We start from the raw sequence: 57,671 nt of genomic DNA on the forward strand, positions 1-57,671 counted from the left end.
GACGCGGTGATCATTTCCCACGATCACTACGACCACCTCGACAAAGCCACCATCGACGAACTCGTGCGCACCCAACTCGCCCCGTTCGTGGTCCCCACCGGCATCGGCGCGCACCTGCGCCAGTGGGGTGTGCCCGAATACCGGATCGTCGAGCTGGACTGGGGCGGCTCGGTATCGCTGGGCCACGACGCCAACGACCGGGGCCTGACCATCACCTGTGCCGAGGCCAGGCATTTCTCCGGCCGCGGCCTGGTCCGCAACACCACGCTGTGGGCGTCGTGGGCGCTGTCGGGCCCGACCAAACGGGTCTATTTCGGCGGCGACACCGGCTACACGAAGGCGTTCGCCCAGGCAGGCGCGGTCCTGGGCCCCTTCGATCTCACGCTGCTGCCCATCGGCGCCTACGACGACCGCTGGACCGATGTGCACATGAACCCCGAAGAGGCGGTGCGCGCGCACGCCGACCTGTGCCTGGGCGACGCGAGCTACGGCCTGCTCGTCCCGATTCACTGGGCCACGTTCAATCTGGCCTTCCACGGCTGGTCCGAACCCGTCCGTCGACTGGTGTCGGCGGCAGCGGAAGCGGGTACCCCGGTGGTAGTGCCCAAGCCGGGCCAGAGGGTGGTTCCGAATGACCTCCCACCACGGGATTCGTGGTGGGAAGATGTGGAGTGACCCTCCTCTCGAAAGGAACATCGTCAGATGAGTCTCGTAGATACCTTGAAGGGCCTGCTCGGTAAGGGCAAGGTGGCGGTCGAGCAGAACGCCGACAAGATCAATGAAGCGGTCGACAAGGCCGGCACCTTCATCGATGACAAGACCAAGGGCAAGTACAGCGACAAGATCGAGAAGGGCAAGGACGCGGCCAAGAAGGTCGTGCCCCCGCAGGCAGGCCCCGGCACCACCCCCGGCGGCGCGGCACCGACCGATCCGGGACCCAAGGCCTGATTCGGTACGCGGGGACCGTTGGTCGGTCCCCGCGGCCGGATCGCGTCGATGGTCCGCCGGGAGTTTCGGGGCGCACCGGGTGAACCGGATATCGAGGTTGAGCTCAGCAACCTCGACAAGGTGTTGTACCCGCAAACCGGCACCACCAAAGGCGAAGTGATCGCCTACTATTCGGCGATCGCCGACGCCGCGCTGCCGCATCTGGCGGGGCGCCCGGTCACCAGGAAACGGTGGCCCAACGGGGTCGACCACCCCGACTTCTTCGAGAAGAACCTGCCCGAGCACGCGCCCGCGTGGATTGCCCGCCGCGCGATCGAGCATTCCAGCCGCCGGGTGGTGTATCCGCTGATCGAGTCGGAGGCCGCGATGGCGTGGCTCGGACAGCAGGCCTCGCTGGAAATCCATGTGCCGCAATGGCGTTTCGACGGTGACGAGCGTGGCCCGGCCACCCGGATCGTGTTCGACCTCGATCCTGGACCCGGTGCCGGGTTGGCTGAATGCGCGCGGGTCGCGCTGGCCGTGCGCGATATGGTCGCCGAGATCGGGATGCAGGCGTATCCAGTAACCAGTGGCAGCAAGGGAATTCACGTCTACGTGCCGTTGGATCGGCCGGTGAGTTCGCGCGGCGCATCCACTGTCGCCAAGCAGGTGGCCACCAATCTCGAAGCGCTGCACCCGGATCTGGTGACCGCGACCATGGCCAAGTCGGCGCGCACGGGCAAGGTGTTCCTGGACTGGAGTCAGAACAGCGCCGCCAAGACCACCATCGCCCCGTACTCCCTGCGTGGTCGCCCCGAACCCAATGTCGCCGCACCACGCACCTGGGCGGAGATCGAGGACGCGGATACGTTGCGGCAGTTGCGATTCGACGAGGTGCTGGCTCGCTGGAAGGCCGACGGTGACCTGTTGGCCGGACTGGACCTACCGCTGCCCACTCGTCCCGAGGCCGACTCCCTCACCAAATACCGCAGCATGCGCGACCCCCAGCGCACCCCGGAACCCGTCCCGGCTGCTACCCCGGAACCGGGCCCCGGCAACCGCTTCGTCATCCAGGAGCATCACGCCCGCCGCCTGCACTGGGACGTGCGCCTCGAACACGACGGCGTGCTGGCCTCCTGGGCGGTGCCGAAGGGCCCGCCGACCGAGCCGAAACACAACCGTCTCGCCGTGCGCACCGAGGACCACCCCCTCGAATACCTGGATTTCCACGGCACGATCCCCAAGGGCGAGTACGGCGCGGGCGACATGACGATCTGGGATTCGGGCACCTATGTGACGGAGAAGTGGCGCGAAGACGAGGTGATCGTCGAACTCGACGGCGAGCGTGTGCAAGGCCGCTACGCCTTCATCCAGACCAAGGGTGACCAGTGGTTGATGCACCTCATGCGCGATCAGTCGCGTCGGGAACCTGTGGAGGACAAGGGGTTTCCGCGCGGCCTGTCGCCGATGCTGGCTACGGCGGGTGATGTCGAATCGTTGACCGCCGCGGACTGGGCGTTCGAAACCAAGTGGGACGGGTTCCGGGTGATCGTCGAGATCGACAACGGCACCGTCACCGTCCGCAGCCGCGCGGGCAACACCGTGACCGCCCGCTACCCGCGCCTGGCCGTACTCGGCGAGGAACTGGCCGGACACCAGGTGGTACTCGACGGTGAAGCGGTGGTACTCAACGATGCCGGGTTGTCGGATATCTCAGCGCTGCAAGCAGATTCGGCGCGCGCGGTGTTCGTCGCGTTCGACGTGCTCTACCTCGACGGCACCTCACTGCTACGCAAGAAATACACCGACCGACGCACTGTTCTCGAGGCACTGGGCAAGCTGTCCCCATCGCTGAATGTCAGTGCGCTGCTGGATGGTTCGGGTGCCGATGCCATGCGGTTGAGCCGAGACCAAGGCCAGGAAGGGGTCGTCGCCAAACGCCTCGACTCGGTGTATCAACCCGGCAAACGCACCCAAACCTGGCTCAAACAGCGCAACTGGCGATCCAGGGAAGTGCTGGTCGGCGGCTGGCGACGCAGCGACAAACGGCTGTTCAAATCCCTACTGCTCGGCATCCCGCACGAGAACGGCCTCACCTACATCGGCCGAGTAGGAACCGGTTTCGGCTACGAACAGGCCCGCCGCATCGCCGCCGAACTCGACGAGTTGCGCACCGATACCTGCCCGTTCACCAACGAGATGACCGCCGACGAACGCCACGACGCGCAATGGGTCACCCCCGAACTGTCGGGCACCGTCCGCTTCCAGGCGTGGACCGACACCGGCCGCCTGTGGCATCCCGTATGGGACTCGTGAAAGCTGCAGTGTTGCTAGGGTAGTCGCGGTTGTATCGGTGAACAACGATCGAGGAGTACGCGGTGGATTTCAAGAACCTGGCCGGCAAGGCGATGGACCTGGCCTCACAGCATGCGGACAAGGTCGACGGCGTGATCGAGAAGGCCGGTGACGTGGTCGACGACAAGACGGGCGGCAAGTTCGCCGGTCAGGTCGATTCCGCCCAGGACGCCGCCAAGAACGCGCTGCGCGAACAGGGCTGAATCTATTGCGGCTGGTGCCGCGGGATTTTCGGCCCCGTGTGCCTCGAATCCGAGGGGCGATACTGCGCCTGCGGCGTTCCGTCTCGCCCCTCGGATCCGAGGCGGCCGAAAATCCGGTGCTGAGAGATTGCCGGTGTCAGTTTTCGGCCATCAGACCGGTGATCGTGTCGATGTCGGTGACCAGCGCATTGCCCTGGAACGCGAAGTCGTCGTACGCCCGGGCCATCGCCTCTTTGTCGCGACCGCCGCAGGCATCGCTGATAACAACGGGCACGAAGCCCAGATCCGTGGAGTGCGACACCGTCGGCGCGATGCCGATCTCGAGCGCCACACCCGCGATGGCGTAGGAGCCGATCCGCAGATCGCGCAGCAGCGTGGCAAGCGGTGTGCCCTCGAACGCCGACATCGACATCTTGTCCAGCACCAGTTCATCCTCGCGCGGCACCAGTTCCGGTACCAGCTCGAACGCGGGCGTATCGCGTTGCAGGATGAAGGCCACGTCGTCGACGGTGTCGGCCTGCTGCCAGCCCATCAGCAGCCGCATTCCGTACACGCCGGTCAAACGCCGGGGCGGGAAGAAGTGCCGCAGGAAGATCACCGGATATCCGCCGCGCCGGGCCGCTTCGACCACGCGCACTACGTTTTCCACGATGTCCTGGCCGTCGGGCAGTTGGCCGAGGACGCCGACCTGCATGTCGTAGACGATCAGCGCCATCCGGTCGGGCGCACACAGATCGCGCAGGGTTTCGGGAATGTCGAGTCCGTTTCCTTGTCGCACCGACGCCAGTGTAGGCGTCGGCGCGATCAGGAGATCAGATTATTTTCCGGCCCACTGGGTGGTGCCGGGAGGCGCGTTCCAGGTGTTGATCAGGTCGATGCCCGCGATGATCAGCGTGGGCCCACCGGCGACCAGGGTGCCGATGACCCCGCCGACACTGGCCCCGGTGACCAGGCCGGGCAGCGCGCCGACCCCGCCCGCGGCCGCACCGACTACCAGGCCGATGACGGCGCCGATGGCCATGCCGACGAAACCGCCAACGGCAGTGGCCATTCCGAAGGTGGAGTTGAAGTTCGTCTGTGCCGCATAGTTTTCCTGCGGCGAGGCCACCGGTGTCAGGTTCGGTCGTGCGGCCGCGACATCCTTGACCGCGGTCAGCTCGAGCACCGTGCTGTCAGCGGAAACCGCGTGCGGCAGTGGGTATTCCAGCAGCCCGTCGCGCACCGACAGCGGCAGCGAGACCAGGGTCGCGCCCGCGGAGTCGCGGATATCGACCGCGCCGCCGGTGAGCACGAAGGTGCCATGGGTGAGGGTGGTGATGATGGTGTTGCCGACGAGTTCGGTGCGGTACTCCACATTCGGGGTCACCGGCTCGGCGCCGGCGATTCCGGTGCCCACCAGGGCGGCGGCGAGCGCGGGAATAGCGGCCGCGGCGATTTTACGGATGATCATAGGAACGTTCCCATCTGGATTTCATCAGGTGTGAAGCGTGTACGAACGCCGTAACCGCGAGTCCCCCACAGGTGACGGCGTGTGAAGCTGCCTAGCTCGAATCTTGTGAAGAACGATAGCGGCCAACAGGTTTCGTGACAGTGAAATCCGGGTATTGCGGCTACTTCAAAATATTGATAGAGCGGGCGATCACCATCGCGCCCAGGACCAGCGAGATCACCGATTGGGCCATCATCATCACCTTGCACCAGCGCGACAGCGGCAGCACGTCGGCGGGCGCGAACGAGGTGGCGTTGGTGAACGCCAGGTACAGGTAGTCCAGATATTCCGGTCGCCAGTCCTTGTCGACCAGGCCAGGGGTCTGCATCTGCGGAAACAGGAAGTCCGGCTTCGGTTCTCGACCGGCGGCTCGCGCGGCCGGACCGCCACGGTCGAACTCCCAGTACCACAGCGAGAACGCGATGATATTGGTCGTCCAGATGATCGCGCCGCTGCGCAACAGCTCGTCGGGTTGCGAATCGATCGAGCCCGCGACGATGGCCTGCACCAGCCGCACGGTCGACAGCGCGGTGGCGAAACTGATCAGCGCCGACAGCAGCAGACTGAGCTTGCGGATCCACGGCTCCTGCCGGTCCATCCGGCTCGGGTTGGCCACCAGCAGCACCGCGAGAACGCCCAGTTCCAGCGCGGGCAGCAGCCAGGCGGGCGAGGGCAGGAACTGGTTGGGCAGCATGGCCTGCACGCCCACCAGCGCGAGGATCGCGAGGGTGGCGGACAGGCGCGATTCGCCTTCGGTGGGCTTGCGCCAGGCGGGGAGCGTGTGCTCGCTGTCGGTCACATCGGTCAGTATCGCCCGCGGATCGGGTCGCGCCGGGGAGGCTCAGCTGAGCACGGTGCTCAACACCACCGCCCCCGCGCAGACCGCGGCCACGATCGTCAGCGCGACGGCGTCGCGGCGGGCGGGGCGGCTGGGCAGGGCGGTGAGCATGCCGGTGCCGCCGCGCGCGGTGATCGCCTCGCCGAGTTCGCCCGCGCGTCGCGAGGACACCGCCATGCACGCGGTGAGGATGTCGATGAGCGGGTTGTCGGCGGCGCGGTGCAGCAGTTTGTCCTTGGGGCGCAGTTTGCGCGCGGCGCGCAGCACCCGGATCTCGTCGAAAAGCAGCGGCAAACCGCGCAGCGTCAGTGCCACCACCACGGCCCATTCGTCGACCGGCAGGCGCAATTTGCGAAGTGGCGCACCGAGTTTCGCCAGTGCGGGGGCGATCTCGCCCATCGGCGTGGTGAAGGCGATCAGGAACGACGCCGCCACCAACACCATCCCGAACACGAACACCTGCGCGTAGGTGAGCACCGCCTTCATGCCGATCGGCGCGTTGATCAGTCCGCCCAGCAGCACCAGCCCCCAGAACCACCACGGCAGCCGGGGAATCGCGCCCAGGGGCAGCCGTCCGAGCGCCCAGATCAGCACCAGGAACGCGATGATCACCCCGAGCACCGGCCAGGTCGGCAGGAACATCAGCAGCAAACTGATGCTGAACGCGGCGATCATCTTCGTGCCCGCCCACAGGCGATGGATGACGCTGTCGACGGGGACTTCACGCAGCAACACGGTGCTCATCGAATCGGGCCTTTCGGTGCGCTGATCTGCGAGTTCGCCGTGTCGCCTGGCAGTGGTGAGCCGGTGTAATGGGTCGGGCCCTGGCGTCCGATAGGCGGCGAGTCGGTGCGATGGGTCGGGCCCTGCCGTCCGATCGAAGGCGAGTCCGTACGCAGGTTGGCTGTCGCGCCTTCCTCTCCTCGGCGGCCCAAGGCAAGCCCTGCCGCGAACGACGCCCGCTCACGAGAGCGGTCTGACCTGGCGACGGCATGTGCGTCCGCCGACACGAGCACTCCCTCGTCCAGATGCACCGTGCGATCGCACACCATCGACATCTCGGCGACATCATGCGAAATGATCACCAGCGTCAGTCCCGAATCCCGCAGTCGCGCAATCAGTTCCACGATCTCCGCGCGACCCTGCGGATCCAGCCCGGCCAGCGGCTCATCGAGCACGACCACCTGCGGACGGCTGGCCACCATCGCCGCGAGCACCACCCGTTTGGCCTGCCCGCCGCTGAGCTCCTCGATCGAACGCGCGGCCAGCCGACGATCCAAGCCCACCGCGTCCAGCGCCTGCCCGACCGCACCCGACCCGGTCGCACGTCCACCCCAGTCGGAGATCTCGGCGCCCACGGTCTGCTTCTGCAGTTGCAACCGCGAATGCTGGAACGCCAGCGCCACCCGTCCGACCTGCTTGTCGACCGCGGTGCCGCGCAGTTCGCAGCGTCCCGAGCTCGGCGCGATCAGCCCCGCGATGATCCAGGCCAGCGTCGATTTGCCGGACCCGTTGCCGCCCACGATCAGCAACGCCTCACCCTGCCGCACCGACAGGTCGACGCCGTGCAGCGCGGGCGCCTCCCATGGGGTGCCGCGGTTGTAGGTGTGTCGCACGTCGGCGAGTTCGAGCACGGGGGCGCCCATCGGCGCGCGGCGTTGATCGCGGGCGGGGTGCGGCCAGGTCGCGAGATGGTCGACCATGCGGCCGTTCGCGAGGTGGATCACCCGGTCGGCGGCGGTCGCGTCGGCTTCGTGGTGGGTGACCAACACGACCGCGGTGCCGTGCCGGCGCGGCAGTTCGGCCAGCAGCGCGACCAGTTCGCGGCGACCGTCGGGGTCGATCATCGAGGTGGCTTCGTCGGCGATGAGCAGCGCGGGGCGGCGAGCCAGTGCGGCGGCCACGGCGAGGCGTTGCTGTTGGCCGCCGGACAGGGTGGCGGTTTCGCGGGCGGCCATGTCAGCCAGGCCGACCTCGGCGAGCAACCCGGGCACGTCGACCTCGGCGGCCGATTCCGGCGAGAGTCCCCACACGACATCGTCGGCGACCGAGACACCCAGCGTCTGACTTTCCGGGCGTTGCAGGACCAGCGCGGTCCCACCGATCGCGCCCAAGCCCGCCGAGCCCGGCCGATCCACGACACCGGTGGTCGGCGGCCTGCCTGCCAGCACTCTGGTCAAGGTCGATTTGCCCGAACCGTTGTGCCCGACGACGGCCACGAACTCGCCCGGATGAATGGTCAGATCGATATCGGCCAGTGCGTCCACCGGTGTGCCGTCGTACCGGTAGCCGACGCCGTGCAACGACACCGGCAGCGGTCCGACGGGCCGGTCGTCGGCGGGCGCGTCGAGTCGATCGCTGCCGGGCAGCCACTCGAGTCGATCGAGCACCGCGCCCAGTACGAACCAGGACACGATGGCGCTGACCAGCACACCGAGGCCTACCGAAACGCCGACATAAACCCACCACCAGCGCAGCACCGCATCGGTGGCCTCGGCGGCCATGCGCCCGAGCGGTTCCAAAGCGGCAGTGCGCGCCGCGAGATCCTCGATACCTTTCGCGGTATTGCGAATAGCCTCGAAGAACAATTCCCGGGCCCGCGCGAAGACCAGCAGCGTGCCGATCGAGAACACACCCCATCCCGCGCCCGCGATCACCGCGAGCACGACCACCGCGGGCAACCCACCCCCGCGCCGCTTGACCGTGCCGATGATTCCGGCCAGCGTCGCCGCCCCGGCCACCCCCAGCGCGGGCATCATCCCGGCGGCCACAAACGTCACCAGTATCGCCGCGATAGTGGCCGTGACCAGCGCCCGCAACCGATACCGCTGCGCCAGCAACCCCAACGGCACCGCCGCGACCAGCTGCAGTGCGGCGGCCATCGGAACCAGCGAGCCGACGGTGATCAGTCCGACGGTCAGTCCCGCCATCACCGCGCCACTGGCGAGCTCGATCGGGCGCAGTGGACCGCTGGGCAGACCCACAGGCTTGTCTCTCACGTGTCCAGTCTGCCAGGGGCGCGGGCTGGTGGCCGTCGGGTCAGGCGGTGCGTGCCGGGGTCAGCTCTTCGTCGTTCGTGGGGGAGGGTGTGCGGAACATGCTCGGCTTCAAGCGGGCGATGGCCACGCCCGCCAGGCACAGGGTGCCGCCGAGCAGGGCGGTCGCGGTGGGGACTTCGGCGAGAAAGATCCAGGACATCACGATGGCCAGCGCGGGAACCGCGTAGCTCGAGGAAGCCGTGACGCCCGCGGGAGTGTGCGTCAGCGCGTAGGCCCACAGTTGGAAGGCGATGGCGGTGGGAATCAAGCCGAGGTAGACCACTCCGATCGTGGCTGACAGCGGCGCGTCGGCGAGCTCGCGAACCATGCCCGGAGCCCACGGCAGCAGGACGACAGCTCCGGCGATGGCACCGATCGCGGTCGCGGGCAGCGGGTCTGTCGTGCGCAGCACCAGTTTCTGCGCGACCACGCTGATGCCGTAGAGCAGGGCGGCCGCCACCGCGAGAAGCACGCCGATGCGGTCGCGATGACCGGGCCCGGTGAACGCGATGATCGCGGCCCCGCTGAAACTGACCGCGATCCCGACGATGAGCAGCGGCGGGAACCCCTCGTTCAAGAACAGCCCGGCCAACACCGCGACGACGATCGGCGCGATATTCACCAGCAGCGCGGTGGTGCCCGCGTCGAGATGCTGTTCGGCAGCGTTCACGAGCACCGTATAAAGCCCGAACCACAGCACGCCGTACGCCAACGTGAGCCACAACGCCAGCCCGCGCGGCATCCGCCCGCCACGAACCGCCAACAGCCCACCCAGCACGACCGCGGCCACGAGCAGCCGCCCCGAGGCCATGGCCACGGGCGAAACATACGGTGCGATACCGCGAATGATCACGAACGACGAAGCCCAGGCCACCATCACGGCGACCAGGGCGAAAGCGGGCAGGCGCGATTTCATGCCTCTACGGTGGCCTCGCCAAGAGATAAGCACAAGCGGTTATTTGCCATCTAATATTCAGTAACACTGAATGAAGGGGCTCGCATGATCGACACCCACCGCCTGATGATCTTCCGCTCGGTGGTCGCGACCGGTTCGGTGGCAGCGGCCGCGTCGACGCTGGGCTACTCGCCGTCGGCGATCTCCCAACACCTCACCGCGCTGCAACGAGAGATCGGCTTGCAACTGCTCGAGCGCGTCGGCCGCGGCGTGCAACCCACGCCGGCGGGCCGGGTGATCGCGGGCGAGGCCGCCAAAGTGCTCGACGAACTGAACGCCCTCGGCTCGACGGTCTCGGACCTGCGAGCAGGCAAAGCGGGCCGCATCACGATCAACACGTTCAGTTCCGCGGGCACCAACTGGATGCCCGACGTCGTCGCCACCCTCACCCACGAATTCCCCGACACCCGGATCCGCCTGCGCATCGTCGACGAACTGGCCGACGTCTCGGTGCACCGCCCCGACATCGCCCTCACCATCCGCCTGGACAAACCCACCCACGTCCCCGGCTACACCCACCGCGACCTGATGACCGAGCCCTACGTGGCAGTGGTCCCCGCAGGCCACGAACTCGCGGGCCGCACCACGGTGGACGTGGCCGAGTTGGAGCAATACCGCTGGATCGACAGCGACATCAGCCGCGGTCCCTGCCGCCAGGCGATGCTGAACGCTTGTGCCGCAGCAGGTTTCACGCCCCGCTTCGAAGTGGAAACCACCGACTACCCGTCGGCCCTGCGCTTCGTAGCCCGCGGAATCGGCATCACTGTCATCCCTCGCCTGGGTGCCACAGAACTTCCGCCAGGGGCTTGCGCGTTGGAACTGACCAACCCGACGCCGAGGCGCACGGTCTGCGCGCACGTCAAAGATTCCGAGTCCTACAACCCCGTCGTCATCCGAACGATGGAATTGCTCTGCGCTGCAGCCGGACCGGCGTAATCGTCCAAAACGCGCCAGAAAAACCAGAATCTGGCCTTTCGAGCGGCCGATTGGACGATTACGCCGGGTCGTGGCTTCCGTAGTCGGTCAGCCGGGTGGCGGCTCTCCCAGCCAGCCGCCCATCGCGACGGTGCGGAAATGTGTTGTGAGCCCGAAGTTCTCGTCGATCACGTGCAGGGCGATGGCGGGGTCGGGGGCGTAGTCCATCACGCGATGGGGTGGCGTGACCTCCCACGCACCACCCAGCACGGACGCCGTACTGGGGCAGGTGATCATGGGTTTGCCCGCGAACGTGGTGGCGATGGGGGAGTGGGCGTGGCCGGTGAGGATGCCGACCACGCGCGGATCGCCGGCGACCACGGCGGCCAGTCGACCGGGATCGGCGAGCGCGATGACATCCACGACCGGGCTGAACACCTTCTTCGGCGGGTGGTGCAGCGCCACCAGGATGGGACCGTCGGCCGGTGCGTCGGCAAGCGTGGCGCGCAGCCAGTCGAAGGTGTCCTCACCGAGCAGACCTGCGGGTTCACCGGGGATGCTCGAGTCGAGCATGATCACGGTGAGCGCGCCGATGCGGTGCACGGAGTTGATCGGAGTTGTCGCGGCGGGCTCGCCCAGCAGGGCGGTGCGGAAGTTGGCTCGGTCGTCGTGGTTGCCGGGCAGCAGGTAGACGGGGATGTCGGCCTGTAAGGCCAGGCGTGCTTGCGCGTACTGCTCGGGCATCCCGGAATCGGTGATGTCGCCGGTCACGAGGATGACGTCGGGCCTGCGCGGCAGGTCCGCCAGATAGCCCATCACCGCCTCCACCCGTTCGGTGTTGCGTGCGCTGAGGTCGAAGTGGGTATCGCTGAGCTGAGCCGCCAGGATCATCGGCAGTCGCTTTCTTCTCTGGGATCGCTCCGTTGCGTCAGAGTGTGCCGGGATTGCTCATCGGCACCATTCCAGGCTAGATGACCTGCGTTTATTCGTCTCCATGAGTCGCACCACGGGCGAAAACCTGCACAGTGGTCTGTGTCACCTTTCACGCCTGCGGATCTGTGCGTTCCGGTGTGTGGGATGCGGCGGGGTGCTACGTCGCGCACTGCGTAGCTTTACCGGTGTGTCACTCTCTTTTGCTGTACCCAAAGCGCGAGTCCTACTGGGCGCGTTGACGATTCCGCTCTCGCTGGCCCTGTTCGGATGCGAGGCGTCGTTCTCGATCGGCGGGCCGGACTACGACGCCCTGGAAAAGGACATCACCACCGAGCTCGACAAGGCCTACGCGTCGATGTCGCGCAAGGTCTCCTCGGTCAAGTGCCCACGGCTGGCCGACGATCCGAAGACCGGCGATGTGTTCGTCTGCATCGCCGTACTCGACGGCAATGACGTGCGCGTCGACGTGAAGGTCGAAGACAACGAGGGCGCGGTCAAGTTCACCACCCGCGACGTGGTGTTCGACCTCGCCGAAACCGCTGCCGGACTCACCACCGAGGTCGAGGCGCAGGTGGGTTTCCCCGTGACGGTGGATTGCGGGCAGGGGATGAAGATCGTCGAGGTCGGCAGCATCTTCAACTGCACGGCGGTCGAGGAGCAGGGTGAGTCGGCGACGATCGAGGTGACCGCTCGCAACGCGGGCGGCAGCGACTGGCGACTGGTCTGAGTGGACCCGGCGGCTGGATCAGCCGCCGGTTTTCGCTGCCTCGAGCAGCGCTGCGGCCTCGTCGGGGTCGGTGGTCAGCGGGGTCCAGAAATCGGGGCCGGGGGTGGCCTCGAGGTCGAGGACCGGTGGGGTCAGCCAGTTGGCGTCCAGGCCCAGCTTCCAGGAGTGCAGGTGGGTGCGGGGGAGTGCGGCGGTGCGGTCGAACAGGGGGTCGCCCAGGATCGGGTGGCCGATCCAGGCCAGTTGCACGCGGATCTGGTGACGTCGCCCGGTCACCGGCCGCAGCGCCAGCAGTGCGTGCTCGCCGCGACGGGCGATCGTGGTGAAGTCGGTGCGTGAGGGGTAGTTCTTGGCGGGCAGCAGATCGGCCTCATCGACGAACCACCGGTCGCCCTCGCGCTTGATCGCTTCGCGGGGCGCGGCAATGCGCACCCGGTTCTTGCGTCCCACGCTCAACGGCAGATCGATCTCGCCACGATCGGGCAGGTCGGCATCGGCCACGATCGCCAGATAGGTTTTCCGCGCGGTCTGATTGTTGAACTGCCTGGTCAGCGGCCCGTGCGCGGCCAGATCGGTGGCCAGCAGCACCAGCCCCGAGGTCACCTTGTCGATCCGGTGCACCGGGTACAGCTGTGTGCCCGCGGCCTGCGCCAACTCCACCAGATCGGTGTCGTGTCGCTCCCCGGTCACCGAAATCCCCGACGGTTTGTTCAACGCGAGGACCGCGTCGTCGGCGAAGACGGTGTAGTCCGCGCGCACGCTGTGCCAATCCAAGTCCACTACAACACCCTAGGCAACGGTGCGTCGGCCCAGCACACGGCCTTGATCATGCGTGTCGCAAGCGGTGCGGGCGCAGGCGGTTGAAGCCGCGCACGCGCACGCTGCGCAGATGCCGGATGGCGAATTCGGGATTGTCGTCCAGGGCATCGGCGGCGGCATCGTCGATCAAAATATTGCCCGGTCTGGCCACGCCCGTGAGCCGCGCGGCGATATTGACCACCGACCCATAAAGGTCACCGAAACGCTGCAAAACTTCGCCATAGGCGAAAGCGACCCGCAATTCCGGCGTCCCACCCACGAGCATGGTCGATTCCTGAATAGCCAGCGCGATCCGCGCCGCGTCCTCCGCGTTCTCGGCGGCGAACATCACCTCGTCGCCGACATTCTTGATCACCCAACCACCGTTGTCGGTGATCGCCGACGTGGTCGTGGACTCGAAAGCTTCTAGCAGCGTGGACAATTCGTCAGGATGCAGGTGTCGGGTGAGTCGAGTGAACCCGACCATATCGGCGAACCCCACCGCCAACGTGCGCATCGAACCCTCGCCGGTCACCTCGTTGGACCGGGCGAGCGCGGCCACCAGATGTCGACGCCACACATATGACTGCAACTGTTCGATGCTGGCCATCGTGGATTCGGTTGCGGCGCTGATTCTTTCCTCGAGCGGAACAGCCGGATCGGCCGCCGCGGCCCGCGCCTTGATCTCGGCCAACACCAGATCGGCCTGCCACTCGGCCAGCCGCGCCATCCCCTGACCGATCGTGCGTGCCGCCGCCGCCTGCTGCCGAATATTGGACGCCGCAACAACTTTCATGCTCCGAAAGTTGGTGACCGAGGTGATGTCGATCTGCGCGAAGTCGATCTCGTCGTCGGAGTTGGCCGGAAACCCCATCGCGGTCCACAACCGCCGCGACTCCGCCTCGGGCACCCCCGACTGCTCCGCGACCTGTTTCCGGTTATAGCGCCGCGGCCCACCCAACAATGCGTCCTCGACGCTGCGCTGCACCAATTCGGTCATCTCGGGGTCCGACATAACTCGAACTCTACGGCGCGGCGAGCGTGGCGCGTGGACCTCGTCGCGGCGTTGGCAAGGTTCACAAATCCGCACGCCGATCCTGCGGCCGCGGTGGCCCGCCACACAGTCCGCTTCGCCCCGGTGGCGCTGACCTGGTCGATTACCTGAGGGTGCGCAACTGGCGACCAAAGTGCGTACTTGTCCGCCTCATGAGTGCGCGCCGAGACTTCGGGTAGGAGGAAGGTCGCCCGGCCTTCCCCTGATCGGAGCGAAGATGACCGACAAACACGTGACCGTGCTCGGCACCGGATCGATGGGCAGCGCGCTGGCGGGGGCCTTCCTCGCCGCGGGCTACCGCACTCACGTGTGGAACCGCAGCCACGCGCGGACCGCACCCCTGGTCAGCGCCGGCGCGATCGCGCACGAGCGCATCGCCGACGCCGTCGCGGCCAGTCCGGTGATCATCGCCTCCCTGACCACCTTCGCTGCTACCGGCGAGAGCCTGCGCGGAGTCGCCGAGTTGGCGGGTCGTGATCTCATCACTGTCAACAGCGGAACACCTTCGCAGGCAAGGGAATTCGCGGCGTTTGCGACTGGTGCCGGTGCGCGCTTCCTCGGCGGCGCGATCAAGAATGTCCCTGCGGCAGTGGGCAATCCGGACGCCCTGCTGTATTTCGGTGGCGACCGTGAGGTGTTCGCCGATCAGGAACAGGCCCTGCGCGTGCTCGGTGGCGATCTCGAATTCCTCGGCCCGGAACCGGATCTCGCCGCCCTCTACGAATCCGCGGTCGGCGCGACCCTGCTGCCGACGCTGCTCGGCTTCTTCGAAGGCGCGGCGATTCTGGCCGCCCGTGGTCTGCCCGCGCGCACCATGGTGCCGCATTCGACGAAGTGGTTGCAGATGATCGAATCACTGCTGCCGATCATGGCCGCGGAGATCGACAGCAAGGACTACACCCGGCTCGGCTCGTCGATCGAGGTGTTCCACGCCGCCATCGACGGCGATGCGCACCTGGCCGCTGAATCCGGTGTCGACCTGCCCTGGCACGGCCCTGTGCACGAGCTGCTGCGCCGCGCCGTCGCCGAAGGTCGCGGCGAGCAGAGCGTCACGGCGCTGATCGAGTTGCTGCGAACAGGGCAGTGAAACAGGGCGCTCGCAGCGTCGCTACCTGGCATTTCGCTTCCCGGTCACACGTAGTTCACCGGTGCGCACCGATCTGCCTCGCACGATGCCACGCGCGCAAGCCGCCGTTTACCTGGGTCCCGAAGTTACAGGCTGTGGGCGGGCTCCTACGCTGTCTGGCATGTCGTCACCCGCTCTCGGCGAGTTCCTGCGAACCCGGCGCGCCCGCATGCAACCCGCCGCCGTCGGACTGAGCGAATACGGACGCCGCAGGATCGGCGGTTTGCGACGCGAGGACGTCGCGGCGCTGGCCGGGATGAGCGTGGACTACTACACCCGGCTCGAGCGCGGTCGCGGCGCGGATTTCCCCGATTCGGTGCTGGACTCCGTGGCCCGCGCCCTGCGCATGGACGCCGCCGAACGCGACCACCTCTACACCCTGGTCCGCCCGTCAGACCCCGATCACCACTACGCCCCGAAGGTCCGCCCCGGCACCCGTGCCCTGCTCGACTCGATCACCACACCGGCGTTCGTGCTCGGGCGACACATGGAAGTCTTGGCCTGGAATGCCGTGGGCGCCAAGGTGTTCGGGATCTCCGCGGGCGGCCACCGCAACCTGGCACGTTTCACCGTCCTCGACCCCGACGCGGGTGTCTTCTACCCCGACTGGGAACCCGTCGCCGCGGAAACCGCCGCCTACCTGCGTCGCCAGGTGGCCCGCTGCCCCCGCGACCGCAGGCTGACCTCGCTGATCGACGAACTCACCGCGGAAAACCCTGTGTTCCACCGCATCTGGTCGATCCAGACCCAGGATTGCGCCTCCCACGGCAACCGGCTGATCCAGCATCCCGTGGTCGGCCGCCTCGAATTCGCTTACGAGGCACTGGATCTGCCCGGCGACCAGGATCAGATGCTGGTGGTCTACACGGTGCAACCGGAATCCCCGACGCACGACGCCCTCGAATCGTTGCGCGACCGCGAACTGGTCGGCGCCAACTAACCCATTCACGTGACGGCGCCGTGAAATGGGGCGTCGTGAATGGGTCGACAATTTCGGTCGCTGACAATTTGCTGATGACAGTTCAGCCACAGCCGGATCTGTCAACCGCGGATTCACACACCGACCGCGGTACCTTTCTTTTACCAACGAAAGGGGAGGTCATGTCAGTGCATATCAAGCCCATGCGGTCGCTATCCAATTTCACACTGGGCACCGTCGAATTGATCACCGGCGGATTGCTACTGACCGCCGCAGGCCTGGGAATGGTCGGCCCCCTCACCGCGGCCCTGCTCATCCACCGCAGCGCCCCCGCCCACCCCAACGCGGTCCTCCCGCTGATCCTGCTCGCCATCGCCGCCTCCCTGGCCCTACTCACCGGCCTCGCCCTGTTCGCCCTCGCCCACCACCGCAGAAATTGACTACCTTTTGGTAGTCGCGGCTGATGACTCCTAAAAGGTAGTCAGGTATGCTGACTCCTAAAAGGTAGTCAAGGAGTTGTCGTGGCATATCAAGGCAAGGTGACCAGCGCCGAATCGCTGGGCCGAATCCTGCAACAGGCACGCCTGCTGAACGGCCTGAGTCAGCGCGAACTCGCCCAGCGCCTCGGCACCACCCAGCGCTATATCTGGGAGATCGAAGCGGGCAAACCCTCGATCTACACCGACCGCCTCTTCGCCATGATGCGCGAAACCGGAATGCACCTCACCGCCACCATCGACCCGAAGAACGACCATGGCTGACCTGCTCGTCGAGTTGTACGACACCCATATCGGAACCCTCGTCGGAACCTGGCGAAACTTCGACTTCATCGCGGATTCGGCAGCAGTCGAGAAATTCGGCATCGACAGCACGATCCTGTCGATGTCCACTCCCTTGACGGCCATCGCGACGCGGCCACGTAAAGACCGGCGGCAGAACTTCTTCCGCGAGCTGCTGCCGGAAGGGCGGATGCTGACCCGCTTGGCTGCAAGACCTCGTTGGCAGGCGTGCAGGACAAGATCGTCCTGGCGCATACCGTCCACGGCTGGAACCGGGTGATCGACGGCTACCCGTCGACGCACATTCTCAAGCCGTCTTCGCGCGACCACCCGACCGCCATCTACGACGAGGAATACGGTGCCCGCTTCGCTCGCGCGATAGGGCTGGCTGAATTCCACACTGTTATAGAAGAATTTGACGGCACGCCCGCGTTGGTCGTCGAGCGGTACGACAGGTCTGTCGATTGCCCCGCCGGAAGGATTCATCAGGAAGACTTCAGTCAGGTGCTCGGAGCGGGCGGCGATCAGAAGTACCAGAAGTTCGGGGGTCGAGTCAGCACGGCCCGCATCGCCGCCGTCCTGTCTGCGGTCGGTGATCGGGTATCGATGGAGAAGCTACTGCGCATGACGACAATGTCGGTCGCACTGGGCAATCTCGACATGCACGCGAAGAACATCTCCCTGCTCCACCACCTCGACGGCTCGACCGTTCTCGCTCCCGCGTACGACGTCGTCCCGCAGGTCCACCAGCCCAATGACGGTGAAATGGCTCTCGCGGTACACCGCGAATACCGTCACCGAGCTATCACCCGCGCCCACCTCGTCGCCGAGGGCCATGCCTGGGGTCTGACCGACGCTGAGCGCATCATCGATGAAACCCTCACCACGATCGCCGATCTCGCTGTCAGCGAGGCCCCGCACCCCTGCGCACATCCCGCCCTGTCCGCGGACATCGCCCGATTCACCGAGAATCTCATCGCAGGTCGCGCCGCCGGCCATCCGACGGAAACCGGTGGCGCAGAGCCGAATCGGCTATCCTGGTGACGATCACGGAGGTCACCCATGCCCATCAAGTTCCGCCAGCGCAAATCCTTCGGCCCACTGAAGTTCAACTTCACCCAAGCCGGCCTGTCCTCCTGGGGCATCAAAATCGGCCCCTGGTCCTGGAACTCCCGCACCCGCAAAAACAGCGTCGACCTCCCCGGCCCCCTGAGCTGGCGCCAGCGCTGATCGCCGGGATTCACCGAGTCAGCGCCAGGCCTATCGCGAGCGCGATGAGGGCGGTGCCGCAGACCCGCGAGGCAACGATCGCGGGTTTGTCCGAACTGCCGAGCGCGCCCACGAGCTTGTTGCTGATCAGCGCTACCGCCAGCAGCAGCGTGGTGCCGAGCACGTTGAAGGTCATGCCGTAGAACACGACCTGTTGCCATTCGGGGCCGTCCGACGGGCGGAGGAACTGCGGTAGGAAAGTCAGGTAGAAGAGGATGACTTTCACGTTGAGCAGATTGGTCAGCACTCCTCGCCGAAAGGCATCCGACGATCCCGTCTCGACGGGCAGCGTCGCAGCTGACGGGCGTCGCACCATCGCGACCCCGATCCACACCAAATAGGCAGCTCCCGCGTAGGTCAGCACGCTGAGCAACACGGGAGACGCCGCGACCAGAGCCGAAATGCCCACTGCGGCAAGCACTGTGTGGCACGCGGACCCAGTGGCGATCCCCAGTGCGCCCCGAACGCCTGCCCGAACCCCGCCTTCCATCGTCTGACCGATCACGAACATCGTGTCGAGCCCAGGGGTGAGATTCATGGCGAGGGCGGCACCGAGAAACGCGAGGAAGATCGGGAGGGATGGCATGAACAGGTCCGGGGTGTGGATCACTACCGAAGTGTCGCCGGTGGACGTGCCGATTATCGGCTGAGGTTCGTCGGCCGTTGTAGCGGTAGCGGTTGGGCGTGAGTAGCTGTAGCATTCGCCGGTTGTGATCGGCGCGGCATGGCCGCATAGACGTTGGGGGACTTGTTCTCGTGTGGAAATTCTTGGTGGAGAGCGCGTTCGGGCCTGTGTTCGCGATCGCAGGTGCGGGGCTCGTTTTTCTCATCGTCGCGGCGTTTCTCTGGGATGCGGTCAGTGCTGGGGTGGACTGGGTTCGGGCGCGTATCGGGGGAGGGGATCGAGCGCAGGTCGAGGAACCGGCGCCGGTGCGTGTGCCTTCGAATGCGCGTCGCACCGCGCAGAGTCGTCAGCGTCGTGAGGCGCGTATCGCTGCCCGTCGTGACGCGATCCATGCCAAGCGCGCGGAGGTTTCGCGGGCGGGGCAGTAGGGCGGTTCCCCATCGTGTCGGTTTCGTCCAAGACAGGGTGGGGACGGGGTCTTTAAGCTGACCGCAGGAAGTTTCGGAGCACGGATTTCAGGAGGATTGTGATGGCACGCGAACTGGTTTACACGGGATTCATGTCGCTGGACGGTGTGGTGGATTCGCCCGGCGGGAAGGTCGAAGGGCACCGTAGCGGCGGCTGGGTGATGGAGACCGAGTTCGTGCCGGAGGCGTATTCGCTGAAGGGGGAGGAGCTGGCCGACACCACCGCGCTGATGTTCGGGCGTCGGAGTTACGAGGCGTTCGCGCCGATCTGGCGTGATTCCGAGGATCATGCCGCGTACAAGGATCTGCCGAAATATGTTGTCTCGGAGACTCTTTCCGATGACGCGCTGATCGACGGCTGGGGCGAGATCACCATCCTGCGCTCGACCGAGGACATCGAGAAGCTCAAGCAGACCGAGGGCGGTCCCATCTACATCCACGGCAGTGCCGAACTGACACAGCGTCTTTCGGACGCCGACCTGATCGACAGGTACAACCTGCTCGTGTTCCCGGTGCTGCTCGGCGCGGGCAAGAGCCTGTTCGGTCGCACCGATCGCCCCAAGCAGCAACTGCGCCTGCGTGATTCGGCAACCTACTCCAACGGTGTCGCCAAGATGGTCTACGACGTCGTGCGCTGAGTGAGATCCAGCGCGATCACACCCTCGCTGCCCTCGCGCAGCTGCCCCGCCGTCCGTCCGACGAAGCGGCGCAGCGCGCGGGCCAGGTGGGGTTCGTCGTAGTAGCCGAGTTTGTCGATGACATCGGCCGACGTCTCACCCGCACTCAGCAGCAGCGCCGCGGTGCGCGCACGGTCGATCTGACGGATCGCGCCCTGGGTCAGCCCGGTCGCCGCCCGGAATCGTCGTTCGAGAGTCCGCTCGGTGATCGCCGGTTCCAGCCCACGCAGCGTGTCGGCCACCAGGGCATCACGAACCACCACACCCTCCCCGACCAGCCGCTCGACCAGCGCCTCCACATCGTCGGCGCGCGGAGTCTCCCAGCGTTGCCCATCCAGCCAGAACCCCCGCGCGGTCACATCGGGCAGCACGATCCCACTGTCGACCAGGGTCGGTGCCGTCACCGCACGCAGCGAAGTCCCGACCGCGAACTGCACCCCGACGAAGTCCGCCCCCTCGGGAACAGGCGCGGTACCCGTCCGACTCTCCGGCCCGGTCACCGCCGCACCCGGCACCCCGTTTTCCGCCCAGAACACCAACCCCCACGTCTGCGTCGCCACCGAAGTCATCTCCGCGACCTGCTCACTACGGCAGGTCCACACCGACTCCACCCACGCAGAATCCGACCACCGGGTCTCGAACACCAGTCCCACGGCAGCGATCCTAGTCAGCCGAAGGACCCGTGGTCATGGCGTCTGGGTTCCCCGCAGGGTGGTGATGGCCTTTTCGATTCGGCGCTGACGTGTTTCGGGTTTCTTCGCGCTGTCGATCGCGTGCACATGGGTGCGCTTGTTGCTGTGCGAAAGGTTGTCGTATGCGGCGCGGGCGAGGGGGTCGGCGTCCAGGGCGTGGGCGAAGTCCTCGGGTTCGACGACGGTGCGGGGCTCGGTGTCCAGTTCCAGTTCGACTTCGACCTCGTCGCCGATCTCGACACCTGCCGCCTGCCGGTTGGCGTGGCTGAGGCCGATCAAGTGGCGGCCGCGTAGGAGGGCGATTCGGCTTTTCCAGGAGTGGCCGTTGAGGGTGATGGTCACCGGTGGTCGTGCGCCCGCGTCGAGTGCCGCGACGACGTCGGACGGGACTTCGAGACCTCGCATGGGTTCCGGCGGCTCAACGGTGGAACGAAACTTCATGACCGTCTCCTGTTGTCAGCGGTGAATTCCCTTGCGGCAATTATCAACCCGTTGCGTTCGCGGCACCTTCCGGCGCGAGGATCAGGGCGGTGGGGATGGCGGCGAAGGCGTGGTGCAGGCGGTTGATGAGGGCTGGGCGGCCGCTGTCGCCGTCGGATCGGACCCATGCGCGGGCGGCGATGCTCCACGCCGTGGTGGTCAGTTCGGCGAGGATGTGCGGGCGTAGGTCGTCGGGGCTGAGTCCGAGTTTGTTTGTCAGACAGTCGATTACCTGGTGTTCGACGCGGGAACGTTGGTATTCGACGTGGCCCAACAGGGTTGGGGCGGTGAGGATCAGGCTGCGGGTGGCGATGTAGCGGCGGTCCCAGTCCTCGGGCAGGGACTCGACGGCTTCGGTGAGGGTGTCCCGAAGTTCGGTGAGGACAGAATCACGGAGCTCCCGAGCTTCCAGTGCCGCAATGTATTTCGACCACAGCTCCGTCTCTGCTTCGACGGCGACGGCTTCCTTGGTAGCGAATGCTCGGAAGAAGGTGCTGCGCGAAACCTCGGCCTCGTCGACCAGTTGCTCCACGGTGGTGGCGTCGAACCCCTGCGCGGTGAACAGGCGAAGGGCGACGTCGGCGAGGGTGCGGCGGGTGCGCAGTCGCTTGCGTTCGCGCAGCGGTAAGGCGCGGTACTCGGAAGACATGTCGTCATCATAGTTCGCACCGAAACCGAGTCGCGGAAGAACCTGCATCTAAATTGACACTTGTGCACGACTGGTACTAAGTGTCAGAATATGACTACGCCGAACGGCGCACCCGATCAAGGAGCCCGCCATGACCACCACCCTGAACCCGTCGATCATCGGCCAGGCCGAGAAACACCACACCGCGATCCTGACCCGCGCACTGTCGGGCACCACCCTGAACGAGCAGCGCTGGATCACCCTGAACCAAGCCCTGTCCGCCGACGGCCCGATCGAGCGCACCGCCCACATCGCCCGAGTCGCGCACATGACCCAGTGGGACCCCGCCACCATCGCCGACGCGATCACCGCTCTGGTCGAAGTCGGCCTACTCGCCGAGTCGACCAACGGTCTGATCGAAACCACCGAAGCAGGCCGCGCCATCGTCGCGCAGGTACGCACCGCATCCAGCAAAATCCTGACCCCCGCCTACGGATCCGTCTCCGCCGAAGATCTAGCCATCGCGGCCCGAGTGCTGACCACCATCACCACCCGCATGTCCGAGGAACTGGCCCGCGCGTGAACTCGAGGAGCGCCGACGGCACTTGAATCAGCGGGTCGTCAGTATTCGGCCGAACAATTACAGGCCACCGTCAACGGAGCCTTGGCGGCCTGGGACGCACTGGCCGCGCCCCGCTGAGGGCAGGTCGTTCCCGGACGGCGCGCGCCGAACGCACGGTGTCCTGACTCACAATGCTTGACCTGAACCATTGTTAAGGGTTGAGGGTTGTGTGCATGAGTACGAACATGATTCAGCCCCCGGTGGTCGACGACGACACCGTGGACCACACCGCCGACATCGCCGCGATCCACCAGATTGTCACCGACACGCAGACCGCGTACAACACCAACGACGCGGAACTCATGACCGCCCAGTTCATCGCGAATGCCGTGGTGGGCAATGCCGTCGGCATGCTGATCAGCGGACGTGACGCGCTACTCGACGCGAACAGGCGCGGGTTGGCCGGATTCCTGAAGGACGAATACGTCCGATACGACGTCGCCGACGTGACCTTCTTGCGCCAAGACGTGGCCGTTGCGCGCAAGACGGCCCGCGCCACCACAGCTGACGGCACCCTGCTCGACGCCGACCCCGCAATGGTCGCACTCTACGTACTGGTCAAGCAGGACGGACAGTGGTGGACCGCGGCCAGGCAGAACACCCTGGTGCCGTCGGCGGGATGATCCCGACTCAACCACCGGTATCGCCCTGTTCGCGTGGGCTCAGTATTCGAGGTCGGTCCAGCTGAGTGTGAGAGGGAAGGGGTGGTTCAGGTCGACTTCAGGATGGACGGTCGGAGACCATTCGCTGACCAGGGCGTATTGGCGCGGTCGCAGCGGGGTGACGCCTGCCGGTAGGTCGGTGGGCGTGGTGACCGAGAATGAGGCATTCGATCTGGTCGTCGAACTAACCGCGGTGGACACCGAGGTGCCAGCCTTGGCCAAGCAGCTGAGAGTCGAACCGATCACCTGATCAACTCGTAGACCTGCGTATCGATCTGGTCATCCGCGCGGTCCGTGATGGATCGCGCCCCCCTGTCAACTGCGAAGGGTTCTTCGGCGTATGCCAACGAACGCGATTCGTGGTTGTGCACTAGCACAACAACTTTCGTTGACTGTCCGTGGGGATGGCTACCTGTAACCTTCTCCTGTACCGTCGCCAGCTATGAGCATTACTGGGGGGAGCGGCGCGCCGCCGTTATCAGTCATACCCACAGAGGTCCAAGCCGTTGGACGCTACGTTTATGGCATTGCCGAAGCACTACGTACGGCCCTCGACTCCGCCCACGCTGACGTCGATAGCCTGTTGACCGGCGGCTGGACCGGCGATTTGGCGATACTGTTCGGAACCGGCTGGACCGAAACCCGTGATGGTGGAACAACGATCATCACCGCGCTGACCACTATGGCTGAAAAACTCGGTATTACCGCCGAGACCTATAGTAGGCAAGATGCCGCAAGCGCTTACGCGCTGAACATGTCTAGCCTAGATCTCCCGGCGCAGTAGTGGGTGCCCAATTTTCGGTCGATATGAATCAACTCGACCAAATCATTTCGCGCATCACCGGTCTGGCTGGCTTCGTCACCGAACATCTCGATAGCGTCGACGAAAAGGTTGCGACTCTCAAGGGATCTACCTGGGAAGGGATCGCTGCCGACGCCTACCAAGTCGCGCATGCCCAATGGGCGACCGGCGCGCGTGAATTCGCCGAGGGCTTGGGGGATATGAGTGTCGCCGCACAGTCGGCACATACCCGCTACACGAGTGCCTCAGACGCCAACAAGAAGATGCTCGAAAGCGGATAGAAGTAATGAGTTGGACAATAGATACCGGCATGTACGACGCGGCCGGGAAGAAATGCCATTTGCTGGCTGACGACCTCAGTCTCGCCCTAGGCCCGCTCAATTCCGTATTGAATAACAGTTGTGGCGGCATGGCTGGTGATCAGGAAGAAAGCATCCCGTGGATCGAGGCTTACGATAAGCACGCAGCTGCTATCGTAACCTTCACCGCAGACTTGGCTAATGCCTTGCGGCGCTACGGCGACGTGCTAGAAGCCAATGGCTACAACTGGTGGTATTCCAACCACACCGCCGCTTCAGGAGCCGAGCCATCGCGTCCGATACAGTCCGAACCGCTCTATGACTCGGCGATGGCATTGCCTGTCAGCGCGAAGGGAGACAACGGTTGGGGTTTGACCGAAGAAGGCGCTGTTGGTCTGCTGGAGCTCGTCGGCAAGATTCCTAATGGGGACGCGACTAAGCTCGGTACGGCAAAGGATTCATGGAAAACATTCGCCGAATCGAACTACATCACTGATGCCGTCAATCGAATAAACGGTGTCAAGGCCACATTCGAGGGCAGCACCGACCCCAACGTCATCGCTATCGAGGAAAAACTCGCCACGCTGGCCCGAGCGGCGGCATTGCTCGCTGAAGCGGCGAGGGGGGTGGCGAATCCCGTTAGCGAGCATTTCGCCGCGCTCGGCGAGATGCGTACGGAGGTGCAGAAGGCGGTCGCGAGCGCATCTACGCAGATCGCTACCGCTGTGGCGATCACTGTGGGTCTGATCGCGCTCGGGGCCGTCTTCACTGGCGGTGTGGGATCGGCGGGCGCCGCCGCCGGTGGCGCGGTCGTGACGGTTGAAATCGTCCAAGGTACCGCTACTGTTATCAGGACCGCAGTCGGGATCAGTCGTCTGATCTCGATTTTCAAGATGATGGAGACGGTTGGCACCGCCACCCATACCGGCACCGGTACGTTTGCCGCTATTCCTGACCTGCAGGAAGCAGGTCTGAAGGCGGCAGTCAACGCTATCGCGAGCATGCTCGTCATTATTGCTGGGGATACGGATGACACTCGCCCCAAGAAGGTGCCTAAGAAAGGTACTGGTAAGGAGAAGGCTGATGACGTTCCGAGTTGGGCGAAGGGCCGCGCGCCTTACGTCGGCGAATCCGGGAAAGACTACGCGCGTAGGTTGATGGATGAAAAGTATGGCAAAGGCAACTGGAGTGACACTGGGCCCGGCAGCGAGTACAACAAAATCAAGAAGTACGGTGATCGCGCTTGGCAGGATCCAGAATAGTGAGGAGGAGATGGTATGGAGCCCGACAAGAATGTCTTCGTGGTTGATCACTGGTACGAACTCGACAATGGTGAGGATGTAGTTCGGACCATTGGAATTTACTCATCGGCGGAGGAGGCGGAAAAGGCAGTGGAACGCATGTCGGTCCTGCCGGGTTTTCGTGATCGACCCGATGATTTCTGTATCAATAGATTGACGCTGGGGCATGACAATTGGTCTGAAGGATTTGCGTAAGGAGAGGAGTTTGTCATGGAAGATGTTTTCCTGCTGAAGCACTCATATCGAAAACAGAGCGGAATTGATGAGGTGAAACGGATCGGCGTGTACGCCACCGAGGAAGACGCTCGCGCAGCGATCGACCGGTTGCAAGAACAAGAAGGATTTCGCGACCATCGGTACGGATTTATTATTCAGCGCTACGTGGTCGACTCCGACAATTGGACCGACGGTTATTGAGCCGAGGCTTCCTACCAGATCACACCCGCCGCGCCTGCGTGCTGCGCTGCCTCGTCCGCCACCGGGCTGATGCCTGCCGGTAGGTCGGTCGTCGCGCGTGGCAAGGACGTACGTCAGGATGGTGTCGATGCGTCGGCCTTGGTTGGTGAGTGCGGCATGGGCGGGGAAGCGCCGGGAACTGCAAATTCTGGTGCCCTCGGCAGGATTCGAACCTGCGACACCCGCTTTAGGAGAGCGGTGCTCTATCCCCTGAGCTACGAGGGCGGGGGGCACGTTTCGGCGGGCCGAGGTGAGTATAGCGTGGGGGGCGGGGTGGGGGTGTTGGCCCGTTCAGAAGGTGTCGAAACCGCCCGCGCCGCTGTCGAAGCCGGTGCCTGTGTCGAAATCGCCCGGGTTGCCGTAGGCGGTTTCGGTGGGGGTGGGGTCGTATCCGGCCTGGTCGTAGGTGGGATCGAGGGATGATTCGCCGGTGCCGTCTTCGAAGGCTCTGGTGTCGTAGTCGACTCCGCTCATGTCGGCGAACAGGGTGGTGAACAACAGGGCTGCGCCTGCACCCCAGGCGCCTGCGATGAGGGCGGGTTTCCACCAGGGTTCGGAGTACCAGCCCGCGGGGACGGGGCGGCCTGCTACTCGGCCGCCGGGGAAGTAGTTGGGGGTGCCCGCGGAGGGGGTGGGGGAGGCGGTGATGGCTCGGCCGTTGTGGTCGACGGTGCGTTTTTCGTCGACCTGGCCAGCGATGTCCTGGCCGTCGAGGGTGGGGATCGCGGGGCCGGGGTCCATGTTCATGGCGGTGCGGGCGGCGCGGATGTAGTAGAGGCCTTCCAACGCGGACTGCTTGGCCAGGCGGGCTTGGGCGGGGGAGCTCGCGCGGTCGATCTGGCCGCCCGCGGCGTTGTAGCGCTCGGAGGCGTCGGCCAGTGCCTGGCGGGAGGCTTCGTTGCGCGGGGTGAGTTGGTAGACCTGGCCGCCGAGGCGCTCGATGGTGACGCGGGCGTCGGCCTGCGCTTCCTCGAGGTCACGCAGGTTGCGCTTGTTCTGTTCGGCGCGCAGGTACAGCAGAGCGCCGACGGACACGATCACGATAACGACCAGCCACCACACCATCGGGCGCCTCATTTCGTCGAGGTCTCGAGATGTAGTCCAGTTTACTGAAAGGTTGCCAGAATGCCTCCACTCGTGATGATCAGCGCGTTGCGGAGTAGCTCGACAGCGATCTCGCGGGTCCGCTCGCCGTGGAAAACTCCACTGGCACAAGGGAAAAGGAGATAGCTGGGCTGCCGGAGGGGGTTCTTGCAGGTAGCCTGACGGGGTGGTAGCGGTATCCGGCAGGGGTGGGGAGTCGGCCAGGGAGTTGTTCGCCCGGCGGTTGCGTGAGTTGTTTGTAGTCGCGCCTCCGAAACCGACGCTCGACCAGGTCGTGCGGGCTACCCGGACGCGGGTCGGAGGGGCGCGCCCGGTCGCCGGAGTCCAGCGGCTCAGCGACTGGCGGACGGGGAAGAATGTGCCCGACCGGTTCGCCGTGTTCGAGCCGCACCTGTCCACCCTCATCTTTCGCGTGCGAGCTCAGCGCGCGCAGGCGCCGTCCGAGCTGGTGAATATGGCGAGCTGGCGCAAACTCTGGGAGGACGCCCGCCGCGAGGAAGCAGCTGACCGGTCCGCAGCCGCAGCAGCCGTGGCCGATCCGCTACCGCCACGCCCGGTCGTCACCGACACTCTGCCGCGCGACGTGGAGACACTGATCGGTCGCGACGACGAACTCGCGCGCTTCCTCGACGTCGCGGGTGGCGACCGGCCGGTCTCGATCTACACCATCGACGGAATGCCCGGCGTCGGCAAGACCGCCCTGGCGACTCGCGCGGCACACCGGATGGCCGACCAGTTTCCCGACGGCCGATTCTTCGTCAATCTGCACGCCCATACTGCGGGCCAGCCGGCCGCCCGGCCCGAGGACGTGCTCGGTGGACTGCTCACCGACCTCGGCGTCGACCCGCGCGTGTTGCCCGCGAGTCTCGAGAGTCGGCGTGGACTATGGCGAGATCATTTGGCAGGCAAGCGAATTCTGCTCGTTCTCGACGACGCGCACGATCACGCACAGGTCGAGCCGCTGCTGTCGAACCAGCCGAACTGCTTGACCATCATCACCAGCCGCAAGCGCCTCGTCGCTCTCGACGGGTCGCAGCCCTTCGCCCTCACGACGCTGGAACCGAGCAAGGCCGGCGAGCTGTTCAGAGCGGTCTCGCGACGGGGCTCCGACGATGATGCCGCGGCGGTCGCCGAGATTGTCGAACTATGCGGGAATCTCCCGTTGGCAATCGTGCTGCTCGGCGGTCGACTGGCTCACCATCCCGCGTGGACGGTCGAGCAACTGGCCGCTGACCTGGTCGTCGCCCAGGATCGCCTCGGTGAGCTGGAAGCGGGCGAGCGTGCGGTGCACGCGGCGTTCGCCATGTCCTATCAGGACCTGAATCCGCGCAGCCAACGACTGTTCCGTCGGCTCAGCCTGCATCCCGGCCCTGAGGTCGACCAATACGCGGCGGCGGCACTGGGCAACCTGAGTCTGGCGCAGGCACGCACCGAACTCGAGGCGTTGTTCACCGACCATCTGCTCGACGAGCCGACCGGCGGTCGATTCCGGATGCACGATCTACTTCGGGAATTTGCGCTGGTGTTGTCGGGTGCCGACTCGATCGAGGACCGTCAGCAGACAGTTGATCGGCTCCTGGACTTCTATCAGGATCTCGGCAATATCGCTGACCGGCGCCTGACCGGCGTTCCTGACTCGACTGCCGCTGACGCCGCTCGCCCGGCGATTGCCTCCCGTGGTGAGGCTGTGCGTTGGCTGCGGCGCGAACGCGCCAACCTCTTGGCGTGCCTGGAATACGCGGCCGCCGGGCAACAATCCGCCCGAGTGGTTGAGCTGACCAGCGCGATCGCCGGATTGCTTCGGCTCGACGGCCCGTGGAACCGAGCGATCCAACTGCATCAACGCGCGGCGACCGTGGCCGAACGCAACGGCGACGACGTCGGCTCGGCGGATGCCCTCTGTGATCTCGGCGCGGTGCGCTACGCCACCGGCGACTATCCCGGCACCGCGACGGTGATGCGCCGCGCCTTGATCACCTACCAGGAAATCGGGGACCGGATCGGTGAGGCGCACGCCTTGAGCAACCTGGCCAGGTTGGGTTACGCCACAGGTGACTATCCGGGAACCGCGGAATTGATGCGGCGCGCGTTGATGATCTATCGCGATGGCGGTGACCGTTCCGGCGAGGCTTACGCGCTGACCGGGCTGGGCGTGGTGCGGTATGCGACTGGCGACTACTCCGCGGCCGCCGATCTGGTGCACCAGGCGTTGACCAGCTTTCAATGCGTCGATGACCACGCGGGCGAGGCGTACGCGCGCAATGAACTCGGCGTCGCTCGCTACGCCACCGGCGACTACCTGGGGGCGACGGAGGCCGTGGAAGCGGCGCTGGCGATCTACCGGGAGACCGGCGACCGCTTCGGTGAGGCCTATGCCCTCACCGACCTCGCATGGGTGCGGTTCGCGACCGGTGATTACCCCGGTGCCGCTGAACTGTTGCAGGCCGCGCTGGTCATCTATCGCGAGACCGGTGACCGCCTCGGCGAGGCGTACGGACTGAGCAGTGCCGGCCGATTGCGTTGTGCGACAAGTGATACGGCGGGTGCGGCAGAACGGATTCACCGCGCACTCACGATTTTCACCGAGATCGGCGACCGGCTCGGCCAAGCCTATACCCACGGTGATCTCAGTCTGGTGTACTACGCCACCGCCGACTACGTGGGCGCGGAAGGTCAATTGAATTGCGCGCTCACGATTTTCACCGAGATCGGCGATCGGGTCGGCGAGGCGTACACGCTCATCACCTTGGGGCTGTCGTGCTACGCGGCTGGTGATCACCACCGGGCTGAGGGGCTGTTGGTGCGGGCCTTGACGGTGTTCCGCGAGGTCGGCGACCGGGTCGGCCAGGCCTATACCTTGGCCAGCCTGGGTCGCCTCGCATATGCCGCGGGCGGCAGCCGGACGGGCATCGAGCACCTGAGCGCGGCACTTGCGATTTTCACCGAGATCGGCGATCGGGTCGGGGAGGCCTACACGTTGAGTTCGCTGAGCCGACTGCGCTTCGGTATCGGTGAGGTCGCCGCCGCCGACGAGCTGGTGCAGCGCGCGATCGCGATCTACGTCGACATCGGTGACCGGTTCGGGCACGCCTTCGCGCTCGGGGGCCTGAGCATCCTGCGCTTCTCCACCGACGAATTCGCCGAGGCGCCCCAGTTGGCCGAGCAGGCGCTCGCGATCTTCGGCGAGATCGGGGACCGGGCGAGCCAGGCCTACACCTTCATCGGTCTCGGCCTGCTGCGCTACAAAGCGGGCGACTACTCCGGCGCCCTGGCGATGACCGAACAGGCACCCGCGATCTTTCGTGAGATCGGCGACCGGCTCGGGGAGGTGTACGCGTTCATGGGGATGGGGCTGGTCCGCTTCAAGACCGGAGACTATTCGGCGGCCGCCGACCTGGCCCAACAGGTCCTCGCCCTGTTCTCCGAGATCGGCGAGAAACCCGGCCAGACCGAGTTGCTCGAACGGATCGGCGCGGTCTGGGACGAACACAGCGAACCGCAGAACGCGGTCGTGTCCTACATCGACGCGTTGCGGCTGGTGCGCGAGATCCATGTCCGCTGGAAGAAGCGGCGAGTGTGGCGCGATCTACCGGTGCCCGACCTTCAACGCTGATCACGCCCCGACGTGAGCCATTGGCGGTGGCGGCGACCGAGTTCGGTGGTCGGCGCCTCGTTGTAGAGCCATTCGCGCGCGATGCGATGCCAGTTCGCGGTGGCGCCGAGTTGGCCGAGGGTGCCCAGCGTCATGAAGTCGGCCCGCCGCGACAGCAGATGCTCGGGTGGCAGATTCTGTTTGCGCATTCCACTGAACTCGGCGAGGCGCGGGTCGATCGCGAGCAGTACCGAACTGCTCGCCATGTCCGGGGTGATCGTCAGCTCCTCGTCGACCAGGCACCACTCCGCTGCCGAAAGCACATACTCGTAGCATTCGGCCGGACTCACCAGTGTGTGGTCCTCGATCACCCCGCGCTCGAGCATCAGCTGATACAGATCGTCTATGCGGTCCTCGGCGGCGGCTCGCAGACAGGTCATCTCGAAGTCGACGTGGGTGCGGTCCATCCGCTTGAACAGGCCGAAATCGAGAAAAACCACCCGACCGTCCGCGCCGAGCAGGATGTTGCCCGGATGCGGGTCGCCGCAGAACTCCGCGAACTCGAACAGCGAGCCCAGGTAGAAGCGGTAGACGATCTCGCCGATCCGGTCGCGCTGCGCGGTGGGCAGCGCGCGGACCTCATCGAATCGGATACCGGGATGGTATTCGGTCACCATCACACGACGGCTGCTCTGCTCCGGGAACACTCGCGGCACCACGAGCAAAGGATGCTCGGCGAACATCTCGGATACATGCTGTTGGGTGCTCGCCTCACGCGTGTAGTCGAGTTCGTGTTCGGTGTTGGTGCGCAACTCGTCGAGCACAGCGACGGTGAAGCCGGGCAGCACCGCAGCGACCATCGTCCTGATCAAGCCGAGGTTGCGCAGGTCGGCGCGCACGGCCGCGTCGATCCCGGGGTACTGCACCTTCACCGCGACCGCGACGCCGTCGTGCCTGGTTGCCCGATAGACCTGGCCGATCGAAGCGGCCGCGATCGGCGTCGGGTCGAAATCGGCGAACAGTTCTGCCAGCGGTCGGCCCAGGTCTTCCTCGATCACCTCCCGCATCGCCGCGAAGGGCAGCGCCGGTGCCTGATCGCGCAGGACGGCCAGGCTGGATTGGAAGGCTTCCCGATGAGTCGGCGGGACCAGGTCCAGATCGAGCATCGACAACCACTGGCCCAGCTTCATCGCCAGACCCTTCATCTCGCCGAGTACCCGCACCAGGTGGGTGGTCAGCTCCAGTACCGATTCGTCGGCGAGGCGGGCCTTCACCTCGGCGGAACGCCCGATCATCGACAGGCGGGTGCGTCGTTTGCGTACCGCCTGGGCAGCGGCTACCGCGCCGAGCTTGGACCCGCGAGCGAGTCGTGAGGTGACTATCGGCTTGTCCATCGCTGCTTCCTCCCCGACCAGATCGCCTCGGGCGCACTGGCTTTCGGTGAACATTCTAGTATCGCGCGGTTGCGCGTAGAGGTGTTCGAGTGCCGGGTATCGCGGATGTAGACCCCCCTCCTGGTCGGCATCCGCGATAAACCGAGTACTCGATAGCTAACTGAGGCGGGTCTCGAGATGTCCACCGGGCGCGATACCTGGATGTCGTTCGTTGTAGTGGGCAATGCAATCCTTTTCGGCTTCCGACTCGGTACTCCACCCGGAGACATGTCGACATTCGCCGCAGTGATTTCTGAATCGGTAGGTGGCCTTCTGATTCGAGTTGTAAATGAGAAATACGACGATGCCAACCACGATCAGTAGGCAGATCAGTCCGCCATCCATGACAACCACGCTCCTTCAGGTAATCGATACTTCTATTACGGTCCATGCCGTCACCGAAGGTGACCGTGAGCATGCGACAGAGTGCGTGATCTGGCTGGTAGCAGGTGGTTTCCTTGTTTTCCGGTCCGGAAAATGATCCGGTGCGGTCGGCGGTGGGCAGTCGAGGTGTCGATATATGTTCGCGGAGTGTGGAATCCGGATCGGAATTCTCTGAATCGATGCTTTACCAGTAGGTTCGGGTCGAAATGTCGGGCGAGCGCTGGTCGGGCGACGCTCGCCGAATTTACGTTCGGTGCATGAAAAACAACATCTCACTCGCGCTGCGAGTAATCACGTTCATCTTCGTCGCGGTCGCCCTGGTGCTCGGCGGCGTTCCCGCCATCGCCAACGCGGCGGTCCATGCGTATCCGGGAATGCAGATATCGACCGACACCTCCACGTGCACGGCCGGCATGGTCGGCCACATCGGGTCGGCGCGATACGTGGTGACGGCGGCGCACTGCTACAAGCCGGGCGAGCGGGTCTACGACAGCGTCGGCAACGGCATCGGTTGGTACGAAGCCGCTTACGGCAACGATGACACCGTCGAGGAGGAAGGCTTCGCGCTGGTGCGTTTGTGGAACAACGTGACACCGACGGCCTCGATGGGAAAGTTCGGCATCTCCAGCATCGACGAGCTGCCTCCACAGGGCGCAGCGGTGTGCAAGATCGGCGCGACCTCGAACTGGAGTTGCGGGTCGGTGACGCGGGCCTCGACCTCCGATCGAGTCATGTCGGATCTGGAGGCTTTGCCTGGTGACTCGGGCGGTGTGGTCTATCGCGGTACCGCCGACGGCCAGGCTGCCTTCGTCGGGATCGTTCTCGGCACCACTGTTCTGGGCGAGACTGTGGTCGAACCCGCCGAGAAGATTCAGCGGCTCATCAACAGCTACGGGCCCACCGCATCCAACGAATTCCGTTGGTACGTGACCAAGTGAAGGTTCAGGTGATCACCCGGCCAAATGCCGGGCGATCACCAACCGCTGGATCTGATTGGTCCCCTCGAAAATCTGCATGACCTTCGCTTCGCGCATGTACCGCTCGACGGGGAAGTCCTGCGTGTAGCCGTAGCCGCCGAAGACCTGGACGGCGTCGGTGGTCACCTTCATGGCCGCGTCGGTGGCCACGAGTTTGGCGACCGATGCCTGACGGGAGTACGAAAGGCCGGCGTCGCGGCGGCGGGCGGCGTCGAGGTAGGTGGCGCGCGCGGTATCTACTGCAGCGGCCATATCGGCAAGAACGAAACCCAGCCCCTGGTGGTCGATGATCTTGCGGCCGAAGGCTTCTCGCTCTTTGGCATAGGCAACGGCTTCATCGAGGGCGCGCTGAGCAACACCGGTAGCGACCGCGGCGATGCCGAGCCGCCCCGCGTCCAAAGCGCTGAACGCGATCGAAAGCCCTTGTCCCTCTTCGCCGATCAGCCGCTCAGTAGGCAGAAACGCATCGTCATAGGCCGCGGTGGTGGTGGGAATACCCCGCAATCCCATCTTCTCCTCGGGCTTGCCGAAGCTCAACCCAGCAGTATCGGCGGGAACCAGGAAGCACGAGATCCCCCGCGACCCTTCGCCGGTACGAGCGAACAGCGTGTAGAAATCAGCCCGCCCACCATTGGTGATCCAGGCTTTGGTGCCGTTGAGCAGATAACCTCCGTCGACGGCGGTGGCCCGGCAGCGCAGGGCGGCCGCGTCAGACCCCGCGTGCGCCTCGGAAAGACTGTAAGCGCCAACAGTTTCGCCGGATAGCATCCGTTCCAGCCACTGCTGTTTCTGCTCGTCGGTGCCGTAGGTGAACAACGGATGGCACGACAACCCGTGCACACTCACCGCCACAGCGACCGCGGCCCACCGACTGGCCAACTCCTCGAGCACCTGCAGATACACCTCGTACGGCTGAGCGCCGCCGCCGAATTCCTCCGGATACGGCAGGCTGAGCAACCCTGCCGCCCCGAGCGCCGCGAACACCCCCTCGGGAAACACGCCGGTCTTCTCGCTCTCGACCACGCGAGGCTCGAGCACCTTGTCGGCGATATCGCGAGTCAGTTCGATCAGGTCGCGCGCCTCGTCGGTGGGCAGCATCCGCTCAACAGCCATGCGCGTCACAGTACGGCGGGCATTCGTCGTTCACATAGCGGCCCGGACCCGGCCTCGCGGACGGCCGCGGATCTATTATCTGCGCATGAATGCAGGTGCACGCCCACCCCTGGCCGACGATCAGGTGGGCCTGGTGGTCGAGGTGTTCCGGATGCTGGCCGACGCGACCCGGGTCCAGGTGCTGTGGGCGCTGGCCGATCAAGAACTCTCGGTGAACGAACTGGCGACGAGGGTGGGTAAACCGGGCCCTTCGGTGTCCCAGCACCTGGCGAAATTGCGGATGGCGCGGCTGGTGCGAACCCGCCGCGAGGGCACCACGATCTACTACAGCCTCGACAACGATCACGTCCGTCAGCTGGTCGTCGACGCCGTGTACAACGCCGAGCACGTGGGTCCCGGCATTCCGCCGCACCATAGCGGCCCCGATGGTCAGCCGCCGCACAAATAGCCTGGTGATGCGGGTGAACGAGCCGACCTGCAGGAATGTTGTCGGAGGAAACGATTGCGACGTTCAAACCTTTCGGTAACATCCGTTGTGACGTGGCTCATGCCACGGCAGGGACTTGAAGGAGCACCGATGCGCAGCACCATGCAGGAAGACCAGCTTTCGCTGGCCACACTGCTCAATTACGCCGCCACCTTCCAGGGCGACTCGTACGTGTCCACCTGGACCGGCGACGGCGTGCGGACGATGACCTACCGCGAACTGGGTGCGGATTCGGCTCGGCTGGCCAACGCGCTGCGGGGTCTTGGCATCGAACAGGGTGACCGTGTCGGCACCTTCATGTGGAACAACAACGAGCACATGACCGCTTACATCGCGGTGCCCGCCATGGGTGCCGTGCTGCACGCGCTGAACATCCGCCTGTTCCCGGAGCAGTTGGTGTTCGTGGCCAACCACGCCGAGGACAAGGTCGTGCTCGTGGACGGCACGCTGCTGCCGTTGTTCGCGCAGTACCTGCCGAACCTGAAGACCGTGAAGCACGTGATCGTGGTCAACGGCGATCCGGCCGCGCTCACCGCGCCCGAGGGCGTGACCGTGCACTCCTACCGTGAGCTGCTGGACGCGCAGTCCGCCGATTTCGACTTCCCGGTCATCGACGAACGTTCCGCTGCCGCAATGTGTTACACCTCCGGCACCACCGGCGACCCCAAGGGCGTCGTCTACTCGCACCGTTCCAACTGGCTGCACGCCATGCAGGTGAACTCGCCGAACGGCATGGGCTTCAACGGTTCCGACTACGTGCTGGCCATCGTGCCGCTGTTCCACGCCAACGCGTGGGGCCTGCCGTACGCGGCGCTGATGTCGGGCGCGAACATCTTGATGCCGGACCGTTTCCTGCAGCCGGGACCGCTGCTGGAGATGATGGCCGCGGAGAAGCCCAGCTTCGCCGCCGCCGTGCCGACCATCTGGGGTGGCGTGCTGGCCACGCTGGCCGCCGCGCCCCAGGACATTTCGCACCTGCGTACCGCCGTTGTCGGTGGTTCCGCGGTGCCGCCGGCGATGATGCGCGCGTTCGAGGAGAAGCACGGCGTGCGCATCCTGCACGCGTGGGGCATGACCGAGACCTCCCCGCTGGGCAGCGTCGGGCACCCGCCCGCCGGTGTCGAGGGCGAGGAAGCGTGGGCGTACCGCTACACGCAGGGTCGTTTCCCGGCCAATGTCGAGGCGCGTCTGGTCGGTGACGACGGCAAGGTCGTCCCCAACGACGGTGAGTCGCTGGGTGAGCTCGAGGTGCGTGGCGCCTGGATCACCGGCTCGTACTACTCGCCCACCGGCGCGGAGATCGACCCGGACAAGTTCGACGACGGCTGGCTGCGCACCGGCGACGTCGGCAAGATCAGCCCCAACGGCTACCTCACCCTGGTCGACCGCTCCAAGGACGTCATCAAGTCCGGTGGCGAGTGGATCTCCTCGGTGGACCTGGAGAACTCGGTGATGGGCCACCCGGCCGTGGCCGAGGCCGCGGTCATCGGCGTGCCGGACGAGAAGTGGGACGAGCGCCCGCTGGTGGCGATCGTGCTGGCCGAAGGCGCCGCCGCCGAGGCCGCCGAGCTGCGTGACTACCTGGCCGACAAGTTCGCCAAGTGGCAGCTGCCCGAGCGCTGGACCTTCATCGCCGAGGTTCCGAAGACCAGCGTCGGCAAGTTCGACAAGAAGCGTCTGCGGGCGCAGTACGCCGAGGGCGAGCTCGACGTAGTCACGGTGTAAGACAACGAAAAGGGCGGGCGTGGAAGCAATTCCGCGCCCGCCCTTTTGCTATCTCAACAGTTACGAAGCTCCGGGCTCTGGTTCAACAGCTGAGCGCGCGGGCTGATGTAGCGGGTGTAGGTTTCCCCGCCGACGGCCGAGAGCGGGAATGCCGCGACCCGATGGCAGTTCTGGAAGGCCAGTTTCACGCCGAAATGCCGTTCCAGCCCGCCGCGAATGGCGTCGGAGGCCAGTGCGCGCAGCAGCTGACCGCGGGCCACTTCGTCCGGCGGCGGGATGCGGTTGTCGGCGTATTCGTCGGTGCCGGTGCGAAGATCGTCCGCGACCCGGCTCACCACCTCCCACGCGTAAGGCAGTGAGGTACGGACACATTCGACGAATTCCGCGTCGTCGATGTCGCCGCTTTCGGCGCGTTCGAGCAGTGCTGCTGGTACATCGAGGGACATGGCGCTCTCCTCCTGCTTGGGGGTGGTCGGCGGGATGCGATGCCAGGTCCGAGTCTAAACGAAATCCGTTGTCAATAACCCTGGATTCGTTCCGAAAGTGCTTTCCGCAGTGCCGCTTTCGCGTCTGAAGCCAGGTCGGTGATCAGTTCGCCTGCCGGTTGCCCCGTGCTCAACGAATGGGCTTGGCCCGCCCATAGATTCACCTCGTCGGTGTTGCCGGCCGCGCGGGCGGCGGCGCGCAATGGCGCTGTGGCGTAATGAATTTCGGGGTACGCGGCGGGCGCGTCGGCGGTGTGTTCGGTCAGGAATCGGTTGCGGATGCCGCGCGCGCGGCGTCCGGTGAACGCGCGGGTGAGCATTGTCGGTTCCGGCGTGCCGACCGCGCCGCGATGCACGGCGTTGGTGCCTGCTTCGGGGCAGCGCAGCAGTGCGGTGCCGATCTGCGCCGCCGCCGCGCCCGCCGCGAGCACCGCGGCCACGCCCGCGCCGGTGGCGATGCCGCCCGCCGCGACGAGTGGGCGGGAGGTGACGGCGGTGAGCAGTTGGATCAGCGTCAGCAGGCCGGGCGGGTCGATCGGGTCGCCCGCGGGGTCGTCGACGAAGCTCGCGCGATGCCCGCCCGCCTCCGCGCCCTGGGCGATCAGCACGTCCGCGCCCGCGTCGACCGCGAGCAGTGCCTCGGCGGGCGAGGTGACCGTGACCCACACCTGGGAGCCGACCCCGTGCAGTCGGTCCACCTCCACCGCGGTGGGGCAGCCGAAGGTCACCGAGACCACCGCGACCGGATCGGCGACCAGCAGATCGAGCTTCTCGGCCCACCCGTCGGTGTCGTGCTCGGGGGTGCCGAGCGGGAATTCGGCGCCCAGTTCCGCGAGGTAGGTCGCGTAGGTCGACGGATCGGCGACCGCGCCGGGCGCGAACAGATTCACCCCGAACGGTGCCGCGGTGGCCTTGCGCGTGGCGGCGATCTGCGCGGCCACCGCGTCGACGCCGAGGTATCCGGCGGCGAGTTGGCCGAATCCGCCCGCGGCCGACACCGCGACCACCAACTCGGGTGTGGACGGGCCGCCCGCCATGGGCGCGGCGACGATGGGGACGGTCAAGTTCTCGATCACCATGCGTCGAGTCTGGCCGGTCGGGGCCGTGTTCACCCCCCTGGCGAACTCGCACCGTGTCGTGTGACCCGTTCGACGCCGGGATCGTTACTGTGTGACACGCCATCTACCTGCGTCTTCGTGACAGAAGGTTGCGGAATGGTCACGGCCGGGTACAGTTCCCATCACAACGTATGCCGAACCGTTACACATAGTTCGGCAGTGGGGAACATCCAGGTGATCCCCGGACCGATCTCCGATCGGTTTCGTTCCCCTTTGTTTCCGACACGCTAGGACGAGACTTTGTCGCAGCACCGTGTGGGCCCCGAATCGGTTTCCGTGCAGGCCCTGCTGGGTCATTCGGATGGTCGGCGCCCGAGCAGGAGCAGGCACCGCGCAGAGGCCTCGCGTGGCGATCGGGTGCGAGTCGCCGCCAGTGCCGCGGTCGCCGCGGGCGCCCTGGTGGGCGTCACCGCCCAGATCGCTCCGGCCCTGGCTTTCGCCGCGCCGCTGCTGCCCACCCACGACGACAACGTCGAGGAGTCGGTGGTTCCCGAGTCCGCGCGGCAAGACGTCGACCTGGTCGCCGCGCAGGCCGTCTCCGCTCACGTGGAGACCCCCGAGGTGACCGCGGTCGCCGCGCCGATCGCCGCCCCCGTGGCCGCGCCGTTCGGCATCGGCAACCTGCCGCCCGAGATCTCCGGGCCGTTATCGCAGGTCGAAGACATTCTGCAGGGCATCCAGCACCAGGTCGCGCCGCCGCAGTCGGCTCGTCCGGTCGCGGGCCCGATCAGCTCCGGCTACGGCGCCCGCTGGGGTGCCATGCACTACGGCCTGGACTTCGCCGACTCGATCGGCGCCCCGATCAAGTCCGTGTCCAGCGGCACCGTGATCGAAGCGGGCCCGGCCTCGGGCTTCGGCCTGTGGGTGCGGGTGCTGCACGACGACGGCACCACCGGCGTCTACGGCCACGTCAACGACATGCTCGTGAGCGAAGGCCAGCGGGTCAACGCGGGCCAGGTCATCGCGACCGTGGGCAACCGCGGCCAGTCCACCGGCCCGCACCTGCACCTCGAGATCTGGGATCAGGCCGGCGGCAAGATGGACCCGATTCCGTACCTGGCTTCCAAGGGTGTGCCGCTCGAGTGGGGCCCTTCCGCGCACTGAGCGTGTGAGCGCGTAATTCAAAGGCAAGCGAGTGACGGTGGTTCTTATGAGCCCCGTCACTTTGCTGTTTGAAGCGGCAACACGTTCTACGGCCGGGCCGATACTCCTCTAGGCCCCGAAGCCTGGCTCGGGCGACGCGTGCTCGGTCTATATGATTGCTCGATCTGCACGTGCGGGAATCGCCGCGCGTTCAGGTTCGATGAGAGGTGAATGAACTCGAATGGAAACTGCCCGTCGTTCTGCCCGCGGTAACCGTCGTCGCAGGTCGAGCAGTCCGACATTCGGGCAGTTGCTGACCGGGGCCGTCGAGTCGGCCGCCGATCGCGTCGCGGTCCGGTTCAACCCGACCGGTGCACCCGAGGACCAGCGTCAGCTCACCTACTCCGAATTCGATCAGCGGTCCTCGCAGCTGGCCCGCACCCTCATCGCCCGTGGCATCGGCCCCGGTGACGTGGTCGCCATCGGCATCGCCCGCAGTATCGAGTCGGTGCTGGCCGTGTGGGCCATCGCCAAGACCGGTGCCGCCTACGTGCCCGTCGACCCGAACTACCCGGCCGACCGCAGAGCGCACATCGTGTCCGATTCCGGCGCGGTGCTCGGGCTCACCACCGCCGCGCATCGCGCCGGGCTCGGCGACCAGGTGGCCTGGCTCGAACTCGACGACGCCGATACCGCAGCGGCCATCGCGGCCCAGCCCGTACACCCGATCTCCTACACCGACCGGATCCGAACGCTCGACGAGCGGCACCCGGCCTACGTCATCTACACCAGCGGCTCCACCGGCAAGCCCAAGGGCGTCGTGGTGACCCACACCGGCCTCGCCGGGTTGGTGGCCGCCGAGCGCGCGCACTACCGCGTCACCGCCGATGCGCGCGTGCTGCACGTGTGCTCGCCGAACTTCGACGTGTCGGTGCTGGAACTGCTGCTCACCTTCTCGGCGGGCGCCACCCTGGTGATCGCGCCGCCCGCGGTGTTCGGCGGCTTCGAACTGGCGGATCTGCTGCGCCGCGAACAGGTTTCGCACATGCTCATCACCCCGGGCGCGCTGGAATCGGTGGATCCCACCGACCTCGATGACCTGGCCGTGGTGGTCGTGGCAGGTGACAAGTTCGGTCCCGAACTGGTGGGCCGCTGGGCCGTGGGCGAGCGCGAGTTCTACAACGGTTACGGCCCCACCGAGGCCACCATTCTGGCCACCAGCACCCCGCCGATGGATCCGGCCGCACCGGTGACGATCGGTGCCGCTATCGCCGGTGTCGGTGCGTTCGTGCTGGATTCCCGGCTGCGTCCGGTGCCGGCGGGGGTGATCGGCGAGCTGTATCTGTCCGGCCCGGCGCTGGCGCAGGGTTACCTGAACCGTCCCGGACTCACGGCCGAGCGGTTCGTCGCCAGTCCCTTCGGCGCCGAAGCCGGGGACGCGAACGCGCGCCTGTACCGCACCGGTGACCTGGTGCGGCGCGCCGAATCCGGTGACGGTGTCATCGAATACATGGGCCGATCCGACTTCCAGGTGAAGATCCGTGGTTTCCGGATCGAGCTCGGCGAGATCGACAACGCGCTCACCGCGCACCCCGATATCGACTTCGCGGCCACGCTGGGCAAGACCCTGCCTTCCGGTGTGACAGCGCTGGTTTCGTATGTGCTGCCGCGTGCGGGTGCCACGGTCGAGGTGGCCGCGCTCGACGCGTTCCTCGCGAAATCGTTGCCCGGCTACATGATTCCCGCCTCGATCATGGTGCTGGATCAGATCCCGTTGACGCCGGTGGGCAAGCTCGACCGAAAGGCGTTGCCGGAACCGGTCTTCGCCGTGCGCGAGTTCCGTGCGCTGTCGACGCCGGTGGAGGAGATCGTCGCGGAGGTCTTCGCGACGTTGCTCACCGCAGGCGACGGGCAGGACCTGCGGGTCGGCGCCGACGACGACTTCTTCGAACTCGGCGGCAACTCGCTGCTGGCGGCGCAGGCCGCGGCGCGCATCGGCGCGGCGCTGGACACCAGGGTGCCGGTGCAGACGTTGTTCGAGGTCAGCACCGTCGCGGGCCTGGCGCAGCGGCTCGAGCATCATGCCGGTGCAGGCAACGGGCATCCGCTCGTGCGCCAGGAACGTCCCGATCAGATCCCGCTGTCGTTCGCGCAGCAGCGGATGTGGTTCCTCAACCGGTTCGACACCGCCGGTGCGGTGAACAACATGCCGGTCGCGGTGCGCCTGTCCGGTGCGCTGGATACCGCCGCGCTGAGGGCCGCCGTGCACGATCTGGTGGCCAGGCACGAAGTGCTGCGCACGGTCTACCCCGAGATCGACGGCGCCGGGTACCAGGTGGTGCTGCCGCTGTCCGATCCCGCCGCGCTGCCCGACCTGCCCGTGGAAGACGCCACCGCGGACCGGATTCCCGCGCTCGTGGCCGCGGAGGTCGCCACCGGCTTCGACGTGGCTGCCGCCCCGCCGATCCGGCTGCGCCTGTTGCGCCTGGCCGCCGACGAACATGTCCTGATCTGCGTGGTGCACCACATCGCCGGCGACGGCGTCTCGATGGGCCCGCTGACCCGCGACCTGATGAGCGCCTACGTGCAGCGCAGTGCGGGCAGCGCGCCGCAGTGGGCCGAATTGCCCGTGCAGTACGTGGATTTCACGCTCTGGCAGCGTGAGGTGCTCGGCACCGAGGACGATCCGGAATCGGTGCTGAGCGAACAGGCCGACTACTGGCGCACGCAACTGGCCGGACTGCCCGACCAGCTGGACCTGCCGTCGGACCGCCCGCGCCCGACCACCGCCTCGTTCCGGGGCGCCGGTTTGGATTTCCGGATCCCCGCCGAGATCCACGCCGGGCTGAATCAGCTTGCGCACAGCCAGCATTCGACCCTGTTCATGGTGGTGCACGCGGCACTGGCCGCACTGCTGGCCCGCCTGTCGGGCACCACCGACATCGCCATCGGTACCCCGGTCGCGGGCCGTGGTGAACGCGAACTCGACGATCTGATCGGCATGTTCGTCAACACGCTGGTGCTGCGGACCGAAGTCGATCCCGCGCGTGGTTTCGACGAGCTGCTCGCTGCGGCCAGGACCACGGATGTGGCGGCCTTCGGACACGCCGACGTGCCGTTCGAGCGGGTGGTCGAACTGCTGGATCCGGCGCGTTCGCAGGCGCGTCATCCGCTGTTCCAGGTGATGTTCGCGTTCCAGAACATGGACCGCACCGCGCTGGAACTGCCGGGCCTGGCGGTATCGGGCGTGGAGCTCGAGATTCCCTACGCCAAGTTCGATCTGCAGTTCGAGATGGTCGAGGACATCGACCGGCACGGCACCGCACAGGGCATCGCGGTCGGTCTCACCTATGCCGTGGACCTGTTCGACGAGGACACGGTCGCCGCGATCGCCGATCGTTTCCTGCGGTTGCTCGCCGGAATCGTCGCGTCGCCGCAGCAGCCGCTGGGCTCGATCGAGTTGTTGGATGCGGCCGAGCGGCAGCGAATGCTGGTGCAGTGGAACGACACCGGCCACGAACTCGCGCCCGCCCTGCTGCTGGACGGCTACCGGCGCACCGTCGCCACGCGCCCCGACGCGGTGGCGATCACCTTCGAAGGCGCCGAGCTCACCTACCGCGAGTTCGACGACAAGGTCAACAAGCTGGCCCGCGTGCTCATCGAGCGGGGGGTCGGGGCCGAGTCGCTGGTCGGCTTGGCGATGCGTCGATCCACCGAACTGGTGATCGGCATGTACGCGATCCTGACCGCGGGCGGTGCGTATGTGCCGCTGGATCCGGATCATCCGGCCGAGCGGATCGCGCACATCCTCGACACCGCCTCGCCCGCGTGCGTGCTCAGCACCACCTCCGACCTGGTCGACGTGCCCGCCGGTACACCGGTGATCCTGATGGATACCGTTGCGCTGGACGACATTTCAGGTGCCCCCGTGACGGCGGCCGAGCTGCTGCGCCCGGTGCATCCCGCCCATCCCGCCTACGTGCTGTTCACCTCGGGCTCCACCGGACGCCCGAAGGGTGTGGTGATCTCGCACGAGGGGATCGACAACCACATCGCGTCCATGCTGGCGCGCTACCAGCTCGGTCCCGACGACGTGTACCTGCAGAAGTCCACGCACACCTTCGACGTGACGCTGTGGGGCTACTTCATGCCGCTGCGGGTCGGCGCGCGACTGGTCGTGGCCACGCCCGACGGTCACCGCGACCCGGTCTATCTCGCGGAAACCATTGCGGCGCAAGGCGTTACCGTGGCCGACTTCGTGCCGTCGATGCTCGCGGTGTTCGCCGCGCACACCCCGGCCGGTGCGGTGCCCTCGTTGCGTCTGCTGCTGGCCGGTGGCGAGGCGCTGCCGCCGGAGACGGTCGCCGCGGTGCGCGCGATCACCGACGCGCGCCTGGACAACCTCTACGGCCCCACCGAAGCGTCGGTGTCGATGACCTCCTGGCCCGCCGCGCACACGCCGCGCGGCTCGGTGCCGATCGGTGTGCCGCACTGGAATGCCCGTGTCTACGTGCTGGATTCGTCACTGCGACCGGTGCCGGTCGGGGTGGCGGGCGAGCTGTATCTGGCCGGTGTGCAGCTGGCGCGCGGGTACGCCGACCGTCCCGACCTGACCGCGGATCGCTTCGTAGCCAATCCGTTCGAACCGGGTGCGCGGATGTACCGCACCGGTGACCTGGTGGTGTGGCGCCACCCCACACCCGACACACACGCGCTGGAATACCTGGGCCGCACCGACTCTCAGGTGAAACTGCGTGGTCAGCGGATCGAGCTCGGTGAGATCGAGACCGCGTTGCTCGCGCAGCCGACGGTGAGTCAGGCTGTCGCGCTGGTGGTCGACTCGCCGATCGGTGAGCAGCTGGTGGCCTATGTCGTGGCCAAGCCGGGGAAGCGGATCGAGGACGCGACACTGCGCGCCGAGATCGGTAAAACCCTGTCCGCCTACATGATTCCGTCCGTGATCGTGGAGCTGGACGAGTTCCCGCTCAACCCCAGCGGCAAGCTCGACCGCAAGGCACTGCCCGCCCCGACGTTCGTCGCGGGCGAGTTCCGCGCACGGGTCACCGCGGTCGAGGAGATCGTCGCCGGGGTCTACGCCGAACTGCTCGGCCGCCCGCGAGTCGGCGCCGACGACGACTACTTCGCACTCGGCGGCAATTCGCTGCTGGCCACGCGGGTGATCGCCCGGATCAACGAAGCCCTCGACGCCGATATCGCCATCCGCGACCTGTTCGAGGCGCCCACGGTGACGGCACTGGCCGCGCGCGTGGATCGCGGCGGTTCCGCGCGTGCCGCACTGGTGGCAGGCCCCCGGCCCGACCTGATCCCGCTGTCGCTGGCACAGCAGCGCATGTGGGTGCTCAACCAGTTGGACCAGGCCTCCGCTTCGTACAACATCCCGCTGGTCATCCGCCTCACCGGCGCCCTGGATGTGCCCGCCCTGGATGCCGCGGTGACCGACGTGCTCGCCCGGCACGAGTCGCTGCGCACGCGTTTCCCCGCCGTCGACGGCTTGCCGGTGCAAGACATCCGCTCGGTTGCCGAGGTGCTGCCCGAGGGCCTGGAAGTCCTGATCACCGACGACGTGCTCGCCGCGGCCACGGCAGCGACCGCCACCGATTTCGATGTGGCCGACGAAGTTCCGCTGCGAGTCCAGCTGCTGGGTGACGGCAGTGGCACCGACTGGCTGCTGGTCTTCGTGGTGCACCACATCTCCGCCGACGGCGCGTCGATGGCCCCGCTGGCCCGCGACCTGATGACCGCTTACCTCGCCCGCGCGCAGGGGCAGCGTCCGCAGTGGTCGCCGCTGGAAGTGCAGTACGCCGACTTCGCGGTGTGGCAGCGCGAGGTCGTCGGCGCCGACGACCAGCCGGACACGGTGGCCGCGCAGCAGCTGGCCTACTGGCGTGACCGCCTCGCCGACGCCCCCGGCCCGCTCGACCTGCCACAGGACCGTCCGCGCCCGGCCACCCCGACACTGGCGGGCGCGACCACCGAACTCCGCCTGCCCGCGCAGGTGCACGAGCAGCTGAATCACCTTGCGCACGAACACAAGGCCTCGCTGTTCATGGTCGTGCACGCGGCGCTGGCCGTGCTGCTGGCCCGCCTGTCCGGCACCACCGACATCGTGGTCGGCACCGCCGTGGCCGGTCGTGGTGAACGTGCCCTCGACGAGTTGGTCGGCATGTTCGTCAACACCCTGGCGCTGCGCACCGTGCTCGACCCGGCGGCGAGTTTCGAGGAGACGGTCGGGCTGGTGCGCGATACCGATCTCGGTGCGTTCGGCAATGCCGATCTGCCGTTCGATCGGGTCGTCGAGGTCGCCGCGGCGGGTCGGTCCGGCGCGCACAACCCGCTGTTCCAGGTGGCGTTGACCTTCAGCAACAACGAGGCGCCCACTCTCGAACTGCCCGACCTCACCGTCAGCGGTCTGGCGACGCCGACGGTGGCCAAGTTCGACCTGCAGGTCGACGTCGAACCCCGCTTCACCACCGAAGGCGCCCACGACGACCTGGTGACCCTGTTCAACTACGCCACCGACCTGTTCGACGAGTCGACGGTGCGCACCCTCGCGGACCGCTTGGCCCGCATCCTCACCGCCGTCGCCGCGGACCCGCGAATCCTGATCGGCGACATCGACATCCTCGCCGACAGCGAACGTGCCGTCACCGCGGCAGCGGCCCCGAGCGCACCGGTGAGCTCCGGCGGCACTCGCCTGACCCAGCTGCTGCCCGACGCGGTCGAGTCCGACCCCGACGGCCCCGCGCTGGTCTTCGACGACGCGGAACTGACCTACACCGCACTGGACGCGCGCTCGTCGCGGTTGGCCCGGGTGCTCATCGACGCGGGCTGCGGCCCCGGCATGGGCGCGGCGATCAGGATCGAACCCGGCGTCGAATGGGCGACCGCGGCCTGGGCAGTGCTGAAAACCGGTGCGGCACTGGTGCCTTGGTCCGATCAGCAGGGCGTGGCGTCGGCGATGCCCGCGGTGAAGATCGGCCTGACCACCCTGGCGGAAGGCGCCGCGCCCGACGGATTGAACTGGTTCGTGATCGACGATCCGGCCCTTGGCGCCGAGCTCGCGAAGCAGTCGCCGCGCCCGATCACCTACGCCAACCGGACCGGTGTGCTGCGCGGTGGCGATCCCGCCTTCGTGCCCGCCACCGGTCGGGTCGTGAGTTACGACGAACTGGCGGCCGCGGCGGTGCGGCTGCGCGATGTCACCGGGCTCACGCTCGAATCGCGGATCTACCGGCACGGCGACCAGGCCAGCCCCGCCGCGGTGTTGGAACTGGTGGCGGCCGCGCTGGTCGGTGGCAGCATCGTGCTCGCCGATCGCACGCGCGCGGACCTGTCCGACGCGCTGGCGGACGCATGGGTGACGCACCTGATCGTGGACCAGGCGGGCTCGACCGCGATCGACGTCTCGGTGCTGGAGGATCTGGAAGCGGTCGTGCTGGACGAGGGCGTGTCGGAAGCGACGCCGATCGCCGGGGACATCACCGTCACGCGGCTCGACGAGGTGCTGGGAAACCGATGACGCGAACACAACGGGTGCGCCCGACCAAGCCCCGCCGGACCCGGGTGCTGACCCTGCCGCAGCTGCTGTCCGCGGCCGCGGAGGCGAACCCGTTCGGCACCGCGCTGGTCTACGCCGACGCGTCGGCATCGACCGCGCAGCTCAGCTATGCCGAGCTCGACACCCGCTCGACCCAGCTCGCGCGCCTGCTGATCGAGCGCGGGGTCGGCCCGGAAGACCTGGTGGCCCTTGGCATTCCGCGTTCGGTGGAGTCGGTACTCGCGGTGTGGGCGGTCGCCAAGACCGGCGCCGGTTTCGTGCCCGTCGACCCGAACTACCCGGCCGACCGGGTGGCGCACATGCTCAGCGATTCGGGCGCGGTCTTCGGCCTCACCGTGTCCGCCGCACGCGATCAGCTGCCCGACGGGGTCTCCTGGCTGGTCATCGACAGCGCGGACGTGACAGCGCAGGCGCAGGAGCAATCGGCGGAGGTCATCACCAACGGTGACCGGATCCGGCCGTTGCGCGCCGAGAATCCCGCGTGGGTGATCTATACCTCCGGGTCCACCGGTTTGCCCAAGGGTGTGTCGGTCTCGCACGCGGGACTCGCAAGCTTCACCGCCGCCCAGCGCGAACGCTACGAGGTCGAATCCGATGCGCGCACACTGCATTTCGCGTCGCCGTCGTTCGATGCCTCGATGCTGGAGTTGCTGCTCGCGATCGGCGCCTCGGCCACGATGATCATCGTGCCGCCGGGCATCTACGGTGGCGAGGACCTCGGGGCACTGCTGCGCCGCGAACGCGTGAGCCACCTGTTCATCACCCCGGCCGCGCTGGCTTCCGTCGATCCGGCCGGCCTGGATCACCTGCAGGTGATCGCGGTCGGTGGCGAGGCATGGCCGCCCGAACTCGCGTGGCGCTGGCTGCGGCCGATCGCCGGGGGCGTGCGCCGGTTCCACAACGCCTACGGCCCGACCGAGACCACGATCGTCACCAATATCAGTGTGCCGCTGGAACAGGGCGCGGCGATCCCGATCGGCGCGCCGCTGTCGGGCGTGGTCGAGTACGTGCTCGACGAACGCCTGGGCCAGGTGCCCGACCGCGTCGTGGGTGAGCTGTACATCGGTGGCGGCCAGGTGGCGCGTGGCTACCACCGGCGGCCGGGGCTCACCGCGTCGCGATTCGTGCCGAACCCGTTCGACCCCAACGGTTCTCTGCTCTACCGCACCGGCGACCTGGTGCGCTGGACCGCGGACCGCGAGCTGGAATACATGGGCCGCAACGACTTCCAGGTGAAGATCCGCGGCTTCCGGATCGAACTGGGCGAGATCGACGCGCAGCTGTCCGGGTACCCCGGCATCGACTTCGCGGCCACCGTCGGTCACGAACTCGACAACGGCACCACCATTCTCGCCTCCTACGTCCACGCTGAGCCCAGCGTGGAACTCGACATCGAGGCGGTGCTCGACCATCTCGGCGCGCACCTGCCCGCGCACATGGTGCCGACCGCGCTCACCGTGCTCGACACCATTCCGCTGACCCCCGTCGGCAAGCTCGACCGCGCCGCCCTGCCCGCGCCGCAGTTGCGGGTCAAGGAATTCCGCGCCCCCACCGGGCACCTGGAAGAGCTGGTCGCGGGCGTGTTCGCCGATCTGCTCGCCGGTGTCGACCCGGTCGGTGCCGACGACGACTTCTTCGAACTCGGCGGCAACTCGCTGATCGCCACCCAGGTGGTCGGGCGGCTCAGCGCCGCGATCGACACCAGGGTGGCGCCGCGCGAACTGTTCGAGGCACCGACGGTGCGTGCGCTGGCCGCGCGACTGGCGGGGCTCACCGGCCAGGGCGGACGCCTGCCGTTGGTGGCCGGACCGCGCCCGGAGCGGATACCGTTGTCGCTGGCGCAGCAGCGGATGTGGTTCCTGAACCGGTTCGACACCAGTTCGGTGGCGTACAACATCCCGATCGCGGTGCGGTTGAGTGGCGCGTTGGACGTGTCGGCCATGGCGGCGGCGGTGTCGGACCTGGTGCAGCGGCACGAGGTGCTGCGCACCGTCTACCCCGAAACACCGGACGGCCCCGTGCAAGTGGTGCTGCCCGCCGATGCCGCGGCGCCCGAGTTGATGGTGCGCACGGTGGCGTTGGACGCGGTGGAAGCCGGTGTGGCGCAGCTGATGGCGTCGAGTCTGGACGTCACGACCGAGGTGCCGTTGAAGGCCGCGCTGTTCGACATCGGCGGCACCGGGACCGAATACGTCCTCGCGATGGTGGTCCACCACATCGCGGCCGACGGTTCGTCCATCCCGCCGATGACCCGCGATCTGATGACGGCCTACGTCGCGCGCGCCAACGGTGTTGCCCCGCAGTGGGATCCGCTGCCGGTGCAGTACGCCGACTACGCGCTGTGGCAGCGTGCGCTGCTGGGTGACGACAGTGACCCCGAGTCGATGGCCGCACGTCAGCTGGCCTACTGGAAGACCGAGCTGGCCGACCTGCCCGATCAGCTGGAACTGCCCACCGACCGGCCACGTCCTCCCGCGCAGACCTACGCGGGTCGCCGAGTCGATCTGCGGGTGAGCGCCGAAACCCACCGCGCCCTGGTCGCTTTGGGTCGCGAGCACGGTGCCACGCCGTTCATGGTCGTCCATGCCGCGCTCGCGGTGCTGCTGGCGCGGCTGTCGGGCTCCGACGACATCGCGGTCGGCACCCCGATGGCGGGCCGCGGTGAGTCCGAGCTAGACGATCTGATCGGCATGTTCGTCAACACCCTGGTGTTCCGGTCGCGGGTCGACGCGGGCGAGACCTTCCACGACCTGCTCGCCCGGCAGCGCGACAGCGATATCGCCGCCTTGGCGAACACCGACGTGCCGTTCGAGCGCCTGGTCGAGGTGCTCAACCCGGCCCGTTCCACCGCGCACCACCCGCTGTTCCAGGTGGGTCTGTCGTTCCAGAACCTGACCCGCGCCTCGCTGGAGCTGCCGGGTCTCACGGTGGCCGGTGTCGAACTGGAGGGCGAGACCTCCCAGTTCGACCTGCATTTCATCGTGATCGACAGCTACGACACCGACGGTGCGCCCGCGGGCATCGGCGGCACGATCACTTACGCCACAGACCTTTTCGACGAATCCACGGTGCAGGAGATCGCCGCGCGGTTCGAGCGGTTGCTGGTGGCGATCGGTGCGGCACCGCAGACGCGGGTGGGCGAGTTCGACCTGCTCACCGAAGCTGAACGCACCGCGATCGTGGTGGAACGCAACGACACCGCACACGCCGTGGACGCCGACGCGACCCTGGTGTCGCTGCTCGATGCGACCGTGGCGGCTACGCCCGAGGCGATCGCGCTGGTCGTGGACGAGGCCGACGGCCGCCGTGAGCTCACCTATGCCGAACTCGATGTCGAGGTGAACCGCCTTGCGCGGCACCTGATCTCGCGGGGGATCGGTGCCGAGGATCGGGTGGCGCTGGCTATTCGACGGTCCGCCGAGTTGATCATCGCGATGTACGCGGTGGCGCGTACGGGTGCGGCGTATGTGCCGATCGATCCGGATCAGCCCGCTGATCGCACCGACTACATTCTGGAAACCGCCACGCCTGCGGTGGTGTTGACCACCGCGAGTGCCGAGTTCGCTACGGCGGCAGCGGAAGTGGTGGTTCTCGACGAGCTCGACCTGAGTGCTGTCGCCGGTACCGCGATCACCGCCGCCGAGCGTGGTCCGCTGGTGCCCGCGAACACCGCGTATGTGATCTTCACGTCCGGCTCTACCGGTAAGCCCAAGGGTGTGGCGGTGTCGCACGGTGCGATCGTCAACCAGTTGCTGTGGGAGACCGCCGAATTCGGGATCGGTGCCGATGACGCGGTGCTGCTCAAGACCGCGGCGACCTTCGACCTGTCGGTCTGGGAGTTCTGGACCGCCGCTGTCGCGGGTGCGCGTCTGGTGGTCGCCACCGCCGAGGGGCATCGTGACCCGGCGTATTTGAACGATCTGATGCGGGCCACCGGTGTCACGACCTTGCACGTGGTGCCGTCGATGCTCGACGCGCTGCTGACCGAGTCCGGTGGGGCGTTGCCGCGCAGGTTGCGTCGGGTGCTGGCGATCGGTGAGGCCCTGCCCGCCGCGACGGCGCAGCGTTTCCGGTCGTCCAATATCGCCGCGCTGTTCAACCTGTACGGTCCGACCGAGGCCGCGGTCTCGATCACCAACCATGCGGTCGGTGACGCCGACCAGGTGTCGGTGTCGATCGGTGCGCCGGAGTGGAACAGCCGTGTCTACGTGCTGGATTCACGCTTGCAGCCGGTCCCGGACGGTGTGTCGGGCGAGCTGTATCTGGCCGGTGCCCAGTTGGCCCGCGGGTACTTCGCGCGTTCGGATCTGACCGCCGATCGCTTCGTCGCCAATCCGTTCACCCCCGGCCAGCGCATGTACCGCACAGGCGACCTGGTGGCATGGAACAACGGCGAACTGGACTACCGGGGCCGCACGGACTTCCAGGTGAAGATCCGCGGTTTCCGGATCGAACTCGGCGAGATCGAAGCCGCACTGCTGGCCCTGCCGCAGGTCGCGCAGGCCGCCGTGGTCGCCAAGTCCGATCCGCACACCGGTGACCACCTCGTGGCCTATCTCGTGGGCTCCGAAATCGAAGTGGCGCAGGTGAAGTCGGCGCTGTCGACCGGGCTGCCGTCCTACATGGTCCCCGCCGCGTTCGTCGTACTCGACGCGCTACCGCTCAACGCGAACGGCAAGCTCGACCGAAAAGCCTTGCCGGAACCTGAGTTCGAAGCACACGCCTTCCGTGCGCCGTCGACACCGGTCGAGGAGATCGTGGCCGGGGTGTTCGCCGAGGTGCTCGGTGTGCCCGCCGACCGTGCCGTCGGCCTCGACGACGACTTCTTCGCCCTGGGCGGCAACTCGCTGATCGCCACCCAGGTGGTGGCCCGGCTGGGTGCCGCGCTGGATACCCGCGTGCCGGTGCGGGTGGTGTTCGAGGCGCCGTCGGTGGCGGCGCTGGCGGCCGCGGTGGGTGTGCACGCGGGCAGCGGCAGCCATCGCGCGCTCGTGGCGGGGCCGCGTCCGGAGCGGATTCCGCTGTCGGTGGCGCAGCAGCGCATGTGGTTCCTCAACCAGTTCGATCCCGCGTCGGCGGCGTACAACATCCCGGTCGCGGTCCGGCTGACGGGCGCGCTGGACGTGGCGGCACTGCAGGACGCCGTCGCGGATGTGGTGAGCAGGCACGAGGTCTTGCGCACGATGTACCCGTCGACGGACGGCATCCCCCACCAGCTGATCGTGGCCGCGGAACAGGCCGTGCCGAGCCTGACCCCCGAGGACGTCACCGAGCCTGCCGAACGGATCGCCGAACTCGTCTCCGCCGGTTTCGACGTCGTGGCCGAAGTGCCGGTGCGGGCGAAACTGCTGCGGATCGCGCCCGACGAGCACGTGCTGGTGTTCGTCGTGCACCACATCAGTGCCGACGGCTGGTCGATCGGCCCGCTGACCCGAGATGTGATGGTGGCCTACGCAACTCGCGCATCGGGCCAGTGGCCCACCTGGGCGCCGCTGCCGGTGCAGTACGCCGATTTCAGTGTGTGGCAGCGCGAGATGCTGGGCTCGGAGACCGACCCGACCAGCCTGATCTCCCAGCAGGCCGACTACTGGAAGCGCGCACTGGCCGGTGTGCCCGACGAGCTGAATCTGCCCCTCGACAGGCCGCGTCCGAGCACGCCGTCGTCGGTCGGTGGGCGGGTGTCGTTCCCGATCGATGCCGACGTGTACGCGGGGCTGACCGCGATCGCCCGCGAGCACAACGCGACCCTGTTCATGGTCGTGCACGCGGCACTGGCGGTATTCCTGGCCCGGATGTCGGGGACGCAGGACATCGTGGTGGGCACGCCCATCGCCGGTCGTGGCGAGGCCGAACTCGACGATCTGGTCGGCATGTTCGTCAACATGCTCGCACTGCGCACGCAGGTGCCGGGGCAGGCCGGCTTCGCCGAGGTCCTCGCCCAGGCCAAGGACTCGGACCTGGCGGCGTTCGCCCACGCCGACATCCCGTTCGAACGGCTGGTGGAGCTCATCGACCCCGAGCGGTCCACCGCGCGGCACCCGCTGTTCCAGGTGGCGCTGTCGTTCGCGAACCTGCCCGACTCGGGCTTCGAACTGCCCGGACTTTCGGTCTCAGCGGTCGATTTCGACTTCGACACCGCCAAGTTCGACCTGCAGCTCACCGTCCACGGAACGCACGAATCCGGCGCACACGCCGAATTCACCTACGCGCGTGACCTTTTCGATCGATCCACGGTCGAGGGCTTCGCGCAGCGTTTCCACCGTCTGCTCGCCGGGATCGTCGCCGATCCCGCCCGCCCGGTCGGTGACCTCGAACTCCTGGATGCGCCCGAGCGCGGTGAATTGCTCACTCGCACAGGCGGTCCGGCACTCGCGACGGGCACCTTGCCGCAGTTGCTGGCACAGGCGGTGGCGTACAACCCGTACGGGATCGCCACGGTCGAGCCGAGCACGGGGCGTCGCCTGACCTACGCCGAGCTCGACGCGGCTTCCTCGCGTCTGGCACGGGTGCTCATCGCGCGCGGTGCGGCACCGGAAACCGTGGTGGCCATCGGCATGCAGCGTTCGTTGGACACCACCGTGGCCATCTGGGCCGTGATCAAGACCGGCGCGGCGTTCCTGCCGGTGGACCCGAAGTACCCGGCCGAGCGCATCGCGCACATGCTGTCGGATTCCGGTGCGGCACTGGGTATCACCAGCGCGGCCGAGCTCGGGAACCTGCCCGCGTCCACGGACTGGCTGGTCATCGACGACACGGCCGTCGAAGCCGACCTCGCCGCACAGTCCGACCTGCCGATCACCGATGCGGATCGTCGCGGCACGGTCCGCCCCGGGAACACGGTCTACCTGATCTACACCTCCGGTTCGACGGGCCTGCCCAAGGGCGTCGTGGTCACCCACGCCGGTGTGGTCAACTTCGCCGCGGCCCAGGTCGCACAGTTCGGGCTCGGAAGATATACGCGCACACTGGCTTTCGCGTCACCATCGTTCGACGCGTCGATCCTGGAGTTCCTCCTGGCCGTCGGTTCGTCGGGTACCTCGGTCATCACCCCGCCCGGCATCGTCGGCGGTACCGAACTCGCCGACCTCATCGCTGACCAGCGCCTGACCCACGTGTTCCTCACCCCACTGGTGGCGGCGTCGATGGACCCCGCGGCACTGACCGGGGTCGAGGCATTGATCGTCGGTGGCGACAAGGCCCCGGTGGACCTGGTCGCGAAGTGGCACTCGGTATCCGATCTCGCGACATCCGAAGCGGGCGGGATCAATCCGGCGCAGCACCGGTTCTACAACGCCTACGGCCCGACCGAGGCCACGATCGCGACGAACCTGTCCGATCCGCTGCTGCCCGGCGACATCATGAACATCGGTGGCCCGATCGCGGGTGCCACCGCCTTCGTGCTCGACAGCCGGTTGCGTCCCGTTCCCGAGGGTGTGGCCGGTGAGCTGTACCTGGGTGGTGTCCCGATGGCTCGCGGTTACCACGCGCGCCACGGCCTCACCGCCGAGCGTTTCGTCGCCAGCCCGTATGCCGAGGGCGAGCGCCTGTACCGCACCGGTGACGTCGTCGCTTGGCGCACGATCAACGGCAAGCCCGTCGTGGAATACGTGGGCCGCAACGACTTCCAGGTGAAGATCCGCGGTTTCCGTATCGAACTGGGCGAGATCGACGCGGTGCTCACCGCGCACGACGACGTCGAGTTCGCTGCCACGATCGGCCGCAAGACCGACGCGGATTCCACCATCCTGGTGTCCTACGTGCGCGGCAACACCGACCCTGCGGCCCTGATCGAATATGCGGCGCAACACCTGCCCGCGCACATGGTCCCTGCCGCGGTGATGGTCCTCGACGAGATCCCGCTGACCCCCGCGGGCAAACTCGACCGCCGCGCTCTCCCGGACCCGGTGCTGCGAGCCCGCGAGTTCCGCGCACCGACCACAGCGCTCGAGACCGCCGTCGTCGCGGCCTTCGCGGACGTGCTCGGCCACCAGCGAATCGGCCTGGACGACAGCTTCTTCGAACAGGGCGGCAACTCGCTGCTGGCCACCCAACTGGTCGCGCGCCTGAGCACCGTGTTCGGGCAGCCGGTGCCGGTGGTGACGGTCTTCGTCGCGCCGACACCGGGCGCGCTGATCGCCGAGGTGACCGGTACCGCCACGGCCGACCGCACCGCGTTCGACGTGGTGTTGCCGCTGCGCACGGGCGGATCCGCGGAACCGCTGTTCTGCATCCACCCGGTGGGCGGCATCTCCTGGTCGTTCGCGGGCCTGGCCGCGCATCTGGACGCGGACCGCCCGCTGTACGGCCTGCAGTCGCCCGCGCTGTCGGGTGAGCCGGGCTTCGCCTCGCTCGACGAGTGGGCGAGCCGCTACGTGGCGGAGATCCGCGCCGTCCAGCCCACCGGCCCCTACCACCTGCTCGGCTGGTCGCTGGGCGGCATCCTCGCCCACGCGGTCGCGGTCCAACTGCAGGAACAGGGCGAGCAGGTCGCGCTGCTGGCGATGATGGACAGCTATCTGAGCGAGGCCGACGCGCAGGCCGTGGCGGCACCGGAGTCGCCCACGGAGATCTTCGGCGGACTGCTCGGGACTGTCGACCCGCTGGGAACGGACCTGAACACCGACGCGATCGCCGAACGGTTCGCCGCATTGCCGGAGCCGTTCGCCTCGTTCGACGCCGCCATGGTCACCCGGGCACTCGACGCGGCCGCGGAGTCGATCGAGTTGCGCAGACAGCACCGGGCACGGACTTTCCACGGCGACGTCGTGTATTTCACCGCGGCGGCGGGCACCACCGACACCGCGGCCGGTGCCGCCGGTTGGGCCGACGCCGTCGCGGGCACGGTGGTCAATCATCAAGTCCAGGCGACACATTGGGGCATGGCCGGTCCCGAGGCGCTCGAGGTCATCGGCACCACCCTGTCCGAGGTCCTCGACGGCGGCGACGAGGCGGCCACACCGCACCGCTGACAGCGCCCCGGATTCGCCCCCGGACCTGCGGTGGATGCCGGTGCGCCGCCGCGGGGAAAGCATCACCGGTGACAGCGCGCGTCGGGTACCCTCTGCGCGTAACGTGCGAGAGGTGTATTGCTCTGTGGAAAACCCCCGTCGCCCTGGTCATGCCGGCAGGCGTCGTACCACCGGCACCACACTGTTCGGTCAGTTGCTCACGGCCGCGGTCGAGTCCGCCGCGGCGTCGACAGCGGTTCGTGACAACCCCACCGGGCTACCCGACGATGCCCGCGAACTCACCTACCGCGAACTCGACGAGCGGTCCTCGCAGCTGGCGCGCGAACTCATCGACCGTGGCATGGGGGCGGGCGATGTCGTAGCCATCGCGATCGCCCGCTCGATCGAGTCCGTGCTCGCGGTGTGGGCCATCGCCAAAGCCGGTGCCGCGTATGTGCCGGTCGACCCGTCGTACCCGGCGGACCGGATCGCGCACATCGTCGCCGACTCCGGCGCCACCATCGGCCTGACCACCGCCGCGCATCGCGCGTTCCTCGGTACCACCGCGTACTGGATCGAACTCGACGATCCGGTGGTCGCGCAGCGCATCGCCGTGCGGCCCGCGCACGCGGTGAGCTATGCCGACCGGGTCCGGCCGATCCACGAGGCGCACCCCGCCTACGTCATCTACACCTCCGGCTCCACCGGCAAACCCAAGGGCGTGGTGGTGACCCACGCGGGGCTGGCCTCGCTGGTCGCCGCCGAGGGCGAACACTTCGACGTGCACGCGGATTCACGGGTGCTGCACGTGTTCTCGCCGAACTTCGACGGGTCGGTGCTGGAACTGCTGCTGGCCTTCACGGTCGGTGCGACGCTGGTGATCTCACCGCCGCGGGTGTTCGGCGGCTTCGAACTGGCGCAGCTGCTGCGTCGCGAACGGGTCACCCACCTGCTGATCACGCCGGGCGCGCTGGGCTCGGTCGAGCCGGAGGGGCTGCCGGATCTGTCGACGGTGATCGTCGCCGGTGACCGGTTCGGTCCGGATCTGGTGGGCCGCTGGGCCACCGACGGGCGCGCGGTCTACAACGGATACGGGCCCACCGAGGCGACCATCCTGGCCACCACCAGCGCGCCACTGCACGCGCACGCGCCGATCACCATCGGTCACGCGGTGCCGGGCATGGGGTTGTATGTGCTCGACGCGCGGCTGCAGCCGGTGCCCACCGGTGTGGTGGGCGAGCTGTACCTGTCGGGTCCCGCGCTCGCGCAGGGATATCTGGGCAGGCCGGACCTGACCTCGCAGCGGTTCGTCGCCTCGCCGTTCGGGCCGGGCAGGCTGTACCGCACCGGCGACCTGGTGCGAAAGTTCGAACGCGATGGTGCGCTGGAGTTCTTGGGGCGCACGGACTTTCAGGTCAAGGTGCGTGGTTTCCGGATCGAACTCGGCGAGATCGACAACGCGCTGACCGCGCACGCGGACCTCGACCAGGCCGTAACCCTGGGCAGGACAATGCCTTCGGGCGCCACGGCGCTGGTCTCCTATGTGCTGCCGCGCGTGGGCCGCACGGTCGATACCGGCGCGCTGGCGGATTTCCTGGCGGAATCGT

Annotated in this window: 46 protein-coding genes, 1 tRNA gene and 1 pseudogene (2 of these 48 only partly in view); 29 read left to right on the forward strand and 19 right to left on the reverse strand. The window is 66.9% G+C overall.

Annotated elements, in window-relative coordinates:
* The 4 genes from ACFWVD_RS08275 to ACFWVD_RS08290 form a co-directional block, all read left to right on the forward strand.
* On the forward strand, positions 1–675 hold the 3' portion of the coding sequence (locus ACFWVD_RS08275; RefSeq protein WP_379241321.1) for an MBL fold metallo-hydrolase. 459 nt of this gene lie to the left of the window's left edge; only the last 675 of its 1,134 coding nucleotides appear in the window; its start codon lies off the left edge, out of view; it ends in the stop codon at positions 673–675.
* A gap of 27 nt (positions 676–702) precedes the next feature.
* Entirely contained in the window at positions 703–948 is a 246-nt protein-coding gene (locus ACFWVD_RS08280) for an antitoxin (protein WP_379241322.1), read from the forward strand.
* A gap of 48 nt (positions 949–996) precedes the next feature.
* Positions 997–3,243 (forward strand): ATP-dependent DNA ligase, encoded by a 2,247-nt coding sequence (locus ACFWVD_RS08285; RefSeq protein ID WP_379241323.1) that lies wholly within the window; start codon positions 997–999, stop codon positions 3,241–3,243.
* A gap of 62 nt (positions 3,244–3,305) precedes the next feature.
* Positions 3,306–3,485, forward strand: coding sequence for an antitoxin (locus ACFWVD_RS08290; protein WP_379241325.1), 180 nt, complete (start codon positions 3,306–3,308; stop codon positions 3,483–3,485).
* A 136-nt stretch (positions 3,486–3,621) separates the two neighbouring features.
* On the opposite strand, the gene ACFWVD_RS08295 is transcribed toward ACFWVD_RS08290, so the two are convergent.
* The 6 genes from ACFWVD_RS08295 to ACFWVD_RS08320 form a co-directional block, all read right to left on the reverse strand.
* On the reverse strand, positions 3,622–4,263 hold the full coding sequence (locus ACFWVD_RS08295; protein WP_379241326.1) for a cysteine hydrolase family protein: 642 nt from the start codon (positions 4,261–4,263) through the stop codon (positions 3,622–3,624).
* 39 nt (positions 4,264–4,302) lie between these two features.
* Positions 4,303–4,935, reverse strand: a complete 633-nt coding sequence (locus ACFWVD_RS08300) for an ammonium transporter (protein ID WP_379241327.1) — start codon at positions 4,933–4,935, stop codon at positions 4,303–4,305.
* A gap of 160 nt (positions 4,936–5,095) precedes the next feature.
* Entirely contained in the window at positions 5,096–5,773 is a 678-nt protein-coding gene (locus tag ACFWVD_RS08305) for a DUF1345 domain-containing protein (protein ID WP_379241328.1), read from the reverse strand.
* A gap of 42 nt (positions 5,774–5,815) precedes the next feature.
* Positions 5,816–6,556 (reverse strand): energy-coupling factor transporter transmembrane component T family protein, encoded by a 741-nt coding sequence (locus tag ACFWVD_RS08310; RefSeq protein ID WP_379241329.1) that lies wholly within the window; start codon positions 6,554–6,556, stop codon positions 5,816–5,818.
* The gene (locus ACFWVD_RS08315) at positions 6,553–8,811 is read right to left on the reverse strand and encodes an ATP-binding cassette domain-containing protein (protein ID WP_379241330.1); all 2,259 of its coding nucleotides are present in this window, start codon (positions 8,809–8,811) and stop codon (positions 6,553–6,555) included. The genes ACFWVD_RS08310 and ACFWVD_RS08315 overlap by 4 nt, the downstream gene beginning before the upstream one ends.
* 40 nt (positions 8,812–8,851) lie before the next feature.
* Positions 8,852–9,766, reverse strand: coding sequence for a DMT family transporter (locus tag ACFWVD_RS08320; protein ID WP_379241331.1), 915 nt, complete (start codon positions 9,764–9,766; stop codon positions 8,852–8,854).
* Positions 9,767–9,850: 84 nt separating this feature from the next.
* Here ACFWVD_RS08320 and ACFWVD_RS08325 point away from each other — a divergent pair, with 84 nt between their 5' ends.
* Complete coding sequence (locus ACFWVD_RS08325) at positions 9,851–10,741, forward strand: LysR family transcriptional regulator (protein WP_379241332.1); 891 nt, start codon at positions 9,851–9,853, stop codon at positions 10,739–10,741.
* Positions 10,742–10,828: 87 nt separating this feature from the next.
* Here ACFWVD_RS08325 and ACFWVD_RS08330 read toward each other — a convergent pair whose 3' ends face one another.
* Entirely contained in the window at positions 10,829–11,611 is a 783-nt protein-coding gene (locus ACFWVD_RS08330) for a metallophosphoesterase (protein ID WP_379241333.1), read from the reverse strand.
* 229 nt (positions 11,612–11,840) lie between these two features.
* On the opposite strand from ACFWVD_RS08330, the gene ACFWVD_RS08335 reads away from it, so the two are divergent.
* Positions 11,841–12,380, forward strand: a complete 540-nt coding sequence (locus ACFWVD_RS08335) for a DUF4333 domain-containing protein (protein ID WP_379241335.1) — start codon at positions 11,841–11,843, stop codon at positions 12,378–12,380.
* 18 nt (positions 12,381–12,398) lie between these two features.
* Here ACFWVD_RS08335 and ACFWVD_RS08340 read toward each other — a convergent pair whose 3' ends face one another.
* A complete protein-coding gene (locus ACFWVD_RS08340) occupies positions 12,399–13,160 on the reverse strand; it encodes an RluA family pseudouridine synthase (protein ID WP_379241336.1) in 762 nt (253 codons plus the stop codon).
* A gap of 46 nt (positions 13,161–13,206) precedes the next feature.
* A complete protein-coding gene (locus ACFWVD_RS08345; protein WP_379241337.1) occupies positions 13,207–14,193 on the reverse strand; it encodes an adenylate/guanylate cyclase domain-containing protein in 987 nt (328 codons plus the stop codon).
* Between the two features lie 256 nt (positions 14,194–14,449).
* Between ACFWVD_RS08345 and ACFWVD_RS08350 the strand changes: the two genes are divergently transcribed.
* The 7 genes from ACFWVD_RS08350 (at position 14,450) to ACFWVD_RS08380 (ending at position 18,286) form a co-directional block, all read left to right on the forward strand.
* On the forward strand, positions 14,450–15,319 hold the full coding sequence (locus ACFWVD_RS08350) for an NAD(P)-dependent oxidoreductase (RefSeq protein WP_379241338.1): 870 nt from the start codon (positions 14,450–14,452) through the stop codon (positions 15,317–15,319).
* A 160-nt stretch (positions 15,320–15,479) separates the two neighbouring features.
* A complete protein-coding gene (locus ACFWVD_RS08355; RefSeq protein ID WP_379241339.1) occupies positions 15,480–16,298 on the forward strand; it encodes a helix-turn-helix transcriptional regulator in 819 nt (272 codons plus the stop codon).
* 161 nt (positions 16,299–16,459) lie between these two features.
* Positions 16,460–16,717: a hypothetical protein gene (locus tag ACFWVD_RS08360; protein ID WP_379241341.1), complete on the forward strand. Its 258-nt coding sequence runs from the start codon at positions 16,460–16,462 to the stop codon at positions 16,715–16,717.
* Between the two features lie 81 nt (positions 16,718–16,798).
* Positions 16,799–17,038, forward strand: coding sequence for a helix-turn-helix domain-containing protein (locus ACFWVD_RS08365; protein WP_379241342.1), 240 nt, complete (start codon positions 16,799–16,801; stop codon positions 17,036–17,038).
* The gene (locus ACFWVD_RS08370) at positions 17,031–17,336 is read left to right on the forward strand and encodes a HipA N-terminal domain-containing protein (protein ID WP_379241343.1); all 306 of its coding nucleotides are present in this window, start codon (positions 17,031–17,033) and stop codon (positions 17,334–17,336) included. The genes ACFWVD_RS08365 and ACFWVD_RS08370 overlap by 8 nt, the downstream gene beginning before the upstream one ends.
* Positions 17,285–18,100 (forward strand): type II toxin-antitoxin system HipA family toxin, encoded by an 816-nt coding sequence (locus ACFWVD_RS08375; RefSeq protein ID WP_379241344.1) that lies wholly within the window; start codon positions 17,285–17,287, stop codon positions 18,098–18,100. Before ACFWVD_RS08370 ends, ACFWVD_RS08375 begins: the two co-directional genes overlap by 52 nt.
* Before the next feature lie 18 nt (positions 18,101–18,118).
* Positions 18,119–18,286: a DUF4236 domain-containing protein gene (locus ACFWVD_RS08380; RefSeq protein WP_082843603.1), complete on the forward strand. Its 168-nt coding sequence runs from the start codon at positions 18,119–18,121 to the stop codon at positions 18,284–18,286.
* A 10-nt stretch (positions 18,287–18,296) separates the two neighbouring features.
* Here the strand turns inward: ACFWVD_RS08380 and ACFWVD_RS08385 are convergent, their stop codons facing one another.
* Positions 18,297–18,935, reverse strand: a complete 639-nt coding sequence (locus tag ACFWVD_RS08385) for a LysE family translocator (protein ID WP_379241346.1) — start codon at positions 18,933–18,935, stop codon at positions 18,297–18,299.
* Between the two features lie 544 nt (positions 18,936–19,479).
* On the opposite strand from ACFWVD_RS08385, the gene ACFWVD_RS08390 reads away from it, so the two are divergent.
* The gene (locus ACFWVD_RS08390; protein WP_379241347.1) at positions 19,480–20,055 is read left to right on the forward strand and encodes a dihydrofolate reductase family protein; all 576 of its coding nucleotides are present in this window, start codon (positions 19,480–19,482) and stop codon (positions 20,053–20,055) included.
* Here ACFWVD_RS08390 and ACFWVD_RS08395 read toward each other — a convergent pair.
* From ACFWVD_RS08395 to ACFWVD_RS08405, 3 genes are read right to left on the reverse strand one after another with little or no spacing between them, the layout of a single operon-like run.
* Positions 20,037–20,747: a helix-turn-helix domain-containing protein gene (locus ACFWVD_RS08395; protein WP_379241348.1), complete on the reverse strand. Its 711-nt coding sequence runs from the start codon at positions 20,745–20,747 to the stop codon at positions 20,037–20,039. The genes ACFWVD_RS08390 and ACFWVD_RS08395 overlap by 19 nt on opposite strands.
* A gap of 33 nt (positions 20,748–20,780) precedes the next feature.
* On the reverse strand, positions 20,781–21,227 hold the full coding sequence (locus ACFWVD_RS08400) for a YdeI/OmpD-associated family protein (protein ID WP_379241349.1): 447 nt from the start codon (positions 21,225–21,227) through the stop codon (positions 20,781–20,783).
* A 43-nt stretch (positions 21,228–21,270) separates the two neighbouring features.
* Positions 21,271–21,915, reverse strand: a complete 645-nt coding sequence (locus ACFWVD_RS08405) for a TetR family transcriptional regulator (RefSeq protein ID WP_379241350.1) — start codon at positions 21,913–21,915, stop codon at positions 21,271–21,273.
* 130 nt (positions 21,916–22,045) lie between these two features.
* Here ACFWVD_RS08405 and ACFWVD_RS08410 point away from each other — a divergent pair, with 130 nt between their 5' ends.
* From ACFWVD_RS08410 to ACFWVD_RS08440, 7 genes are all read left to right on the forward strand, one after another.
* Positions 22,046–22,477, forward strand: a complete 432-nt coding sequence (locus ACFWVD_RS08410; protein ID WP_379241351.1) for a hypothetical protein — start codon at positions 22,046–22,048, stop codon at positions 22,475–22,477.
* Positions 22,478–22,689: 212 nt separating this feature from the next.
* Positions 22,690–23,139 carry an SgcJ/EcaC family oxidoreductase gene (locus tag ACFWVD_RS08415; RefSeq protein WP_379241352.1) on the forward strand — a complete coding sequence of 150 codons (450 nt, stop codon included), beginning with the start codon at positions 22,690–22,692 and terminating at the stop codon, positions 23,137–23,139.
* 481 nt (positions 23,140–23,620) lie between these two features.
* Positions 23,621–23,962, forward strand: a complete 342-nt coding sequence (locus ACFWVD_RS08420; RefSeq protein WP_379241353.1) for a WXG100 family type VII secretion target — start codon at positions 23,621–23,623, stop codon at positions 23,960–23,962.
* Entirely contained in the window at positions 23,962–24,261 is a 300-nt protein-coding gene (locus ACFWVD_RS08425) for a WXG100 family type VII secretion target (RefSeq protein ID WP_379241354.1), read from the forward strand. Before ACFWVD_RS08420 ends, ACFWVD_RS08425 begins: the two co-directional genes overlap by 1 nt.
* A 5-nt stretch (positions 24,262–24,266) precedes the next feature.
* Positions 24,267–25,541 (forward strand): hypothetical protein, encoded by a 1,275-nt coding sequence (locus ACFWVD_RS08430; protein ID WP_379241355.1) that lies wholly within the window; start codon positions 24,267–24,269, stop codon positions 25,539–25,541.
* Positions 25,542–25,556: 15 nt separating this feature from the next.
* Positions 25,557–25,775, forward strand: coding sequence for a hypothetical protein (locus tag ACFWVD_RS08435; protein WP_379241356.1), 219 nt, complete (start codon positions 25,557–25,559; stop codon positions 25,773–25,775).
* 15 nt (positions 25,776–25,790) lie between these two features.
* Positions 25,791–25,997 (forward strand): hypothetical protein, encoded by a 207-nt coding sequence (locus ACFWVD_RS08440; protein ID WP_379241357.1) that lies wholly within the window; start codon positions 25,791–25,793, stop codon positions 25,995–25,997.
* 188 nt (positions 25,998–26,185) lie between these two features.
* Here ACFWVD_RS08440 and ACFWVD_RS08445 read toward each other — a convergent pair.
* Together ACFWVD_RS08445 and ACFWVD_RS08450 are read right to left on the reverse strand one after the other, a co-directional pair.
* Positions 26,186–26,261: transfer RNA gene (locus tag ACFWVD_RS08445), tRNA-Arg, on the reverse strand.
* A 66-nt stretch (positions 26,262–26,327) separates the two neighbouring features.
* Positions 26,328–27,101 carry a DUF1542 domain-containing protein gene (locus ACFWVD_RS08450; RefSeq protein WP_379241358.1) on the reverse strand — a complete coding sequence of 258 codons (774 nt, stop codon included), beginning with the start codon at positions 27,099–27,101 and terminating at the stop codon, positions 26,328–26,330.
* A gap of 397 nt (positions 27,102–27,498) precedes the next feature.
* Here ACFWVD_RS08450 and ACFWVD_RS08455 point away from each other — a divergent pair, with 397 nt between their 5' ends.
* Entirely contained in the window at positions 27,499–30,753 is a 3,255-nt protein-coding gene (locus tag ACFWVD_RS08455) for a tetratricopeptide repeat protein (protein ID WP_379241359.1), read from the forward strand.
* Here ACFWVD_RS08455 and ACFWVD_RS08460 read toward each other — a convergent pair.
* Positions 30,744–32,126 (reverse strand): ABC1 kinase family protein, encoded by a 1,383-nt coding sequence (locus ACFWVD_RS08460; protein WP_379241360.1) that lies wholly within the window; start codon positions 32,124–32,126, stop codon positions 30,744–30,746. The two genes, ACFWVD_RS08455 and ACFWVD_RS08460, sit on opposite strands and share 10 nt — an antisense overlap.
* A gap of 680 nt (positions 32,127–32,806) precedes the next feature.
* Here ACFWVD_RS08460 and ACFWVD_RS08465 point away from each other — a divergent pair.
* Positions 32,807–33,487 carry a hypothetical protein gene (locus ACFWVD_RS08465; protein WP_379241361.1) on the forward strand — a complete coding sequence of 227 codons (681 nt, stop codon included), beginning with the start codon at positions 32,807–32,809 and terminating at the stop codon, positions 33,485–33,487.
* Between the two features lie 12 nt (positions 33,488–33,499).
* On the opposite strand, the gene ACFWVD_RS08470 is transcribed toward ACFWVD_RS08465, so the two are convergent.
* Positions 33,500–34,639: an acyl-CoA dehydrogenase family protein gene (locus ACFWVD_RS08470; RefSeq protein WP_379241362.1), complete on the reverse strand. Its 1,140-nt coding sequence runs from the start codon at positions 34,637–34,639 to the stop codon at positions 33,500–33,502.
* 85 nt (positions 34,640–34,724) lie between these two features.
* On the opposite strand from ACFWVD_RS08470, the gene ACFWVD_RS08475 reads away from it, so the two are divergent.
* Positions 34,725–35,087 carry an ArsR/SmtB family transcription factor gene (locus ACFWVD_RS08475; protein WP_379241363.1) on the forward strand — a complete coding sequence of 121 codons (363 nt, stop codon included), beginning with the start codon at positions 34,725–34,727 and terminating at the stop codon, positions 35,085–35,087.
* A gap of 129 nt (positions 35,088–35,216) precedes the next feature.
* On the forward strand, positions 35,217–36,851 hold the full coding sequence (locus tag ACFWVD_RS08480) for a long-chain fatty acid--CoA ligase (RefSeq protein WP_379241364.1): 1,635 nt from the start codon (positions 35,217–35,219) through the stop codon (positions 36,849–36,851).
* Between the two features lie 53 nt (positions 36,852–36,904).
* On the opposite strand, the gene ACFWVD_RS08485 is transcribed toward ACFWVD_RS08480, so the two are convergent.
* Both ACFWVD_RS08485 and ACFWVD_RS08490 read right to left on the reverse strand, forming a co-directional pair.
* Complete coding sequence (locus ACFWVD_RS08485) at positions 36,905–37,297, reverse strand: SCO5389 family protein (RefSeq protein ID WP_379234155.1); 393 nt, start codon at positions 37,295–37,297, stop codon at positions 36,905–36,907.
* A 71-nt stretch (positions 37,298–37,368) separates the two neighbouring features.
* Positions 37,369–38,415 (reverse strand): NAD(P)H-dependent flavin oxidoreductase, encoded by a 1,047-nt coding sequence (locus ACFWVD_RS08490; RefSeq protein WP_379241365.1) that lies wholly within the window; start codon positions 38,413–38,415, stop codon positions 37,369–37,371.
* 279 nt (positions 38,416–38,694) lie between these two features.
* On the opposite strand from ACFWVD_RS08490, the gene ACFWVD_RS08495 reads away from it, so the two are divergent.
* From ACFWVD_RS08495 to ACFWVD_RS08510, 4 genes and pseudogenes are all read left to right on the forward strand, one after another.
* The gene (locus tag ACFWVD_RS08495; protein WP_379241366.1) at positions 38,695–39,558 is read left to right on the forward strand and encodes a M23 family metallopeptidase; all 864 of its coding nucleotides are present in this window, start codon (positions 38,695–38,697) and stop codon (positions 39,556–39,558) included.
* Between the two features lie 220 nt (positions 39,559–39,778).
* Positions 39,779–47,077: an amino acid adenylation domain-containing protein gene (locus ACFWVD_RS08500; RefSeq protein WP_379241367.1), complete on the forward strand. Its 7,299-nt coding sequence runs from the start codon at positions 39,779–39,781 to the stop codon at positions 47,075–47,077.
* A gap of 38 nt (positions 47,078–47,115) precedes the next feature.
* Positions 47,116–56,085, forward strand: a pseudogene (locus ACFWVD_RS08505) (amino acid adenylation domain-containing protein); the annotation flags it as partial.
* A 124-nt stretch (positions 56,086–56,209) separates the two neighbouring features.
* On the forward strand, positions 56,210–57,671 hold the start of the coding sequence (locus tag ACFWVD_RS08510) for an amino acid adenylation domain-containing protein (RefSeq protein WP_379241368.1). It continues 6,053 nt past the right edge of the window; the window shows 1,462 of its 7,515 coding nt (coding positions 1–1,462); it begins with the start codon at positions 56,210–56,212; its stop codon lies off the right edge, out of view.

Origin of the sequence: Nocardia sp. NPDC058666 (genome assembly GCF_042714895.1) — a bacterium.
Lineage (GTDB): Bacteria > Actinomycetota > Actinomycetes > Mycobacteriales > Mycobacteriaceae > Nocardia.

What these genes read in the sequence shown, in the direction of transcription:
- ACFWVD_RS08380 (WP_082843603.1), top strand. Translation starts at nt 18,119, where the DNA reads ATGCCCATCAAGTTCCGCCAGCGCAAATCCTTCGGCCCACTGAAGTTC.
- ACFWVD_RS08390 (WP_379241347.1), top strand. Translation starts at nt 19,480, where the DNA reads ATGGCACGCGAACTGGTTTACACGGGATTCATGTCGCTGGACGGTGTG.
- ACFWVD_RS08435 (WP_379241356.1), top strand. Translation starts at nt 25,557, where the DNA reads ATGGAGCCCGACAAGAATGTCTTCGTGGTTGATCACTGGTACGAACTC.
- ACFWVD_RS08485 (WP_379234155.1), bottom strand. Translation starts at nt 37,297, where the DNA reads ATGTCCCTCGATGTACCAGCAGCACTGCTCGAACGCGCCGAAAGCGGC.
- ACFWVD_RS08350 (WP_379241338.1), top strand. Translation starts at nt 14,450, where the DNA reads ATGACCGACAAACACGTGACCGTGCTCGGCACCGGATCGATGGGCAGC.
- ACFWVD_RS08285 (WP_379241323.1), top strand. Translation starts at nt 997, where the DNA reads ATGGTCCGCCGGGAGTTTCGGGGCGCACCGGGTGAACCGGATATCGAG.
- ACFWVD_RS08480 (WP_379241364.1), top strand. Translation starts at nt 35,217, where the DNA reads ATGCGCAGCACCATGCAGGAAGACCAGCTTTCGCTGGCCACACTGCTC.
- ACFWVD_RS08465 (WP_379241361.1), top strand. Translation starts at nt 32,807, where the DNA reads ATGAAAAACAACATCTCACTCGCGCTGCGAGTAATCACGTTCATCTTC.
- ACFWVD_RS08460 (WP_379241360.1), bottom strand. Translation starts at nt 32,126, where the DNA reads ATGGACAAGCCGATAGTCACCTCACGACTCGCTCGCGGGTCCAAGCTC.
- ACFWVD_RS08310 (WP_379241329.1), bottom strand. Translation starts at nt 6,556, where the DNA reads ATGAGCACCGTGTTGCTGCGTGAAGTCCCCGTCGACAGCGTCATCCAT.
- ACFWVD_RS08280 (WP_379241322.1), top strand. Translation starts at nt 703, where the DNA reads ATGAGTCTCGTAGATACCTTGAAGGGCCTGCTCGGTAAGGGCAAGGTG.
- ACFWVD_RS08490 (WP_379241365.1), bottom strand. Translation starts at nt 38,415, where the DNA reads ATGGTGATCGAGAACTTGACCGTCCCCATCGTCGCCGCGCCCATGGCG.
- ACFWVD_RS08360 (WP_379241341.1), top strand. Translation starts at nt 16,460, where the DNA reads ATGTCAGTGCATATCAAGCCCATGCGGTCGCTATCCAATTTCACACTG.
- ACFWVD_RS08345 (WP_379241337.1), bottom strand. Translation starts at nt 14,193, where the DNA reads ATGTCGGACCCCGAGATGACCGAATTGGTGCAGCGCAGCGTCGAGGAC.
- ACFWVD_RS08410 (WP_379241351.1), top strand. Translation starts at nt 22,046, where the DNA reads ATGACCACCACCCTGAACCCGTCGATCATCGGCCAGGCCGAGAAACAC.
- ACFWVD_RS08430 (WP_379241355.1), top strand. Translation starts at nt 24,267, where the DNA reads ATGAGTTGGACAATAGATACCGGCATGTACGACGCGGCCGGGAAGAAA.
- ACFWVD_RS08470 (WP_379241362.1), bottom strand. Translation starts at nt 34,639, where the DNA reads ATGGCTGTTGAGCGGATGCTGCCCACCGACGAGGCGCGCGACCTGATC.
- ACFWVD_RS08370 (WP_379241343.1), top strand. Translation starts at nt 17,031, where the DNA reads ATGGCTGACCTGCTCGTCGAGTTGTACGACACCCATATCGGAACCCTC.
- ACFWVD_RS08405 (WP_379241350.1), bottom strand. Translation starts at nt 21,915, where the DNA reads ATGTCTTCCGAGTACCGCGCCTTACCGCTGCGCGAACGCAAGCGACTG.
- ACFWVD_RS08400 (WP_379241349.1), bottom strand. Translation starts at nt 21,227, where the DNA reads ATGAAGTTTCGTTCCACCGTTGAGCCGCCGGAACCCATGCGAGGTCTC.
- ACFWVD_RS08325 (WP_379241332.1), top strand. Translation starts at nt 9,851, where the DNA reads ATGATCGACACCCACCGCCTGATGATCTTCCGCTCGGTGGTCGCGACC.
- ACFWVD_RS08320 (WP_379241331.1), bottom strand. Translation starts at nt 9,766, where the DNA reads ATGAAATCGCGCCTGCCCGCTTTCGCCCTGGTCGCCGTGATGGTGGCC.
- ACFWVD_RS08450 (WP_379241358.1), bottom strand. Translation starts at nt 27,101, where the DNA reads ATGGTGTGGTGGCTGGTCGTTATCGTGATCGTGTCCGTCGGCGCTCTG.
- ACFWVD_RS08355 (WP_379241339.1), top strand. Translation starts at nt 15,480, where the DNA reads ATGTCGTCACCCGCTCTCGGCGAGTTCCTGCGAACCCGGCGCGCCCGC.
- ACFWVD_RS08300 (WP_379241327.1), bottom strand. Translation starts at nt 4,935, where the DNA reads ATGATCATCCGTAAAATCGCCGCGGCCGCTATTCCCGCGCTCGCCGCC.
- ACFWVD_RS08330 (WP_379241333.1), bottom strand. Translation starts at nt 11,611, where the DNA reads ATGATCCTGGCGGCTCAGCTCAGCGATACCCACTTCGACCTCAGCGCA.
- ACFWVD_RS08475 (WP_379241363.1), top strand. Translation starts at nt 34,725, where the DNA reads ATGAATGCAGGTGCACGCCCACCCCTGGCCGACGATCAGGTGGGCCTG.
- ACFWVD_RS08500 (WP_379241367.1), top strand. Translation starts at nt 39,779, where the DNA reads ATGGAAACTGCCCGTCGTTCTGCCCGCGGTAACCGTCGTCGCAGGTCG.
- ACFWVD_RS08415 (WP_379241352.1), top strand. Translation starts at nt 22,690, where the DNA reads ATGAGTACGAACATGATTCAGCCCCCGGTGGTCGACGACGACACCGTG.
- ACFWVD_RS08420 (WP_379241353.1), top strand. Translation starts at nt 23,621, where the DNA reads ATGAGCATTACTGGGGGGAGCGGCGCGCCGCCGTTATCAGTCATACCC.
- ACFWVD_RS08440 (WP_379241357.1), top strand. Translation starts at nt 25,791, where the DNA reads ATGGAAGATGTTTTCCTGCTGAAGCACTCATATCGAAAACAGAGCGGA.